Below are 56,063 nucleotides of genomic sequence, written 5' to 3'. Positions count from 1 at the left end.
GATGGCCGAAAACGCCGCCTTTATTGCCAGCGGCATCATCGACAGCCGCAAGGACGAGGTGATCGCCGCTCTGGAAGCCGCTGGCCTGATCGTGCAGGAAGTGAAGGAGAAGCGCGGCTGGGAGTGTATCGTCTGCAAAAAAGCGTAATTGCAGAAGCTTTCATGATTTCTTTCAGCTGGCTTGCCCTCTCCGTCACCTTCGGTGCCACCTCTCCCAAAGGGAGAGGCCTTGGCAAAAAGATGAAGTTTGCGTGGACTGCCAAAGGCTCCCACTTTGGGGGAGCTGGATTTGCGAAGCAAAGACTGAGAGGGCGAGGACGTTTAAGGAGAACCACTATGCCTCACCGTTATTTTACAACCGAAATCTCCAATGGCACCGCCACCCTGCGGGGGGCCGATGCCCATCATCTTTCCCGCGTGATGCGGGGCAAGCTGGGGGACACTGTCATCTTATGTGACGGCAACGCCGTGGAATACACCGCCACCATCACCGGCTTTGGGCCGGAGACGGTGGAGTTCAGCGTGGAGCCGGGCTATCCCAGCGCTGCCGAGCCCAGCGTGGAAGTGACCCTGTTCGTGGGTTACCCCAAGCAGGACAAGCTGGAACAGGTCATCCGCCACGGCGTGGAGCTGGGCTGCACCCACTTCGTGCCCTTCTTCAGCCGGTACTGCGTGGCCGCCCCCAAAAAGGAGGAGCAGAAAAACGAGCGCTACAACCGCATCGCCTTTGAAGCCGCCAAGCAGTGCGGCCGGGGCGTGCTGCCGGATGTCGCCCTGCCTCTGCCCAACTTCGGGGCCCTCTGCCGCAGCCTGGAAGGGTACGATCTCGTGCTCTTCTGCTACGAGCTGGGCGGCGCGCCTCTGCGCCAGCTGCTGGCAGACGCACAGCCTGCCGACGGCCAGCGGCTGAAGATTGCCCTCATCACCGGTGCCGAGGGCGGCTTTGCCGTGGAAGAGGCTGAAATGGCCGCCAATGCCGGTGTGAAAACGGTGGGCCTCGGCCCCCGCATCCTCCGGTGCGAGACCGCCCCGCTGGCGGTGCTCTCCGCCGTGATGACCCTGACTGGCAACTTGGAGTAATTTTTATTTCCACATAAACAAAAAGGACGGCGCATGCCGTCCTTTTTGTTTACTTTATTTTCGCGTTCATCAGCGCTTTTTTCACCTCAATGAGGTTTTGCGGGCTGACCGAGAAGCTCCGCAGGCCCAGCTGCAGATATTGCAGGGTGTTGGCCGGATTGCCCACCGCGCTGCCGCAGATGGTCACGGGGATCCCGCCCTCCCGGGCAGCCTCCACCACCATGCGGATGAGCTTTTTCATTGCGTGGCTGGCCGGGCGGTAGTAGCGCTCGGCAATGGAGATATCCCGATCCACCGCGTGGGTGTACTGGGTCAGGTCGTTTGTCTCGATGACAAAGAAATTGCACCCATGCTCCACGAATTCCTCAGCCGTCAGGCAGGCCGAGGGCACCCCGAACATCACGCCAAAGGGCGTGTCCGGGTCGAACTCCTCCCCGCGCTCCCGCAGCAGCTGGCGGCAGTGCGCTACCAGCCGCATGGCCTCATCCCAATCTTCGAGGTTGGTCACCATGGGGAACATGACCCGCAGGGGGCCGTGGGCTGCCGCCCGGAGCAGGGCGCAGATCTGCGTCTCAAACTGGTGGGTCTGGCGCAGGCTGCTGCGGATGCCCCGCAGGCCCAGCTTGGAGGATTCCAGCCCCCTATGGATATCGGCCATGGCGCGGTCCACACCAAAATCAAAGGTGCGCACCGTTACCACACCGCCCTTTGCGGCGGCAATGCAGGATTGATAGAACACGAACTGCTCCTGCTCGTCCACCGGGCGGCCCGGCAGCATCATATAGCCGCTGCGCAGCAGGCCCACGCCGGAAGCGCCTGCCTGCAGCGCCGATTCAATATCCTCCTGCCCGTAGCAGTTGGCCAGGAGCTCAAACGGCACATCATCCTTTGTCCGGTTGGGCAGGGCGCTGATGCGGGCGGCTTCCTCGCTCTCCCACTGCAGCTCACAGATGCGGCTGACCGCCTGCTGGCGGGTGTTGGCATCCGGGTCCAGGATGCACTCGCCGTTGTTGGCATCCAGCACCACGGTGCGGCCGTCGCAGTCGTCCAGAAACTCCCGTCCCACCTGCACCACGCAGGGAATGTGCATGGCCCGCGCAATGATCGCCGCGTGGCTCTGCTTATTGCCCTCCGAAGTGATGATGCCCAGGATCATCCCCGCCGGAACGCTGAACAGGTCGCTGGGCATCAGCATCTCTGCCGCCAGGATCACCGGGTGATCCAGCGCCAGCCAGACCCGGGGACGGTTGGTCAGCACATTCACCACGCGGCGGGCGGCATCCAGAATATCTGCACTGCGCAGCTGCATGTAGGCGTTGTCCTCCATGGCCGCAAGCTGCTCTGCATAGCGGTTGCCCGCACGGTACATGGCCTCGGCAGCGCTGATGCCCGCCTTGATCTGGAATTTGACCTCGTTCATAAAGCCTTCATCTTCCAGCATCATGCTCTGGAACAGGAAGATGGCCTGCTCCGTGGGGCCGCTGCGGTCTGCCATACCGTCCAGCTCACGCTGGGCTGTCCGGACAGCGTTTTCCAGCAGGCGCTGTTCCCGTTCCGCGTTGAACGGCCCGGCAGAAAAATTTTCGTGCCAGCGCTCCAACCGGCTCACCTTTCCCATCACAAGGCCCGGCGAGGCGCTGTGTCCCTGATAGACCTTCATTCCTCGATCACCTCCGGCAGTACCGGCCCGGTAAGGGCACGGCAGACCAATGCCTGTAAGAACGTATTGGGCAGCAGAGCGGCCCGTGCGGCCTGTGCCGCATTGCCGCTGCCCTCAAACAGGGGCGCAAAGCTCTCGATGCGCTCCCGGTCGCATTTTTCCAAAAAGGCTTCCGCCAGTGTCCGGGTGGTATAGAACACGGTGGGGTCCACGCCCGCATCCTCGGCGGCAGCTTCCAGCGGGGCCAGCTGGGCATCCTTCATGTTGGCCAGCAGCAGGGCCGCATCCGCTGTCAGGGTCACGGGGTATTTTTCCCGCACCGCCTTCTGCACCTGCTGGAATTTCCACGCAAAGGCGGCGGCATCCTCACAGCTCTCGGCGCTGGTGGAAACGGCATAGGCGCAGCCCCGCAGATATCCCATGGCGCGGCGGGTATCGTAGTAGCCCAGCTCCATGTTCCGTCTGGCGGTATCGGGGTCAAAGTGGAGGATGTCCCCCAGCTCCCAGTAGCTGCGGATCATGGTGGTGGGCAGGCCGGTGCGGTTGGGCAGGGTGATGCCCACCCCTTCCAGATCAACACAGACCAGTTCCTCCGCGCCCATCTTCTGGGCCAGCGCGGTGGGCATATTGTCCCGGTATCCGCCATCCAGGAACTGCACCCCGTCGATCTGCTTTGCCCGCAGGGCGGGGAAACAGGCGGCCGAGGCCAGCAGGTAATCCTTCACCTTGCCCGCCGGGATATCCTCCAGCGTCAGCTCCCGGGGCTTCAGCCCCCGCTTTTCCACGGTGACAAGGCCGAACCGGATGGGCGAAGCCCGCAGGGCATCCTCATCCAGCACCCGCTCCACGATCTCTTCCAGCGGGGTCACGTCCATGCCGCCGTCCCGCACCACTTCCCGCAGGAAGGCGTGCAGCTCAGAGAGGTCGGCGTTTTCCTCCGGCAGCTCCATCACGTCCTGGCTGCGGATGCTCATCCACATATCCCGGGCCGTTTCGTACAGGTCCAGCGCAAACATGGCACCGTTCAGGCTGCCCACACTGGTACCGGTGATGATCTGGGGTCGCCAGCCCAGCTCGGTCAGGGCACGCCACACACCCACCTGATAGCTGCCGCGCGCACCGCCGCCTGCCAGCACCAGTGCCTTGACCGGGGTATCATTCTGTGCCATCTGGAACGCCTCCTAGTCATTCTTTGGAAATCTGTCAGAAGTATACCATATTTTCCGGAAAAATTCTCCCTGTTTTTGGAACAAAATCCATGGTATAATTTTGTTAACTTGTGTGAAACGATGGTGGAGGTAAAACAATGCACTGTAACAACTGGATCTTTGATATGGACGGCACCCTGACCGACAGCATGACCGTGGTATGGGAGGGTGCGCCCGATGCCCTGCTGGCCCGCTATGGCCGCACCCCAAAATCTGACCTCCACAAAACGCTCCTGACCATGGGCATGGCCGATGGCGCGGCCTACCTCATCCGGGAGTATGACCTGCCCCTGAAAATGGAGGACTACAACGATGTGATGTGGGATGTTATCACCAAGCTCTACGAGACCGTGGAGCTCAAGCCCGGCGTGCGGGAGCTGCTGGCTCGCCTGAAGGCCGAGGGTGCCCGCATGTGCATCTGCTCCAACACCTGGAGCGCCCAGTGCCGCACCGTGCTCACCCGTTTGGGCATCGATGAATATTTCGACTTCTACGTGGAGGCACAGGGGGCGCTCCACAAGAGCAGGCCGGATGTATTTTTCCAGACCCTTACACGCCTGGGCGGCACTGACCCCGACCGGTGCGTTGTCTGTGAGGATTCCCTCTACGCCGCCCGCACCGCCCACGATGCAGGCTTCCGCGTCATCGGCATCGCCGATGCCGCCAGCAAGTCCGATGAGCCCGCCCTGCGGGAGGTCAGCGACCAGTTCCTGACCGACTGGACGGAGCTGGACTGGAATAAGGTATAAGGATACAGCAATAAAACCCCGCCAAAAAAGGCGGGGTTTTACATTTTCAGCTCTTCTTATTTTTTTCTTCTGCCAGAACCGCGTGATAATCAGACAAGATCTGTTCCAGCGTGATGGTTTTCATACTGGCGATCAAATTATTTTTCAACGTATCGTAGGTTTTGCCCAGCACATTGCCGATGTTCCGGCCCACCGGACAAAAGGGCGAAGGAGAACCATGGATCCCGATCATTTTATCAATTGCCTCCGGGTCTACGACGGAACAGATCCGATACAGATCGATCTTCTCCGGCGGCAGAGCAAGCGCCGCACCACCCGTGCCGGGCTTTACCGTGATGATCTCGTCTTTTTTCAGGGCACTGAGGATATTCCGAATGGTGACTGGGTTGCACCCTGTCGAGCATGAAAGCAGTTCACTGGTCACTTTTTCCCTTTCACCGTACTCTGAAAGAAAAATCAGACAGTGCACCGCAATGGAACATTTATTGCTGATGTGCATAGGCGCAGCCCTCCCTCTCTTATTTTATCGCATTTTCCTTTTGGTGTAAATATTGACACTACATCTTTTCAGTGGTATACTCCATTTTAAGATGTAGTTTTATTTTTTACATCAAGGAGGATTTTCTTATGAACTGCTTCCAACTCATTTTCAGCCCCACCGGCGGCACGGAACGTGCTGCAAAGGCGCTCACCGAGACCTGGCCGAATGTGCAGACCATTGACTTGTCCGCACAGAACTTTACCGCACCTGCCATTCCATTCAGCGCAGATGACCTCGTTCTGATTGCGATGCCAGCTTTTGAGGCCATGGCACCTCAGCCCGCTCTGGACCGTCTGGCGCTCTTACAGGGCCATGGTGCCCGCTGCGCCCTGGCGGCGGTTTACGGCAACCGTGCCGTTGATAACACCCTTGCCCAGATGGAAGACTATGCCCGGAACGCCGGGTTCCAGCCCATTGCCACAGTTTCTGCCGTTGCGGCACACAGTCTGCTGCCTGAATTTGCCGCCGGCCGTCCGGACGATGCCGATTGCCAGCAGCTGACCGCTTTCGGCAAGCAGATCCTCGAAAAATTCACTTCCGGCTCCGATACCTGCCCGCCAATTCCCGGAGAGCATAACTGCAAAGCGAAGCGGGCCGGGCTGATTCCCACTGTCAATGCCAATTGCACTTCCTGCGGACTCTGTGCACGGGAATGCCCCGTGGGAGCCATCTCCTACGATAACTTCACCGTTACCGATCCGTCCAAGTGCATTACCTGTATGCGTTGTGTTTCCCGCTGTCCGGTTCACGCCCGGTCTGTGGATGCCGCCATTGTCGCACAGGTGACCGATTTTCTGAGAGCCCGCTGCTCCGACCGCAAAGAAAACGAGCTGCTCCTGTAAGACACCTCACCCTTCCAGAAACGCCCGGAACGCCGCCCTTACAGCGGGCTCACGCCCCCGGGGGATGGGCACCCGTGCCCCGCTGCGCATCCAGAGCTCCCCGGAGGAGAGCTGAGCGGCGGCGGCAAGGTTGACCACATAGGAGCGGTGGGGCTGCAGAAAACGGGCATCGGCCAACAGGGGCTTTGCCACCTCGGAAAAGGGGACCCGCAGGGAGAGGGAGGCCACATCCTCGCCGCTGGCAAGGTGGTAGTGCACCACATGGTGGGTGCACTCCAGATACTCGATGTCCGCAAAGGGCAGGGCCCGCAGACCCATGGCCGTGGCGACCGGGATGACTGGGCCGTATTCCGGCTCGGTGGCCCGGTCCAGCAGGGCCGTCAGCTGCTCCGGACGGAACGGGATATGCAGGTACTGCATCGCGTCCACCCGGAACGCTTCGTAGGCATAGGCCGTGGTGTGGGCCAGAAAGGCCAGCGGGGCCCGCACACCCCGGCGGCGCAGCTCTGCAGCCGCCTGCAGGCCGCCGCACGGGTTGGCGGCAGGCAGCTCAATGAGGTAGAGCTCGTACCGGGAGCCCGCTTCCTCTTGTTGCAGCAGGGCCGCTGTGCTTTCCAGCTGCTCCACGATGCAGGCATCGGCCCGGCGGGCATAATATTCCATGCAGTGGCGCTGCACCCGGCCCCGCAGCACAGGGTCCGGGCTGCACACCGCAATGTGAAAGATCATATCCGCTCCTCCTTTCTCTCTGCACAGCGCTTGATTTTTGCGCCATGAGGGAGTATTATGGACGAAAAAAGAAATGAGGGACACCGCCATGGATCAGCCGCTCGTCAGCATCATCCTGCCCGTATACAACGCTCAGAATCATCTGGCCCGCTGCATCGGCAGCATCCTGAACCAGACCTATAAAAACATCGAACTCATCATCCTGAACGATGGCTCCAAGGATCACAGCCTGCCCGTGTGTGAGGAGTTCCGCGCCAAGGACAGCCGCATCGTGCTGGTGGACAAGGAGAACTCCGGTGTGTCCGACACCCGCAACCTGGGCCTGAAGCTGGCCGGGGGCGAGTATGTCCAGTTCGTGGATAGCGACGACTACATCGACCCGGACTTCACCCAGCATCTGGTGGAAGCCGCCGAGACGCACCACGCAGACCTTGTGATTGCGCCATACAAGATGGTGATCCCCGCCGGGGCCACAAAGCCCGAGCAGGTGCTGGAAAAGCTGGAGGACAATCTGGGCGTGATGAGTGTTGCCCGGCCCCCTGAGGTGCGGGAATACGGTTTCCTGCCCGCCGGGGTCTACGACAAGGACACCTTTGCCCTGCGGCTGATGGACAAGCCTGCCTCCTACTTTTACAGCGTGCTCTGGAACAAGCTCTACCGCCGCATCCTGCTCACCGGCAATGACATCCAGTTCACCAGCGAGCTGAAATGGGCCGAGGATCTGGTGTTCAACATGCAGTATATCCAGTATGCCGAGACCTTTGTCTCCATTGACAAAGCCGGTTACTACTACGTCCAGAATCCCCAGAGCATCTGCCACACCCAGATCAACCCGGCTTCCATCGTGCAGAACAAGATCCAGACGTTCCGGTATTATAAAGATCTCTACACCCGCCTTGGGATGTACGAGGAGGTGCGGCCCCAGCTGTATAAGTTCCTGGTGGATATCGCCGAGAGCACCTACCCCTCCGGCCCCTTCAAAAAGATCATTGAGGAAGCCAAGGAATATTGGAAAAACCGGAAAGAATAAACCAAAATCGGGAGACCCCCTGCGGGGTCTCCCTTTTTTGTGGTTATGCTCCGATGGCAGCGCACTTCTTTGCCAGCCAATCCCGCTCTTCTTCATTCAGGCGGGGAGCCAGCTTCTCAAACACTTCGCGGTGGTAGGCGTTCAGCCAATCCAGCTCGTCCCGGGTCAGGACACCGGGCACCACAGGAGAGGTGGCAATGGGCACAAAGGTCAGCGGACGGAAGGCCAGGAAGGTGCCGTACTGGTTGTCGGCCTTGTGGTAGCACTCCAGTTCGTTCTCAATGCGGATGCCCACCTGACCGGCCTCGTACACGCCCGGCTCATCGGTGATGATCATGCCCGGCCGGAACACCGTAGTGTTGCGGCCGTTCAGGGCGTGGGGACCCTCGTGGACGTTGCCCACAAAGCTGACGCTGTGGCCGGTGCCGCAGCGGTAGTTGATGAGGTGCTGCCACAGCGGCTCACGGGCGATGGTATCCAGCATGTGACCGTCGCAGTAGTTCAACCAGACAGCCTTTGCAATGTCGATGTGGCACTGCAGGGTCCAGGTGTAGAACAGCTTTTCGTCCTCAGTCAGTTCACCCAGCGGGTAGGTGCGGGTGATATCGGTGGTGCCGTCCAGATAGGTGGCACCGCTGTCCACCAGCAGGAAGCCCTTGCGCTCCAGCTTGGCATGGTCCTCCTCGGTGGCGTGGTAGTGCATCATGGCAGCGTTTCCACCGTAGGCGGCAATGGTGCCAAAGCTCTCCACGATGAATTTGTCCTGTGCGGAGCGGTACTTGTGGAGGATCTCGTCCACAGTCAGCTCGGTCAGCTCTTCCCCGGCAGCCAGACGCTCTTCCAGCTCCTTCTGGAACCGCACCATGGCAACCGCATCCCGCAGATGGGCTTCGCGGTCGTGAGCCAGCTCGACCTCATTCTTCACACCCTTCATGGGCAGCAGGGGGTCAGCCTCATCCTTCACGGTCAGGGCGGCGTTGTTCTGCAGGGTCTCGTAAACGGCAAAGTTCACGGATGCAGGGTCGGCCAGCACGGTCTGGGGCGCGGTCTCAGCGGCCAGGAACTTGAGCACGTCATCGTACTCCTGGATCTCCACGCCGTTGGCCTTGAGCTCTGCGGCAGCTTCCTCGCCCAGACGTGCAGTGTTGATGAAGAGCACCGCGCGCTCCGGGGTCACATAGCAGTAGGACATGGCATAGGGGGTGCACTGGATATCCATGGCGCGCAGGTTCAGCAGCCAGGCCAGATTATCCAGCTTGCCCACCAGCTGTGCGGTGCAGCCCAGCTCCTTGAGTTTGCCGCGCAGGCGCTCCAGCTTTTCGGCAGGGGAGAAGCCCGCATACTCCTTGGGCAGGATCCATGCCGGGGTGGCAGGCCGGGCGGGGCGGCCCTCGGTCCACAGCTCATCCTCAAGGTTCAGGGTCTTGATGGTGCCCTTCTTGGCATCCAGCTTCTTCTGCACGCCGCGCACCAGCCCGCAGGAAGCGGTCAGGCCGCACAGGCCCAGCACGCCGTTCTCAGGCAGCACCTTGCCGCAGTATTCCTCCACGGTGGGCACGCCCGGCTCACCCATCCGCATTAGCTGGATCTCGGTACCGGCGATCTCCTTCTCGGCCTGCACAAAGTAGCGGCCGTCTGCCCAGACAGCGCTCTCGGTGGGGGTGACGACGAAGTTGGAGTTTTCGCCGTGGAAGCCGGAGAAATAGGTCAGGGAGGTGTAATGGTCGGGCAGGTACTCGCTGGAATGCGGGTCACCCACCGGGATCAGATAAACGTCCACGCCGTTGGCCTTCATGGCAGCCCGCAGGGCAGCCAGACGCTCAGGAACCGTGTTCATGCTCATAATAAAAAGCCTTCTTTCTTCCATCTATCTGCCGGAAAAACGTCCGGCGGCGGGAGTCACTGTGTCCTATTGTACCATCACTCCGGGCAGAATGCAATTCACCGGCAGCGAAAAGCCCCCGCCGGGGCATCAGCACTCAGGCGGGGGCAGAAAGCACGGTCACTGCGCGTTCTTTTTTGCAAGATCTTTGGTGTACAGGGCACGGGTGGCGTTCAGCACAGCCAGCACCATCACGCCCACATCGGCGAAGATGGCGGTCCACATGCTGGCCAGACCCAGCGCGCCCAGCACCAGGCAGGCAAACTTGATCGCCAGAGCAAACACGATGTTCTGATACACGATGCGCAGGGTGCGGCGGGCAATGCGCATGGCCAGTGCGATCTTGGCCGGGTCATCGTCCATCAGGACAACGTCAGCGGCCTCGATGGCAGCATCGGAGCCCAGAGCACCCATGGCGATGCCCACATCGGCACGGGACAAAACCGGGGCATCGTTGATGCCGTCGCCCACAAAAGCGAGGTTTTCTTTGGGCTGCTTTGCGGCGAGGAGCGTTTCGATCTGGTCCACCTTGTCGCCGGGCAGCAGGCCTGCATGGTATTCATCCAGCCCCAGCTCGGCGGAAACGGCCTTTGCCACAGGCTCCGCGTCGCCGGTCAGCATGACCGTCTTGCGGACACCGGCCTGTTTCAGGCCCTTGATGGCAGCGGCACTGTGGGGTTTGACCACATCGGCGATGAGCAGATAGCCTGCGTATCTGCCCTCCATGGCAACATGGACGATGGTACCCGGCTCAGTGATCTCGGGAACCGTCAGGCCCAGCTTTGCCATCAGGCGGGCGTTGCCGGCAGCGACGGTTTTGCCGTCCACCTTTGCGGTCACGCCGTGGCCGCCCAGCTCCTGCACATCGGTCACACGGCTGGGGTCGATGTCCTTACCGTAAGCGTTCTTGATGCTCAGGGAGATGGGATGCTTGGACCAGCTCTCGGCCAGAGCGGCGGCTTCCACAAGGGCATCCCCGGTCACGCCGTTTTCGGGGTGGATGCCCACCACCTTGAAGGTGCCCTGGGTCAGGGTGCCGGTCTTATCAAACACCACGATGCCGGTGCGGGCCAGCTCCTCCAGATAGGTGGAGCCCTTGACCAGGATGCCGCAGGCGGACGCGCCGCCGATGCCGCCGAAGAAGCTCAGCGGGATGGAGATGACCAGAGCGCAGGGGCAGCTGATGACCAGGAAGGTCAGGGCGCGGTAGACCCAGTCACCGAAGCGGGCGGGCTGGCCCATCAGCAGCAGAACGATGGGGGGAACAAAGGCCAGCGCCAGTGCGCCGTAGCAGACGGCGGGGGTGTAGACCCGGGCAAAGCGGGTGATGAAGTTCTCGGCGCGGGCCTTCTTCATGCTGGAATTTTCCACGAGGTCGAGGATCTTGGAAACGGTAGACTCGCCGAACTCCTTGGTGGTCCGCACCTTCAGCAGGCCGGTCATGTTCACACAGCCGCTGATGACCTCATCGCCGGAGCGGACATCCCGGGGCAGGCTCTCGCCGGTCAGGGCGGCAGTGTTCAGGGCAGAAGTTCCCTCCACGATGATGCCATCAATGGGCACCCGCTCGCCGGGCTGGACCACGATCACGGTGCCTACCTCCACATCATCGGGGTCCACCTGCTCCAGTTTGCCGTCCTCGTCCTCAACGTTGGCGTAATCGGGGCGGATATCCATCAGGCTGGAAATGCTCTGGCGGCTCTTGCCCACGGCCACGCTCTGGAACAGCTCGCCGATCTGGTAGAAGATGATAACGGCACAGCCCTCCACATAATCGCCCAGCGCAAACGCGCCCACGGTGGCAACAGCCATCAGGAAGCACTCGTCAAAGGGCTGGCGGTTCTTGATGCCCAGCAGTGCCTTGCGGAGCACATCCCAGCCGACCACCAGATAGGGGATGCAGTAGAGCAGCAGCTCCACCGGCGTGGGGAACTGGGGCAGCAATTTGAGGATGAGCACCAGCACCAGAGCAGCAATGATCCGGTACAGGTTCTTCTTCTGCTTTTTATTCATATCTGTACTCTCCTTTTTTCTGGGTTCTGGGCCGCAATGCGCTGCGGCGGGCGGGGTGGATTCAACAGGTTTTCCCCACGGGATAGACTTTTCCACGTTTTCCCCTGAGTTTTCCACGGACTTTTCCCGGAGAAAACCTGCTTTTTCGCGTTTCTTTTTGCACTTTTTCGCAGAGGCTGTTGAAAACCCGGTGGAAACTGTTGAAAACCCGTTTTCTTTTCCACAGTTTTCCGCACCGGCTTTTGGTCCGTTCTGCCCGAAAAATGCGTCACAAAAAGCTCCCCCGCAGGGGAGCCGTACCGGAGTTACAAACCCCTGTTTCCTCAGATATCAAAGATCTCGCAGTCGTCCTCGACCTTTTTGCAGGCAGCCAGAACGTTCACCATGGTATCGTGGGGGTCTGCACCCTCAGCAAACTCGACCTTCATCTTCTGGGTCATAAAGCTGACGGTAGCCTGTGCCACACCTGCAACGGTGTTGGCGGCATCCTCCATCTTCTGGGCGCAGTTTGCGCAGTCAACTTCGATCTTGTAGGTCTTCTTCATCATAGGTACCTCTCTTTATTTTATGTGGACCTCTCAGGCACGCCTTGTGCGCCCGGAGGCTTTGTACTGCGTTTTCCGTTTACTCCTCAATGTGGTCCATGCCCATCGACAGGATGCTTCTCACATGGTCATCATCCAGTGCATAGTAAACGGTTTTGCCATCCCGGCGGAAGCGCACGAGCTTGGTGTCCTTAAGCACCCGGAGCTGGTGGCTTACTGCCGACTGGCTCAGCTGCACCGCATTGGCAATGTCCTGCACGCAGAGCTCATTGTCATGCAGCGCATATAAGATCTTGATGCGGGTGGAGTCGCCGAACACCCGGAACAGGTCGGCCAGCTCATACAGCACCTCGTCATCCGGCATCACCACCGGTTCCGTGTTTTCCTGCCCCGCCGGGGTCATCTGCTCCAATCCGATCATGTCCGTTCTCCTTTTGCCGCGTTTTACATGAACGTCTGTTCATGTGTTCATGTTATCATGCAGAAGAGCTTCTGTCAAGGGGTTTTTCAAAGATTTCTGTCCACTTTTCAAAATAGTTAAAACAAACCGCAAAACGCAAGAAATTTGCAGTTTTAATTTGCAAGCAGCAGGCGTTTTGGGCAAACAAAAAGCCGCCCTGCCCGGTGGGGACAAGGCAGCTTGCAGAAAGCACTTATTTTCTCTTTTTGTGCCGGGCATCCGCTACCACCCACGGCAGATACATCAGACACAGCGCCACCGCAATGGCGGGCAGAAAGCCCAGAATATAGTATTTTTCACCCAGCAGGCGGGTAAACGCACTGGTGATGACATTGCCGTAGGGATTGTTCAGAAAGTAGAAATTGGTATTCAGTGGTTTATTCAAGAAGTAAATAGGCAGGGCAGAGCCAAACAAAAAAGCCAGCACTTGCGGGGCACGGCGGGCGCTGGGGCGGTAGCCTCTCACCACAAGCAGAACCGGGTAGAGCACCAGCAGGGCATGGATGCTGATCGAGTGCAGATTGATGAGCGTCCACCAGGAGGGCACGTCCAGCCAGCTGGGGCAGAGCAGAGCCAGCGCCGCACCGGGGATGCAGAGGGCATAGAGTTCCTCCTTGCACCAGTTCTGATCGGTGAGGGTATTGTACAGACAGACGAACACATTGATGCTGCACAGATGGAGAGGCAGATAGCTCCAGTTCCACTGACCGGTCAGAGCCATGCCCAGCAGCAGGGCAGCTTCATCGGCCAGCAGGGCAATGGTAACGCCCACGAGGATGCGCCGCCGGGCAGAGGCCGAGCTGCGGCGGTACCACAGGGCCATCCCCACAATGAACACCAACGAGAGGGCAAGCTCGATCAAATGGATTTTACCGTACAGCGGGTAACACCGGAAGTTCGGGCCAAGCTCCGCATGGGTGATATCGTAGGATTTCCAGAAGTCGTTCATGTTTTTTTCCATCCCTTTCGGGCCAATGATACCGCAAATTGCGCCAAACAGAAAGAGATTTGCAGAAAAAAACGCCCAAACAGGTGCATCTGTGCCAAAAGTGTGGTATTCTAACAATGTATTTCAAAATTTTCGCCTTCGGGCATCTGGAAAGGATGTATTTTTATGTTGGAAGCTGGAATCCGCGGCGAGCAGAGTGTCGCCGTTACTTCCGAGAACACTGCAAAGACCATGGGCAGCGGCACGCTGGACGTGTTTGCCACCCCCGCGCTGGTGGCACTGGCCGAAAAAACCTGCTGGATGAGCGTTGCCGCCGCGCTGGACGAGGGCTGCGGCACCGTGGGCACCCGGCTGGAGCTGGAGCACAGCGCCCCCACCCCTGTGGGCATGACCGTGACCTGCGAGAGCGAGCTGACCGCTGTGGAGGGCCGCAAGCTGGTGTTCAAGGTCTCCCTGCACGACGAGAAAGGCCCCGTGGGCGGCGGCGTGCACGAGCGGTTCATCATCAACAACGCCAAGTTTGCTGCAAAGGCAGAGAGCAAAAAGGGGTAACGGCCTCGCCCTCTCAGTCAGCGCCGTTGGCGCTGCCAGCTCCCCCAAAGGGGGAGCCTTTGGCATTGTGGGCAGGCTGGCCGTGCATATACAGCGGCTCTCTGTCCTCTTCCATCACCTGCGCTTCCGCCTTTTGCTGGGCGGCGGTCAGCAGGCGGATGGCCTGTTCGTTGGCGCGGAACAGCTCAAAATACAGCGCTTTATAATCCGGCGTGGCGGCGGCCCCCTTTCCGTTTGCAATAGGGATAGTCTGCCCCGGGCCGGGACAAAAAATCAAGTGAGGAATCATTTATGAAAAAGACAAATCTCTCCTGGGTGGGGGCACTGCTGGTGTTTGCCCTGCTGCTGTGGTGCACCGCAGCCACCCCCGGCACCATTGCCGACCCGGCCAGCTACGCCCCCGCGGTGTACAGCTCCATGCTTTCCCTGCTGCCGCCGGTGGTGGCCATTGTGCTGGCCCTGAACACCAAGGAGGTCTACACCTCCCTGCTGGTGGGCATTGCCACCGGCGCGCTGCTCTTTGCCAACGGCAACCTGGAGCTGGCGGTCACCACCCTGTTCTTCAACGAGGACGGCGGCATGGTCGCCAAGCTCTCTGACAGCAGCAACGTGGGCATTCTGGTCTTTCTGGTGATGCTGGGCATTCTGGTGGCCCTGATGAACAAGGCCGGCGGCAGCGCCGCCTTTGGCCGCTGGGCCTCCACCCACATCCACACCCGGGCCGGGGCACAGTTTGCCACCCTGATTCTGGGCGTGCTCATTTTTGTGGACGACTACTTCAACTGCCTGACCGTGGGCTCCGTGATGCGCCCCGTGACCGACCGGCAGAAGGTCTCCCGCGCAAAGCTGGCCTACCTCATTGATTCCACCGCCGCCCCGGTGTGCATCATTGCGCCGGTGTCCAGCTGGGCCGCCGCCGTTACCTCCAGCGTGCCCGAAGGCTCCGGCATCAACGGCTTTACCATGTTCCTGCGCACCATTCCCTACAACTATTACGCCCTGCTGACCATTGTGATGAGCCTGTTCCTCATCTTCACGGGCACGGACTACTGCTCCATGAAGCAGCACGAGGACAACGCCCGGGCCGGTGACCTTTTCACCACGGCCGACCGCCCCTACGGCGACGATTTGGATACCGAGGACGATGCCCACGGCCATGTCATTGATCTGGTGGCCCCGGTGCTGGTGCTGATCGCGGCCTGCATCCTTGGCCTGATCTACACCGGCGGCTTCTTTGAGGGCGTGGACTTCATCACCGCCTTCTCCGACTGCAACGCCTCCGCCGGTCTGGTGCTGGGCAGCAGCATTGCCCTGATGTTCACCTTTGTGTTCTACCGTGTCCGCAGCGTGATGACGTTCCAGGATTTTGCCGCCTGCATCCCCGAGGGCTTCAAGGCCATGGTCAGCCCCATGCTGATCCTGACCCTGGCCTGGACGCTTTCCGGCATGACCAACCTGCTGGGTGCAAAATATTACGTTGCCAACCTGCTGGGCGGCTCCGCTGCCGCCCTGCAGTACCTGCTGCCGGTCATCATCTTCCTGGTGGCGGTGTTCCTGGCCTTTGCCACCGGCACCTCCTGGGGCACCTTCTCCATCCTGATCCCCATTGTCTGCCACGCTTTCCCGCAGGGCGAGATGCTGGTGGTCTCCATTGCGGCCTGCCTGTCCGGCGCTGTGTGCGGCGACCACTGCTCTCCCATTTCCGACACCACCATCATGGCCTCTGCCGGTGCGCATTGCAGCCATGTGAACCATGTTTCCACCCAGCTGCCCTACGCCATTACCGCCGCATCCTGTTCCGCCGCGTGCTATGTGATCACCGGCCTGACCCAGATGTTCCTGGGCAGCAGCGCCAGCCTGTGGACCTCGCTGATCCTGCTGGGCGTTGCCATTGTGCTGGAGCTGGTGGTGCTGAACATTCTGCGCGTAAAGCTGGGCAAAAAGGCCAAAGCGTGATATACTAAAGGAAATTGAGTGTTCGAAGGGAGACCGTACCATGCTGGAAAAAGCATTCAACGATGTCTATACCAAGTTCAAGCTCCATTTCTACCAGAACGTGTTCCAGCGCTTTGCCACCCGTGAGGCGACCCTGACCACGGTGGAATCCTTTTGCATGGAGGGCATTATGGCCATGGGGGAGCCCACCATTGCGGAGTTTTCCCGGATGATGCAGATCTCCACCCCCAACGCGGCGTATAAGATCGGCTCGCTGGTGCGCAAGGGCTATGTGGAAAAGATCCAGTCCACCACCGACCGCCGGGAGTATCACCTGCGGCCCACCCAGAAGTATATCGACTACTACAACATCAGCTACTCCTACCTGAGCACGGTGGTCCAGCGGGTGAACAAGCGCTTCCCCAAAGAGGACGTGAAGAAGCTGGAACAGATGCTGACCATCATCAGCAACGAGCTGATGCCCGAGCTGAACCTGGAAAACAACCCGGAGGCTCCGGAGGAAAAGAAAACCGCGCGCTGAGCCGCACCCTTCCGGAAACCCCGGAAGCCCATGCGCCGCCCCGCGCAGCCAGACAGGACTGCCCCACAGAGATGTGGAGCAGCCCTGTTTTTTTCTGCCGGAGCGGGCCATGCGGCCAACAAAAAAGCCCCGGAGGGCTTGCGGGACCCTCCGGGGCGAGGCAGCGGCGTGCGGGCCCGCTGCCTCAGGGAATAGCGATCAACAGGAGATTCTGGGAAGTAACTTTTTGGGGGAATCGTTCAGGAATGTGATGCATGGCCCAAAGGGTCAGCAGGGCGTTTGCCCGGGGCCTTTGGGGGTTGGGGTTCAGTGCTGGGACTTGTAGAACATGGCCTTGCGCTTGCGCTCCATCCAATATCCCGCTGCAGACAGCACCATGCCTGCGCCCAGCATCAGGTCTGCCAGCCAGCCGCTGGTGCCGGTCTGGATCAGCTTGGCATCCTGCACCACGGTGCCCACCGCACAGTCTCTTTGAACCTGTTCCCGCTGCCTCTGTTTCATCCTGCATCCCCCGTCTTTTGTGCCGTTCCCCGGTGGTTTTTCTCCATTATATCACATCCGCGCTGTAATTTGCCAGAGAGCAGAGGGGAATGTACCTCTGTGCCGCTTGCGTCTGCTCTGAAAACCGTTTGAATTGCAAAATGACTTTTCAGTTGCTATACTGGGCTTATCAAATTTTTTTCAGGAGGATGCCGCAGTGACCACACAGACAATGCAAATCGGGAACAGACCTTGCCGCATTTACGGCGAAGCCAATGCAGAATACTTGCTGCTCCAAATGACAGGTGAGCATGAGCTGCAAAGTATGGATTATGAAGTGGCGGCCATTGCACAAAGCAGCCAGAATTTTTTGTTTGCGGCTATCCCGGTGGAAAGCTGGAACGATGCGCTTTCTCCGTGGAAAGCCCCTGCCGTGTGGGGAAAGCAAGGCTTCGGCGGCAAAGCCGGGGACACCCTGCGCTTTCTGACGGAGCAGGTCATTCCCACACTGGAGCAGCAGTATCCTCTCCCGGAAAACATAAAAATCATTCTGGGCGGCTACTCGCTGGCGGGATTGTTTGCGCTGTGGGCATCCACCCAGACCGATTTGTTCTACGGTGTCGCCGCCACTTCTCCCTCTGTGTGGTTTTCGAGCTGGATGGAGTTTGAACAGCAGTGCCCAATACAGGCACAGCACGTTTATCTAAGCCTTGGCGACAAGGAAGAGCGCACGAAAAACACCATCATGGCTGCGGTAGGGGATAATATCCGCACGCTGCACAGTCGGCTTACAGAGCGTGGCGCAGACTGCACCCTTGAATGGAACAGCGGCGGGCATTTCAAAGACGCTGACCTGCGCACGGCGAAAGCATTTCGCTGGGTGATGGAGGAAAGCCGATGAATATTTTGATCGATGCAGACGGCTGCCCGGTCGTCGATCTGACGTTGCAGATTGCAAAGCGGTTCGGCATCTCGGTCATCATCCTGTGCGACACCTCTCACCAAATCGAGCGAGAAGGTGCGCAGACGTTGGTATTCGATAAAGGTTCTGACAGCGTGGACTTTGCGCTGGTGAACCGGGTAAAACCGGGGGATGTGGTCGTAACACAGGACTACGGGCTGGCAAGTATGTGCCTTGCCAAGTGCGCACGAGTGCTGAACCAGAACGGTCTGGAATACACCGCCGACAACATAGACGCTCTCATGTTGCGGCGTTATGAAAACAAAAAGCTCCTCCGTGCCGGAAAGCACCCCAAGGGGAGCGCAAAGCGGACGAAGGAGCAGGATGTCAGGTTTGCGGATACGCTTGAGAAGATCTTGAACTGCAACCATTGATACATACTATTGGAAGTCTGGAGAAATCCAGTCTTCTTTTTTCATGAGAAAATTGTAACATTTTTTGCAATTTTGTTGCGTTTTGAGGGGGAGTGAATCGGCCCCGTCGTTCTTTCGGCTCGTTTTCTTGCATCTGCTTTCCCGAATCTGCTATACTGAAGTCACTTTTTTAATCGGAGGCTTTCATGACAACCCTTCTTCTCCTGCGCCATTCCATCCCGGAGCGCGGCGGTTCCAGCCCCGACCCCGGCCTTTCTGCCGAAGGTCTTCAGCGGGCCGCCGCAGTCTTTCAAAATGACGCTTTCCGCACGGTCTCGCTCGTCTGGTCGTCCCCTTCGCTGCGTGCGCTCCAGACCGCACAGCTGCTGGGGCTTCCCGTCCGGCAGGACACCCGCCTTGCCGAGCGCCGCACCGGCGACACGACCGGGCAGGACGCTTCGTTCTGGAAACGCCAATACGAAGACCCAGACTTCAAAAATCCGGACGGCGAGTCCTTCCGTGAGGTCAGCGCCCGGATGGCAGACTGCATCCACGAACTGCTGGATTCGCTCCCGGAGGGGCAGAACGCCCTTGTCGTCTCCCACGCCACCGCTATTTGCAGCTACTTGCAGCGCTTTTGCACCGTTGAGGTGACCGACGCTGCACAGAAGCTCCGCCGGATTATATTTCAGGGCGAAGTTCTGTTGGATGGGCGCTTTTGGGAGGCTGATGGATTTGTGCTGCACATCGAAAATCGCCGCCCTGTTCTCATCCGCACCATCTTTGCCGCAAAAAAGGCACCAGCCTAAGCCGGTGCCTTTTATTGGCGGAGATGGTGGGATTCGAACCCACGTGCCCGGTTAAGGACAAAACGATTTCGAGTCGTTCTCGTTACGACCACTTCGATACATCTCCATATTCATAGCTATATAATTATAGCAAAAAGCCGCCGTTCCGTCAACACTTTCTGCCGGAGGAGCCCACAGCGCCAAAGAGGCCTTCTGGTCAGGGATGAGCGGAAGCCGCTGCCGCCCTCTGCGGAGAGGTACAACCTCCTTTTCCTCTCTGCTTCAGGGCATCTTTTTCATGCTGTGCTGTCATTTCCAAGGGCAAGATTGTAAAATCATGGAATCATCGTCTGAATTTTCACAAAATATTACTATTTTGCCAAAAGATTGTACAAACCCTCCCCCCCTCTGTTGTGCTATACTGAAATCAACAACCGGCCTGTTTCCGGCATTTCTTCTGCCATGCAGGCCGCCGAAACAAAGAAGAAAATCAGAAGGAGCAGTATCGATGAGAGAGATCATTTCCTTGAACGAAAACTGGACCCTGTCCTTCCCCAAGGGCGAGCGTCCCACCGAGCAGGTCACCCTGCCCCACACCTGGAATGCTGTGGACGGCATGGACGGCAACGGCAGCTATCTGCGCACCACCGGTGTCTACACCCGCACCTTTACCCAGCCCAAGCAGCCTCTGGCTGGCGGCCGCACCTACGTTGAGGTGCTGGCAGCTGCTCTGGCCGCAACCGTGAAGGTCAACGGCCAGGTGGCAACCACCCACGAGGGCGGCTTCTCCATCTTCCGTGCCGATGTCACCGACCTGTGCCACGAAGGCGACAACGAGCTGACCATCGAGGTCTCTAACGAGGACACCCCCTCCATGTACCCCGCTTCCGCCGACTTCACCTTCTACGGCGGCCTGTACCGCGGCGTGAACCTGATCAGCGTGCCCGGCACCCACTTTGACCTGGACTACTTCGGCGGCCCCGGCATCAAGGTCACCCCCAAGCCCACCGAGGACGGCGGTGCCACCTTTGAGATCGAGAGCTGGGTCACCAACGGCGAAGAGGCCTATACCGTGATGTACAGCATCGAGGACTGCTACGGCAACGAAGTTGCTTCCGGCGTGCGCCCCTGCGACAGCACCAAGGTCACCCTGTACGTTCCCGATGCCCAGCTGTGGAGCATGGACGAGCCCAACCTGTACACCGTGACCGCCCGCCTGCAGAAGAACAACGAGACCTTTGATGAGATCTACGCCAACGTGGGTGTCCGCAGCTATACTGTGACCCCGAACGACGGCTTCTCTATCAACGGCGTGCCCACCCCGCTGCGCGGCGTGGCTCGCCATCAGGATCGTCTGTACAAGGGCAACGCCCTGACCGCTGAGGATCACTACGAGGATGCCATGCTCATCAAGGAGCTGGGTGCCAACACCATCCGTCTGGCCCACTATCAGCACAGCCAGGACTTCTACGACGCATGTGACGAGCTGGGCTTCGCCGTCTGGGCTGAGATCCCCTTCATCAGCGTCTTTAAGAAGGACCCCTCCGCTCACCAGAACTGCCGTCACCAGATGACCGAACTGATCATCCAGAACTACAACCACCCCTCCATCATGTTCTGGGGCCTGTCCAACGAGATCCTGATCGGCGGCATCTGCCAGGAGCTGGTGGACAACCACCACGACCTGCAGAAGCTGGTGCGTGAGCTGGATCCCACCCGTCTCACCACCATTGCCCACGTCTCCAACACCCCTGTTGACGGCCCCATGCATCACATTACCGATGTAGAGAGCTACAACCACTACTTCGGCTGGTACGGCGGCAAGATGGAGCAGAACGGCCCCTGGCTGGACAAGTTCCACGCCGAGCACCCCGACATCTGCATCGGCATCTCCGAGTACGGCACCGAGGGCATCATCAACTGGCACAGCAACGATCCCCAGTGCAAGGACTACACCGAGGAGTATCAGGCACTGTACCACGAGCATCTGGCTCAGGTGTTCGAGGATCGTCCCTGGGTGTGGGCTACCCACTGCTGGAACATGTTCGACTTTGGCTGTGCTGCCCGCAACGAGGGCGGCGTTGCAGGCCGCAACAACAAGGGCCTGATGACCATTGACCGCAAGACCAAGAAGGACAGCTACTTTGTCTACCAGGCATACTGGTCCAAGCAGCCCATGGTCCACATCGCTGGCCGCCGCCATGCACAGCGCGCAGGCGAGACCACCGAGATCAAGGTCTACTCCAACCAGGACACCGTTGTGCTGTACGTCAACGGCAAGGAAGTCGGCCAGCAGACCGCGCACCGCGTGTTCAAGTTCAACGTTGCTCTGGAAGAGGGCTTCAACACCATCCTGGCCGTTGCCGGTGACGTGAAGGATTCCATCACGCTGGAAAAGGTCGAGAAGGAGCCTGATTGCTACACTCTGCCTGAGTTCAACGAGCGTCAGGAGGGCGTTGCCAACTGGTTCAAGCAGGTCGGCAGCCTGGATCTGAAGGCTCCGATGGAGTTCCCCGAGGGCTATTACAGCATCAAGGACAGCATGGAGGAGCTCTCCAAGAACGAAGAGGCTCTGGCTCTCGCCACCAGGGCTGTCAAGCTGGCCACCAACTTTGACATCAAGCCCGGCGTTGGCATGTGGGATATGATGAAGCGCATGACCCCTGAGGCTATGGCTAAGATGATCAACATGCCCGACGGCTTTATCGAGAGCCTGAACGCACAGCTGATCAAGATCAAGAAGTAAGTACTTCCTGCATCTGAACACCAAAAACGAACGAACCGCCCCGGCACTGCACAAAGCAGCCCTGCCGGGGCGGTTTTCGTTTCCTCATCTCCACACACGCTGGCAAACCAAAAGGGCCCTGCGGCATTTGCTGCAAGGCCCTTTCGGTTATGGGAGATCATGAAATATCAAAGCATCTTTACCATGCTGCCCCAGCCTGCGGCTCAGCGCTTCTTGCTGCGCTTCTTCTTGCGCTGGGCAGAGCGGGCAGGGTTCTGGGTGGGAACAGAATCATTGGAGCGCTTCTGCTCCATCCGATATCTGACGTAATTGGGAATCACGACCGCGATCACGATCAGCAGGATCCAGACCAGGATGCTGGGCTGCTCGTGGTTGGTGTTGAACAGAAACTGCATGACATTATCCATAGGGTGTTTTCCTTTCCGGCCCAGCAGGCCGCCAGAGGGCTTTTTACAGCCAGATGTTGCCGTTCTCGTCCGGTTTCATGGGCACGGCAATGATGAAGTCCACGATGGTCATAGCGGCAGAGAAACCACTCCAGAAGGTTGCCAGATACAGCAGGCCCAGCACCGGGCGCTTGGCATAGAACTGGTGCGCACCAAACGCACCCAGAATGCACAGGCGCATATACTTCTTACGGCTGACACAGTGCTTTTCACGGTGTTCTCTCCAGTATAACAGGTGGTCGATGGTGTTCCAGATGAACCCATGATCCGGGTCCTTTACCCACTGTGTCTTTTCTTCCATTTACGATGTACCTCTTGTTTGAATTTTGTTCCAAAAGCAGAAAACCGCCCGCCGCAAGGGCGAGCGGTTTTCCTATTTGATTTTACAGGTTTCCGCAGAAAATTGCAAGTACCAATTAGGCGTTCTCAGCCATGGCCTTCATCTTGATCTGAGCGACCTCATCCTGGATCTCTTCCATCTTCTCCTTGGTCAGGGGATAGAACTTCATAGCGATCAGGTTGCAGACCAGGCCGATCATGATCATGCCGTATGCGCAGAAGACAACGCCGCCGCGCAGGCCCGGGGTAACAGGGTCACCCATAACGGGGTTGTGGTCGGTGTAGCCGCACATGCTGAACATGACACCGGCGACCATGGGTGCGAAAGAGGAGACCAGCTTATCCACGAAGCTGAACAGGGTGCCCATCAGGCCGGGGACGTACTTGCCGGTACGGTAGACTTCGTAGTCGGCGCAGTCAGCGGTCATGGGGATAACGATGTTGCCGGAAATGCCCTGGAAACCAGCGGCGATGATGGTCAGAACGAGGTACAGGATCAGGAAGTAGCCCCAGTTCAGAGCACCGGTAGCGGGGTTAGAGGTCATGGTGGTGGGATCGCCCAGCAGCCACAGGGCTGCCAGAGCGCCGTTGATGACCAGACCACCCACAGAGCCGATCAGCATGGCCTTGCGCTGACCCAGTCTGGTAGCAAAGAAGCTGATGAACAGGAAGCACACGATGGTGCTGGGGATGGTGACCAGACCGGTAACGTTACTCTGCAGCAGGTTGGAACCGGCGATGCAGGCGAACATGGCGACCATGACGGCGCTGGACTTTGCAGAGGAGCCCAGTTTATCGGTAGATGCGGACAGGACCAGCATCTGAATGGCGCGGTTGTTCTTCAGGGTATCCCAGTAATCCTTCAGGCCGACCTTGACAGGTTTGCCGGTGCCGAAGAACTCAGGACGATCCTTGGGGGTGATGGAGATCACAGCGATCACGGTGAAGCAGGCGGACATGATAGCGGTCATCAGCCACAGGGTGTGCATGAACTGGGTGGAAGCGTAGCCGCCCACATCGGTGTAGCCATCAGCAATACGAGGGATGATGATGCCCAGAATGGCGAACAGCAGGGTGTTGAACACGCCGTCGAAGGAAGCGAACATGGGGCGCTGCTTGGGGTCATTGGTCATGCAGCTCTGTGCAGACTTGGTAACAACACACTGGCAGGTGTAGCCCAGGTAGTAGACCATCAGAACGACCACATAGAAGGGGAAGCGCACGCCCTGAGGCAGCTTGTGGGTGACATGGAAAGCGATGTAGCTGGTCACGCACAGGATGATCTGACCGATCACGATGAACGGGCGGTTCTTGCCGAACTTGCCGTTGGTCTTATCGACCATGAAGCCGACGAACGGGTCAGTGACACCGTCCCAGATACGCATCATCATGGTCAGGGAAGAAGCGACCATCATGCCAACGCCGACCCAGCCCATCAGGTAGTAGGTAGCGTAGTTCATCATCATCAGATAAACGTTGGTTGCGGTGTTGTTCAGCGCGTAGCCTGCGATACGCCACAGGGGAACGCGGTGGATGCCGTTGTGCTCATAGTCCTTATCATAGAACTTATCCGGCAGACTTCTGGTTTTTGCCATTTCATTCTCTCCTTTGTTCACACAGGAACATTCTCCGTTTTCTCCATGGGGCTTACAGCTGCCACTGCGTACCAGCCCGTCCGGAACTTTATGTCTATATTATGAACGCTTTTTGATATATCTGTTAGTAATATTTTAAGGTGAAACAGGTCAATTTTACGATTATGAGAAAAGTTTCACTAATGTGAAAAATTCTATTGTGCTTATTGCACAATCAATTGATATACTAGTATAGCACAACGCCAGTTAGCTGCCACTATGCTCTGCGCCGGAGAACGGGCCTGCAAACGCCAGAAAGGGCCCACGGCAAATGCCGCAGGCCCTTTCTGGCGCTAGGAGGTAAATGAATGAATAGAGGAAGATGTCAGATCAGGATGTCGCCGTTCTCATCGGCCTGCATGGGCAGTGCAATGAGAAGGTCGGTCACGCAGAGGAAGAAGGGCACCACGCTCCAGAAGAACAGGGTGTAGAAGGCCGCCAGCGCATACCGCTTTTCATAGTAGCGGTGGCCGCCGCACCAGCCCAGAAACAGGCAGAGCAGAAGGTACTTCTTTTTGTTCACCTTGTGCCTTACGCGGTTCTTTTTCCAATCGTGATACTTACCAATGAGGCCCGGGCTCTTCTCCTTTTCAAGATCGATGCCGGCTTCCAGCTTGGCATCCTGCAGCGCCAGCTCCGCCTTGATAAAGTCATCCCGGGTCAGCTCCTCGCCGGTCTCCAGCTTGTGGAACACATCGTCCGTTACCTGCTGGCGGCTGCCGGTGCCGTAATAACCGGTGCTCCAATCGTCCTTTTCCTCGTCGTAGTGCTCCACATCGCCCAGCAGCTCGCCGGTGGTGGGGGCCTTTTCCGGGGCCTCAGCGGAGGGGGCCGGGGTGATCTCAGGGGTCTGGTTCAGCTTGTTTTCTTCTGCCATAGTGGTATTCCTTCCGGGTCTCAGGGTATCAGAAAGTCCTGCGGCAGAGGATGGCCCGCCGCAGGACATTTCCGGTTACGATGCAGGACAGCGGCGCTGTCCCGGATTCAAAATTTCCGCAGGGAGATGGTTGGCATTAAGCCTGCTTTGCAGCAGCCTCAGCCTTGATGCGGCCGATCTCAGCCTGGATCTCTTCCATCTTCTCCTTGGTCAGGGGATAGAAGTGCATGGCAACAACGTTGCACAGCCAGCCAACGATGGGCAGCAGGACAAAGCAGCCGATGGTTGCCCAGAAGATGCCGTCAGAGTACGGAGTCAGGGTGTCGGGCAGAGCGTCCTTGAAGCCGGCCATGGAGTAGAACAGGGCCACCAGAGTGGTTGCCAGAGAAGAGACCAGCTTATCCACAAAGCTGAACAGGGTACCCATCAGGCCGGGGACGTACTTGCCGGTACGGTAGACTTCGTAGTCGGCGCAGTCAGCGGTCATGGTGATAACGATGGAGGAGGACAGAGCCTGCACACCACGCCATGCGATGATCAGCAGGATGAAGATCAGGCCGGTAGCAGTCCAGCCGTTGAACAGGGTGCCCCAGGTGTCGGGACGGATGATACGGAATTCAGGCAGCGCAAACTTGGAAGCATCGCCCTTGGGGTTCACAAAGACCAGGAACAGGGTGATGATGATAGAACCGATAATGCCGCCATAGGTACCGGTCATCATGGATGCCTTCTGGCCCATCTGACGTGCGATCTTGTTCATCAGCAGGATGGAGATCAGAGCGATGGGGATAGAGGTGATCTGAGAGTAGCTGGAGAATGCGGCATAGTTGCCGAAGATGATGCCGAACAGGCAGATCATAACAGTGGAGTTGCTCATGGTGGACATGAACAGCTTATCCGTAGATGCGGAGACCACCAGCATCTGGATGGCGCGGTTGTGAGCCAGGGTGTCAACGTAATCCTTCACGCCGACCTTCTGGGCGGTGCCCAGACCGAAGTACTTGGAGTTATCCTTACGCCACAGAGCAATGATGGCGCAGACTGCAAACACTGCAGACAGGCCGCCGAACATCAGCTGCATGGTGGTGAACAGGCCGGGGTTGTAGAAAGCGGACAGGCTGCCGCCGGACTTCTCCACGATGCCTGCCAGAGCGGGGTTCTGTGCCACCAGAGAAGCGATCTCTGCAGCGTTGTTCTCAGCAGTCAGGGTGAACTTGGGAACCAGGCTGTCGGTAACGATGACAGGGATGACAATGTTCATCAGGATGATGTTGTACACGGTATCGCACATTGCGAAGATGGGGCGCTGCTTGGGATCGTTGGTCAGGCAGGTCTGAGCAGACTTGGTGACAACGCACTGGCAGGTGTAGCCCAGGATGTAGATCATGTAGATGATGATGAACGCAACAAAGCGGACACCAGTGCCCATCTTGGGGATGAAGTTGAACATCACGAAGGTGGTGACGAACATGATGATCTGACCGATGACAATGAACGGACGGTTTTTGCCGAACTTGCCGTTGGTCTTATCGACCATCATACCAACGAACGGGTCGGTGACACCGTCCCAGATACGCATGATGGTAACAATGGAACCGGCCAGCACGGATGCCAGACCGACGATACCGATCAGGAAGTAGCTGATGTAACCGACCACCATCATGTAGGTGTTGGTGGAGGTGTTGTTCAGAGCGTACATCATGATCTCCCACATTTTCGCTCTGTGGATGCCGTTTTCTTCAAGCGGCTGTTTGACCTTTGCCATAGAGAAGCTCTCCTTTCAATTCTGCGGCCGGTGTGCTGCCACTCACTCCGGCCTTTCATTCGGTCCCCCGTGGGCTGCGGCTGCCACATCGCGAACCGGGGGATTTTTATGTATACATTATGAACTATCCCTCAAATTTCTGTTAGTAAAATTTTGTGGGAAAACAGGACAATTTTACTCTCCTTGGGCGAAATCAACAGTTTTAAAAAACAGCGTTCGTCATTTTGCACATGATTGTAAGATGCTAGTACAGCACATTCCACAAAAAAGACTTGTATTCCAACCGCGCGCAAAAAAAGAATACAAGGAAAGTGCGGAAATATCCAAAAAATTTTCTAGTTGTTCCGCGCGGCGGCCTATTATAATAGGTATAGCATCTGCGGCTCTGTGGCATGGGCCGCTGCGTTCAAAAGAAAAGGAGAAAACACTATGGCAGTGAAAGCATCCGAGCGTGTAAAGCGCTACCAGAACCCCAACGGCCCCACCATCAGCACCGTGGAGCGCAAGGTCATCGAGCAGGACGGCCTGTATTTCAAGGACATCGACGGCACCGGCACCGTCAGCGCAGTCAACGACTGGCGCTTGACCCCGGCTGAGCGCGCCGAGGCCTATGTCAAGGTTCTGACCACCAGCGAGAAGATCGGCCAGATCTTCACCTCCGACTGGCGCATGGGCCCCAAGTATCCTTCCCCCCGTCTGGCAGCCAACGGCCACAAGCCCGTGGCGGACGAAAGCGGCCTGCTGGACGAGGCACCCGTGAACGTCTCCGACAGCATCTTCGGCTCCCAGTCCCTGCCCAGCACCTCTGACATGGTCAAGAAGAGCTTCAACCGCCACGTCATCCTGCGCGAGAGCCCCACGCCCGAGGATCTGGCAGATTACCTGAACCAGCTGCAGTACCTGACCGAGACCTGTGATCACTTTGTTCCCATGCAGGTCATGTCCAACAGCCGCAACGAGAACGGTGAGGTCGTGTTCGGCATGAACGATGCCACCGGCGTGTTTGCCACCTATCCCGGCACCCTGGGCATTGCTGCTGCCGTCAAGGGCACCGCACGCATCGACATCATCGACAAGTTTGCTGATACCATCCGCCGCGAGTGGAACGCCTGCGGCCTGAAGAAGGGCTACATGTACATGGCCGACTGCGTCACCGACCCCCGTTGGCAGCGCACCTTCGGCACCTTTGGCGAGGACCCCGAGCTCATTGAGGAGATCTTCGACCACCTGATCCCCGGCATCCAGGGCGGCAGCAACGGCGTTACCCCCGAGGGTGTTTCCATGACCGTGAAGCACTTCCCCGGCGGCGGTGCCCGTGAGAACGGCTTTGACCCCCACTATGCGGCAGGCCAGTGGAATATCTACGCCACCCCCGGCTCCCTGCAGAAGTACCACATCCCGGCATTCCGTGCAGCCATCCGCCACAATGCCGAGTCCATCATGCCCTACTACTCCAAGCCCAGCGCTGAGAAGAGCGCTCCGCAGGAGGACTTCAACGGCAACCCCATCGAGCTCCAGCCCTACGGCTTTGCCTACAACAAGGTGTTCATCGACGGCCTGCTGCGCGGCCAGATGGGCTTCAAAGGCTACATCAACTCCGACACCGGCATCGTCCACAACATGTGCTGGGGCGTTGACATGCTGGACGAGCCCGAGCGCATCGGCTATGCAGTCACCCAGAGCGGCGTGGACCTGATCTCCGGCCTGCTGGACAACGAGCTGGGCGAGGAGAGCTACGCCCGCGGCACCAACGACTACTACGACACTCACGCGGTGCCCGCCGGCTTCAAGAAGGAAGATCTGGTGCTGACCGATGCCAGCCTGAACCGCGCTGTCAGCCGCACCCTGACCGAGCTGTTCCGTCAGGGCATGTTCGAGGACACCTACGCCGACCCCAGGAAGGCCGCCGAGGTCGTTGCCACCAAGGCCGACTGGGAGGAAGCTTCCCGCGTGCACCGCGAGTCCGTTGTCCTGCTGAAGAACGACGTCACCCTGCCCCTGAAGGACGGCACCAAGGTCTACGCTGAGGCCTTTGGCAAGAGCGCCGAGGCCGGTGAGGCCGCCACCAAGGCCCTGCGCGAGATGCTGGGCAATGTCACTCTGGTGGACACTCCCGATGAGGCCCAGGTGGCCCTGCTGATGGTCAGCCCCCAGTCCGGTGCATACTTCAACGCCACCCCGGGCTACCTGGAGCTGGACATCTGCGAGGACAAGACTGTCTGCAACGTGGACGAGAGCGGCAAGCCCACCACCGAGACCCACAAGGAGACCACTCTGGTGGGCGCAAACCGTCTGGCCGGTATCGCTGCTGCGGTCCACGCCCACGGCGGCAAGGTCGTTTCCAACATCAACTGCCCGCTGGCCTGGGAGGTCGGCAATGTGGAGAAGGTCTCCGACGCTCTGACCGTCGGCTTTGACACCTACCCCTCCGCAACGCTGGATGTGATGTTCGGCCGCTTTGCTCCCGTTGGCAAGCTGCCCCTGACCCTGCCCAAGGGCGACGAGGTGCTGGCTGTGAACGCGGACGGTGTCTGCATCAGCCCCAACGACGTGCCCGGCTTTGCAAAGGATGCCTACATGCCCGACAGCATGAAGGACAAGAACGGCAAGGCTTACGCCTACCGTGATGCCGCAGGCAACTACTACGAGATGAACTTCGGCCTGACGTTCTGAGGGCAGCCCTCTCCGTCTCGCTCAAACCAAAGGAGACACTTTCCATGGCACAAACGCAGAAAAAACAGCAGGATATGGGCACGGGTGACGTGAAAAAGCTCCTGCTCCAGCTGATGATCCCCGCCGTTGTGGCGCAGGTGGTCAACCTGCTGTACAACATCGTGGACCGCATCTACATCGGCCACATCTCGGGGATCGGCGCAGCGGCTCTGACCGGCGTGGGCCTGTTTACCCCCATCCTGATGCTCCTGAACGCCTTTGCCATGCTCATCGGCTCCGGCGGTGCGCCCCGCACCGCCATCGCCATGGGCCAGGGCGACAAGAAGCAGGCAGAAAAGATCGTCAGCAACAGCTTTACCATGCTGCTGCTCTTCTCGGTCGTCCTGACCATCGTCTTCTACGCCGCCGCACCCACCCTGCTGCGGCTGTTTGGTGCCAGTGACACCACCCTGCCCTACGCCCTGACTTACAGCCGCATCTACATTCTGGGCACCATCTGCGTGCTGATCGTGCTTGGCATGAACACCTTCATCACCGCGCAGGGCTTTGCCAAGATCAGTATGCTGACCACCGTCATCGGCGCGGTCATCAACATTGTGCTGGACCCCATCCTCATCTTTGGGCTGGGCATGGGCGTAAAGGGTGCTGCCATTGCCACCGTGCTGAGCCAGGCAGTGGGTGCCATCTGGGTCATCCGCTTCCTCACCGGCCCCAAGACCATCCTCAAGATCCGCAAAGAGGACATGAAGCTGGAAGGGAAGATCATCATGCCCGTGCTGGCACTGGGCATTTCCACCTTCGTCATGCTCTCCACCGAGAGCCTGCTGTCCATCAGCTTCAGCTCCAGCCTGGCCCGCTACGGCGGTGACGTGGCCGTGGGTGCCATGACCGTGATCACCAGCGCCTCCCAGCTGTGCACCATGCCCATCTCGGGCATCTGCCAGGGCGGCCAGCCGGTGATGAGCTTCAACTTCGGCGCAGGCAAGAAAGACCGCGTCAAGCAGGCATTCCGCTTCCAGCTGACCCTCTGCCTGAGCTACACCACCATCTTCTGGCTGCTGATGATGCTGGTTCCCGGTGCAGTGGCTGGCATCTTCACCTCGGATGCCTCCCTGATCGATTACACCACCTGGGCCATGCGCATCTACATGGCGGGCATCTTCTCCACCGGTGTCCAGATCGCCTGCCAGCAGAGCTTTATGGCGCTGGGTCAGGCCAAGGTCAGCCTGCTGCTGGCCTGCCTGCGCAAGCTCATCCTGCTCATCCCCCTCATCTTCATCCTGCCCCATGTGGTCGCGAACCCTGTGTTCGGCGTGTTCCTTGCCGAGCCCGTCAGTGACATCATCGCCGCTACCGTGACCGCCACCACCTTCTTCCTCCAGTTCAATAAGATCCTGGACAAGGGCGCTGGCAGGGTCTGATGCCTTGTCCGCCTGAAAATAATCATCCGTATCACCACAACCATCTGATCAAAAAAGGAGTATCCTCGTGGAAAAGAATGTTCTGAACACCGACCTGTCCGGCAAGGTTGCCGTGGTCACCGGTGCCAGCGGCACCCTTTGTTCCATTTTCGCCAAGGCTCTGGCCCGGGCAGGAGCCAAAGTGGCTCTGCTGGGCCGCAACATGGAGAAGCTGAAGGAGCTGGCCAATGCGATCGAGGCAGAAGGCGGCGTTGCCAAGGGCTACACCTGCAACGTTATGAACAAGGCCAACTGCCTGCAGGTGGCAGAGGAGGTGATGGCGGATCTGGGTCCCTGCGACATTCTGGTGAACGGTGCCGGCGGCAACAACCCCCGGGCCAACACCGACAAGGAATTCTTCGAGATGGCGGATCTGGACGATGACACCGTGACCTTCTTCGATCTGGACGAGAGCGGCGTGGAGATGGTGTTCAACCTGAACTTCATCGGCACCCTGCTGCCCACGCAGGCCTTTGCCCGGCAGATGGTGGGCCGCCCCGGCTGCAACATCATGAACATCTCCAGCATGAACGCCTACCTGCCCCTGACCAAGATCCCGGCCTACTCCGGCTCCAAGGCTGCCGTCACCAACTTCACCCAGTGGCTGGCAGTGCACTTCAGCAAGGTGGGCATCCGGGTCAACGCCATTGCCCCGGGCTTCTTTGCCAGCGAGCAGAACGCACGGCTCCTCTACAACGAGGACGGCACCCCCACCGCCCGCACCGAAAAGATCCTGGCTGCCACCCCCATGGGCCGCTTCGGCGACAGCGAAAAGGATCTGGTGGGTGCCCTGCTGTTCCTGCTGAACAACGAGGCTGCCGGCTTCATCACCGGCATCTGCCTGCCCATTGACGGCGGCTTCTCCGCCTACTCTGGTGTCTGATGAGGGCCCCGGCCTGAGCTGCAGACCCTGAGAGAAACAATAAGAGCCCCGGAGCTGCAGTTTCCATGCAGCTCCGGGGCTCTTTCTCGTTTTTTACAGACCGGCCAGCAGGATGGCCAGCACGGCTTTCTGCACATGGAGACGGTTCTCGGCCTCGTCAAAGATCTCGTCGGCGTGCTCTTCAAAGACAGCGGTGGAGATCTCCTCGCCCCGGTGCGCAGGCAGGCAGTGGAGGAGCATGGCATCGGGCTTTGCGCCCTCCATCAGCCTGCTGGTCACCTGAAAGCCCGCGAAGTCCCGCAGACGGCGCTCACTTTCGGGGGTGCCGGGGGCCGTGTTCCATGCGGCGGTCACCACCACATCGGCATCCTTCACACCCTCGGCGGGGTCGGTGAGCAGGTGGAACTTTTCGCCATACTTGTGGGCGAACATCAGCACGTCGGCGGCAGGGCGGTAGCCCTCGGGGCAGACACAGGTCACACGCATCCCTGCCAGCAGGCCGCCCACGATAAGGCTGTTTGCCATGCTGCAGCCATCCCCGATGAAGCAGAGCTTCTGGCCCTCCAGCGTGCCCCGGCGCTCCCGGATGGTCATCAGGTCGGCCAGCACCTGGCAGGGATGGGCGTAGTCGGTCAGGCCGTTGATCACGGGCACACCGGCCAGCTCGGCAAACTCTTCCAGATCGCACTGGCGGTAGGTGCGCCAGACCACGCAGTCGTAGTAGCGGCCCAGCACCCGGGCGGTGTCCTTGAGGGGCTCGCCCCGGCCGGACTGCAGCTCGGTGGCGGCGTTCATGTAATTGCCCAGACCGCCCAGCTGGTAGACACCCACCTCAAAGCTGGTGCGGGTGCGGGTGGAATTTTTGGAGAACATCAGCGCCACGCTCCTACCCTTGAGCAGCGCCGGGGTCGTCCCGGCCTTCTGCTCTGCCTTGAGCTCCTCCGCCACATCAAGGATGTGGTGGAGCTCAGCGGGGGAGAGGTCGCTCATTTTCAGCAGATGTTTCATGCCTGCTCCTTTGGAGCCTTCTGCTCCATCTCGGTCAGCACCTCGTTCAGGATGCCCAGAGCCTTTTCCACATCGTGGGCGGTCAGGGTCAGCGGGGGCAGCAGACGCAGGCGGCTCTTGGCCGTGAGCACCAGCAGGCCCTTTTCGCGGCAGGCAGCCAGCACGTCCGCGGCCTGGATGCCGCCAAAGAACTCGATGCCCACCATCAGGCCAATGCCGGAAAGGTTCTTGACCATGGGCAGCTTGGCCAGACCAGCACGCAGCTGGACGGCCCGCTCACTGACATTGGCCAGGAAGCTCTGATCCATCCGATCCACCACCACATTGGCACCGGCGCAGACCACCGGGTTGCCGCCAAAGGTGGATCCGTGGCTGCCGGGGCCCATGCCCTCGGCGGTCTTTTCGTTCAGCAGAACGGCACCGATGGGCAGGCCGCCGCCCAGGCCCTTGGCCAGCGTGACGATATCGGGCTTGAGGTTGTAGTGCTCACAGCACAGGAAGGTGCCGGTGCGGCCCACGCCGGTCTGCACCTCGTCCACGATGAGGACAAGGTCCTTTTCATCACAGAGGGCGCGCACAGCCTGCACATACTCAGGGTCCAGCGCCATCACGCCGCCCTCGCCCTGGATCAGCTCCAGCATAATGGCGCAGGTATGGCGGTCCACCAGTTCCCGGAGGCCTTCGATGTCACCGGCGGTGGTATAGACAAAACCCTCGTTGAAGGGGCCGAAGTAGTTGTGGAACACCTCCTGACCGGTGGCGGTCAGGGTGGCAATGGTGCGGCCATGGAAGCTGTTGACCAGCGTGATCACAACATCGCGGCCCTTGCCGTAGTGATCAAAGCTGTACTTGCGGGCAGCCTTGATGGCACCCTCGTTGGCCTCGGCACCGGAATTTCCAAAGAACACCTTGTTCATGCCGGTGCGCTTGCACAGCTTTTTGGCCAGCTTGCCGCAGGGGGCAGTATAGTAAAGGTTGGAGGTGTGCTGCAGCTTGTGGGCCTGCTCGGAGACAGCCTCGGCCCAGGTCAGGTCGCAGTAGCCCAGGCTGTTCACGCCGATGCCGCTGGTGAAATCCAGATACTTCTGGCCCTCGGGGCCCTCGGCATACAGGCCGTGGCCCTTTTCCAGTGCAATGGGGTTGCGGTTATAGGTGTGCAGGACATATTCGTTGTCCCGCTTGATGACTTTTTCGGAATCCATAGATATACCCTCCTTGGTTAGCGTCCTCGCCCTCTCAGTCTCGCATTCGCTCGCCAGCCCAGGTTGTGGCTCCCAGCAGCTGCTTCGTGCAATTGCACTCGCACCTTGCTGGCCACTGCCCCAACAACTCCTCCCTCAATCCGCCACTGGCGGCGGTCGTCGTCGTTGCCCCCAAAGGGGGAGCCTATTCATCTTTATTATATCGCCCGATATAATTTTCAGCAAGCCTTATTCCTGATGGCTGCGGCGGTAGAACCGGGTGCCGGAGCCCCGGTTGGAGAACAGCTCCAGCAGGATGGAGTGGGGCACGCGGCCATCGATGATGACCGCCTCGTGGACTCCCTGATAGATGGCATCGGCCATGCCGCCGATCTTGGGGATCATGCCGCCCGCAATGATGCCGGCAGCCTTGTAGCCCTCGATCTCGCTGACCTCCACCTCGGGGATCAGGGTGGTCTCATCGTCCTTATCCCGCAGCAGGCCGGCGATATCGGTCATGGAAACCAGCTTCTCGGCCTTGAGGGCAATGGCGATCTGTGCGGCGGCGGTGTCGGCGTTGACATTATAGGCCTGGCCCAGATCGTCCATGCCCACCGTTGCGATCACGGGGATATAGCCGCCGTCCAGCAGGGTGGAGATCAGGGTGGGGTCCACATGGATGATCTCGCCCACATGGCCCAGCGCGGGGTCCAGCTCGGTGCAGCGGAGCATCTGGCCGTCCATGCCGCACAGGCCCACGCCGCGGCCGCGCAGCTTTGCCACAAGGTCCTTGTTCACCTTACCGGCCAGCACCTGCTGAACGATCTCCATGGTAGCGTCATCGGTCACGCGCAGACCGTTGTTGAAATGGCTCTCCACGCCGACTTTTTTCAGCATCTCGTTGATGGCCGGGCCGCCGCCGTGCACCAGCACCACCCGCACCCCCAGCAGGGTCAGGGTGACAAGGTCGTTCATCACGGCGTTTTTCAGCGTCTCGTTGATCATGGCGTTGCCGCCGTATTTGATGACCATGGTCTTGCCATGGTATTTCTGGATGTAAGGGGTCGCCTCCGAAAACAGGAGGGCCATTTCTTCGTTCTTCATATACTCTCCTTGCCGCCAGCACACTTGCTCCGGCATTCATTTTCCACCAGACAAACTCCTTCCGTCATCGCTGCGCGATGCCACCTCCCTCAAAGAGGGAGGCTTTCAGGCCCCTTCCTTGAGGGGGCTGTCGCCGCAGGCGACTGGGGGAGTTTTATCAGGTCCGATAATCCCCGTTGATCTTCACATAATCATAAGTCAGATCACAGCCCCATGCCTTGGCGCTGGCATCGCCGGTACCCATATCCACCTTGACAAGGATATCATGCTCCGCCAGAACTTTGGCAGCCTCGTCCTCGCTGTAGGGGTGGTAGGCGGCGTTCTCGCAGACATAGACCTCACCTGCGGCACTGCTCAGCCAGACACAGACCTTGTCGATGGAGAAATCGCCGGGGGTGTAGCCGATGGCACACAGGATGCGGCCCCAGTTGGCATCGCGGCCAAAGACAGCAGCCTTGAACAGGTTGGAGCAGACCACGCTGCGGCTGACGGCACGGGCCGTTTTCAGGTCAGGGGCGTGGGTCACCTCGCAGGTGATGAGGTGGGTGGCACCCTCGCCGTCACCGGCGTGCTCAGCGCACATGTGCTCGGCAATGGCGGTCAGGGCCGCCACAAAGGCATCGTAGTCGGCGTTTTCTTCGCAGATCTCGGGGTTTCCGGCCAGACCGGAAGCCATGATGATCAGGGTATCGTTGGTGGAGGTATCCAGATCCACGCTCATCTGGTTGTAGGTACCGGGCACCACGGTCTTGAGGGCCTTTTCCAGCAGAGCGGGGGAAACGGCGGCATCGGTGGTATAGAAGGCCAGCATGGTGGCCATGTTGGGGGCGATCATGCCGCTGCCCTTGCCAATGGCACCCACGGTGCAGGTCTTGCCGCCCAGCTCAAACTGGATGGCGTACTCCTTTTTGTGGGTATCGGTGGTCATAATGGCCGTGGCCGCATCGGTGCTGCCCTGCTCAGTTGCCGCCAGCTTTGCTGCGGCGGCGGAGATTCCCCGGGCAAAGGGGTCAATGACCATGGGCTGGCCAATGACACCGGTGGAGGCGGGCAGCACATCCTCGGCGGGGATGTTCAGTGCCTCGCCCACCAGCGCACAGCACTCCTCGGCCAGAGCCACGCCGTTGGCGGCGCAGGTGTTGGCGTTGCCGCTGTTTACAAGGATGGCCTGTGCATAGCCGTCCTTCAGGTGGGCACGGTCCACCTTGATGGGTGCGCCGCAGACCTTATTGGTGGTGTAAACACCGGCGGCGGCACAGCGCACCTCCGCCTTGATGAGTGCCAGATCGTATTTTTCATTATGGTTTGCGCGGATGCCGCAATGCACGCCAGCCGCTGCAAAGCCTTTGGGGGCACAAATGCCGCCCGCAACTTCCTTATACTGCATAACGATTTTCCTTTCCCACAAAGAAATACTCCCTCAGTCACGGCATTCGCCGTGCCAGCTCCCTCACGGAGGGAGCCTTTGCGTAACCGTCAGCTGCAAAAGCCTCCCTCTTCGAGGGAGGTGGATGCAAACACCGTGAGCAGACGAAGGGAGTTTTTATTCCAACCCCTGGGTCTCCGGCAGACCCAGCATCAGATTCATACACTGGACTGCCGCGCCGGACGAGCCCTTGCCCAGATTATCAAACAGGGAGACCAGCATCATCTGATCCCCGGCGGCGTTCACGGTGCTGTACAGCTCCATGCGGTCGGTACCGGCCATGGCATTGGAATACAGGCCGTTCTCGGGCAGCGGCTCGTTCAGGGCGTGTACCTTGATGGTGGCGGCATCCCTGTAATACTCCGCCAGCCCTGCGGCCACCTTTTCGGCACCGCCCCAGACCGGCTGGAAGGGCACCAGCACCTGCATCCCGCTGTAATAATCGCAGACCACAGGCACAAAGGCGGGCGGGTTTGCCAGCCCGCTGATCTTCTGCATCTCGGGCAGATGCTTATGGGCAAGGCTCAGACCGTAGCTCTTGGGTGCATCCAGCTTGCTGTGGGCCGGACGGTCGGGGCTTTCGTAATCAGCGATCATCTTTTTGCCGCCGCCGGAATAGCCGGAAATACCGGTGCAGCTGTAAAAATCACCCGCTCCGGCAAGGCCCAGCTCCACCAGAGGCCGCATGATGCTGATAAACCCGCTGGCATAGCAGCCTGGCACCGCCACGCGGCAGGCGTTTTTGATCTTTTCCTTCTGGCCCCTGAGTTCCGGGAAGCCGTAGACCCAGTTGGGATCCGTGCGGAAAGCCGTGGAAGTATCCAGCACCTTGACATCCGGACGGAGCAGGGGCATGACCTCTCTGGAGGCGGCATCCGGCAGGCAGAGGAAGGCGAGGTCAGCCGAATTGATGACCTTTGCCCGCTCGTTCACGTCCTTGCGGCCCTCCTCGGAGATGGAGAGCAGTTCAATTTCGGGCCGGGCAGCCAGACGGTCGGCAATGCGCAGACCCGTGGTGCCTGCGGAGCCGTCGATAAAGACCTTTACGCTCATGCGTTGTTCGCCTCCCATGCGGCCAGCTGGTCCATGGCCAGCCGGATCTGGTTGTTGACGCTTGCCTCGCTGGGGCCGCCGTAGCTGGTGCGGCCCTCACAGCACTTGATGAGGTCGATGGCATCATAGATATCGTTCTCGAACAGGGCGCTGTATCCCTTGAACTCGTCAAGGGTCAGTTCCTCCAGGGTCTTATCCTTTGCGATGCAGTCGGAGACCATGCAGCCGGTCAGCTTGTAGGCATCCCGGAAGGGCATCCCCTTCTTGGTCAGGTAGTCGGCGCAGTCGGTGGCGTTGATAAAGCCCTTGGCGGCAGCGCGGCGCATGTTGGCAGGCAGGGTCTTCATGGTGTCCAGCATGGGGGTGACGGTCTTGAGGCACAGCTCCAGCGTATCCACTGCATCGAAGATGGCTTCCTTGTCCTCCTGCATATCCTTGTTGTAGGCCAGAGGAATGCCCTTCATCATCACCAGCAGGGTGTTCAGGTCACCGTAGACGCGGCCGGTCTTGCCGCGGATCAGCTCGGTGACATCGGGGTTCTTCTTCTGGGGCATGATGGAGGAGCCGGTGGTAAAGGCATCGTCCAGCTCGATGAACTTGAACTCCCAGCTGCACCAGAGGATGATCTCCTCGGAAAGGCGGGACAGATGCATCATGCAGATGGAGATGGCGTTGGCCAGCTCGATGCAGAAGTCACGGTCAGAAACGCCGTCCAGGCTGTTGGCACAGGGTGCGGCAAAGCCCAGCTTTTCGGCGGTGAACTGACGATCCAGCGGGTAGGTGGTACCGGCCAGAGCGCCGGAGCCCAGCGGGCACTGGGCATCCATGCGGGCGGTGGCATCCTCAAAGCGCTGCAGGTCGCGCAGGAGCATGGAGGCGTAGGCCATCAGCGCATGGCCAAAGGTGATGGGCTGGGCGCGCTGCAGGTGGGTGTAGCCGGGCATGACAGCGGTGGTATTCTCCGCGGCCTTCCTGCAGATGACCTTGATGAGCTCCACGATGTAAGCCTGCAGGGTGTGGCTGTAGTCCCGCAGGGTCAGGCGGATATCCAGCGCCACCTGATCGTTGCGACTGCGGCCGGTGTGCAGGCGCTTGCCTGCATCGCCGATGCGGGCGGTCAGGGTCTGCTCCACGAAGGTATGCACATCCTCGGCGTTGGGGTCGATCTCCAGCGCACCGCTTGCCAGATCGTCGGCAATGGAGGCCAGCCCGCTGAGGATATCCTCGCAGTCCTTTTCGGAGATGATGCCCTGCTTGGCCAGCATGGCGGCGTGGACCCCGCTGCCGCGCATATCCTGCGCGATCATCCGCTGGTCAAAGCGGATGGAGGAGTTGAAATCATTGACGCGCGAATCGACCGCCTTGGAGAAGCGGCCCTTCCAGAGTTGTTCTGCCATCGTTATTGTCCCTCTATCTCGTAAAGTATCTTTATCTTACGGAAAGCTTTTCCTCCGTACAACCTCTCCGTCATCTTCGCTTTGCTCGATGCCACCTCTCCTAGTAGGAGAGGCCTTGGCATACCATCGCGTTTTCGGGGGTTGGCGCTTCGCTCCTGTTTGCCCTGCGGCAGGCATTGGCTTTGGAGCGTCAGTGATTATTGCGAAAAATAAATCTTCTGCCAAGGGCTCCCCTACTAGGGGAGCTGCCAAGCGCCAGCGAAGGCTGAGAGGTTGTACAGAGACGGGCCTGACCACAAGCATACATTTCCTTTATAAACGGCAAAGCCGCCGCAGGGGAAAACGCTCCTGCGGCGGTGCCGCCGGCAACTATGCCGGTTTTGGAACTCCGTTGTGAAAGTGTAGAAAACACACCGGAGAGAAAGTTGGCTTTGTGTGATCCCGGTGGATCAGCCGCTTAGTCCTCGATCTTCGGCCAGCTCTTGGACAGCTTTGCGCGCTCCTTGATGGACAGGCCGAACAGGTTGATGAAGCCTGCTGCATCTGCCTGGTTGTAATCCTCGTCCTCACCAAAGGAAGCGGTCTGCTCATCGTACAGGGTGAACGGAGAGGTGACACCAGCGTTGATCATGTTGCCCTTGTACAGCTTCAGCTTCACATCGCCAGTCACGGTCTTTGCCAGGCTGTTGGCAAAAGCATCCAGAGCCTCACGCAGCGGGGTGAACCACTGGCCGTTGTAGACGATGTCGGCATACTTCTGAGCCAGCTGCTCCTTGAGGTGTGCGCTCTCCTTGTCCAGGGTGATGGTCTCCAGAACATTGATGGCCTTGTACAGGATGGCACCGCCGGGGGTCTCGTACACGCCGCGGCTCTTCATGCCCACCAGACGGTTCTCCACGATATCCAGCAGGCCGATGCCGTTCTCGCCGCCCAGCTTGTTCAGGTACTCCACCAGCTCCACAGCGCCCATCTCCTTGCCGTCCACGGCAGTGGGAACGCCCTTTTCAAAGTGGATGGTCACATAGGTCGGGGTGTCGGGAGCCTGCTCAGGGCTGACACCCAGCTCCAGGAAACCGGGGTGGTTGTACTGGGGCTCGTTGGCGGGGCTCTCCAGATCCAGGCCCTCGTGGCTCAGATGCCACAGGTTCTTGTCCTTGGAGTAGTTGGTCTCGCGGTTGATCTTCAGGGGGATGTGGTGAGCCTCGGCGTAGTCGATCTCCTCGTCACGGCTCTTGATGTCCCACTCACGCCAGGGAGCAATGATGGCCATATCGGGGCACAGGGCCTTGAGGGTCAGCTCAAAACGCACCTGATCGTTGCCCTTGCCGGTGCAGCCGTGGCAGATGGCATCTGCGCCTTCCTTAATGGCGATATCGGCCAGAGCCTTTGCAATGCAGGGGCGTGCAAAGCTGGTGCCCAGCAGGTAGTCCTCGTACTTTGCACCAAACTTCAGGGTGGGGAAGATGTAGTTCTCCACAAAGTCCTTCTTCAGATCCAGGACGTACAGCTTGGAAGCGCCGGTAGCCTTGGCCTTTTCCTCCAGGCCGTCCAGCTCGGTGCCCTGGCCCACGTCACCGGAAACGGCGACGACTTCGCAGTTGTTGTAGTTTTCCTTCAGCCAGGGAATGATGATGGAGGTATCCAGACCACCGGAGTAGGCCAGAACGACTTTTTTAATGTTTTCCTTTTTCATAATAAACGCGCTCCTTTTAATAAAAATACACTTTTGTACCCTGATGCGCACTTTCCCTTCGCATCCTCTGTCTTTGATTCGCGGTTGATGCTTTTATTATACGCCGCGCGGCTTTTCCGTCAATGCTGAAAACTGCCAAACATGCCGCGCATTTGCGGCCGGATTTGTTACACTTTGTATGTTTATGCAGTATTACTTGTTTATATTCAAATTTTATGCAGTTAAAATGTATATATGAAATGCAAAAAAGCGCCCCGAAGGACGCTTTCTTATGCCTGGTATCTTCCCAGGATCTCCTCTACCTGTTCCTGTGTCAGCGGGTGGGTGGGCTCCGGCTTTTCATTGCCCCTGCGCAGGGGCAGCCACCAGGTGGACAGGCCCAGCCAGCCGAACTTATAGGCAGTGTGGGGCTCACGGCCCACGCAGGTGAAGCCCAAGCGGGCATGGATACGCTCACTGGCGGGGTTGGGGTCTGCCACAAGGGCGTAGACATTCCAGTAACCCATCCCGTCCAGAATATCCAGCAGGGCGCGGTAGAGGGTATCCCCCACACCAAAGCCCCGGGCATCGGGGGCACAGTAGATGGTGCTCTCCACAGCCCAGTCGTAGGCCTCCCGGGGGTGGTAGCGGTGGGCGCAGGCGTAGCCCAGCAGCTTCCCGTCCCCATCCCGGGCCAGCAGCAGAGGGATCAGCGCACGGGTGCTTTCCACCCAGTCCTCATACTCCGGCAGGGAAGAGGGCGTTACCTGAAAGGTGGCGGTATGGTGCAGGACATACCAGTTGTAGATGTCCAGGATCTCCGCCGCATCGGCCCGGGTGGCCAGCGAGAGCCGGGGCAGGTTCTTCTCAGCCCATTCGGCGCACAGGGCTTCCTTCTGCGCCTTGGTCAGCTTTTTCAGGGCTGCTTCCCGGCGCAGGGCGGCAGATTTGTCTGTGCACCGTTCCAGATACGCGAACCGCTGTGCCCCCAGCGCACGGGTGCACTTGGCTCCCTTCCCGCTCTTGTGGGCGTGCAGGCGGCTGGCCGGGTCATTTGTCCAGCCCGTGTAGAGTTGGCCGCCTGCGCAGCGCACCATATAGACATAGGCCCGCTCCGTCTTCTCCGCTTCCCCGCTCATATCACAGTCTCCCGTTGTTTTTCAGCACCTGACGGCAGGCGGCCAGCGCCGTCTCCTTGTCCTTTGCGGTGATGAGGAACCGGCTGGCGTGGCAGAAGCTGATGCCCTCGATGCCGCTCTTCTGCTCAATGACCTCCTGCGGCTGGCCCGCCCAGCTCTGGGGGAAGGGCAGCTTCGGCTTTTTGGTCTTGTGGTCGGTCACGCACTGGGCGCTCCACCCGCCGCGCTGGCTGGGGTAGATGACGAAGAGGGCATCGGTCTTGTACAGGCCATTCTTCCAGGGCAGGTAGCAGGGCAGGATCACGATGCCGTCCCGGGAGTTCTTATAGGCCTGCTGGACCTTTTCGTCGGCGCGGTTCACGGCGTTCGCGCTCTCGATCTGGTTTTCCAGGATCTGCTTTGCCACAGCCACCGCCTTAAAGAAGCAGGTGTCCTGATCCTCCTTGGAATCCCACACCGGGTTGAAGAAGCCGATGGCATCGCACAGGCTGTTCTGCTCGCCGGTGTTATCGTTCAGGTCAAGAGGCTGGATAAAGTTTTCATCGATGAGCCGGGCCTGACGCTCCCCCACCAGCCCCGGGCCCAGCACCCGCCACAGCAGGCCGAAGGCCGCATAGGGGATGCCATTGGCGCGGTACTCTCGGGGCTCCTGATGGTGATCGAACATTCCAAAACCGATATCGTACACGATGCCGTCGAAATCGTCCGGCACCACAAAGCCGCGGGTGATCCGGATGTCCGGCCGGATGATCTGCAGCAGCGCCGTTGCAAACACGTCGTCCGCATGGAACTTGCCGGCGTGGGTGAAGCCATTTGCAGGAATTTTCATAACAGCAATACCTCGTTCTCTTTCTTTGGGAACAGTATATCACATTCTGAAGCAGGGGACAAATCTTGATTTATTCTATTTTCGCTGGATGAAGCCTTTGCCCGGCTCCGTAATCTAAGCCCGACAGAATTTTTATAAAGAAGTAAAATCAGCCCCGGAAGCCGCTTTTTGTGCACTTCCGGGGCTGGTTTTCATTTTAACTATTTGTTGTATCGGTATATCCATCTGGAATCTTCAGCAGGTCTGTGCGCGGTGTTCCCGATATTTCGTTGACCTTTATCGTTGCTCCTCCATGGCGCATATATACCAATTCATTTCCCTGGAAGAGATATTCATACGACTCATCGGGATGATTTGTAGTACCAGTCTGGAAAACCTCCGTATAGTATTCCTTTCCATCTACCTTACTGGTTCCCATGCTGTACCAGTAACAATTCGATGCGCTCGGAATCATAAAATATCCGCCAGCAGTACGGATATTCTGTTCCTCTTGCGGATTTTCCACAGTGGTTCCCTGCTTAAAGTAAATTTTGTTCAGGCAGTAAAAGCCATAGATATTTCCGACTGCGTCAATATAGCTGCCGCTTCCATCTGGCGGGTTCAGGGTGTTTGTTCCCAGCTCAAATGCTTCTTTTCCCCGTGCCGTAAGGATGATATGTCCGTTAGAATAGTTGATCAGCTGCATATCAACATAGAGGTTATTTTCCGTCATACCCTTAGCCTTGAAATATTAGCTTGCTTTGGATGCACCAATATTTTCAGAATACCAATCCGGGAAGCCGATCACTTTGTCTGACGGGTTCGCATAGAGGGTCGTTATCGTATTTTTTACGCCATAATGCTGCATGATGATAAAGGCCAGATTATCTCCATCAAACACATAATCATAAGTGCCCACGCCAGCTTCCGCGCTGGCAACACGGACGCTTTCCATATAGGCCCCCTGATATTCCCCGGCGGTAATCGAAACCACTTCGTTGGCCTTGGGAATCATCACATAGCCGTACACGTTTTGTTTGATCTGTTTAGTTTTATTCTGGGCAGCAGAGGTTCCCGCCTTATCCACGTTCACCTCTTTATTCGCACCATCAAACCAATATACATTGCCTTGTTCATCCACAGAGCAGGTACAATCATCTTCTATGACCGTATAACTAGCGCGATTTCCACGTGCGCTAACACGGAATGCAAAGTTTCGTCCGCCCTGCTGACTTTCCAATTCGGCATAAAAATTCTCCCGTGTCACACCCAGGCGGCTAAAATATGCATTCGTTTTAGAATTTGCCCATGTGAGCGTTTTATCCGGCTCTTGTATTGTAGAATCAGAAGAACTTTCATTATCCTGCCCACCAGTTGAAGCCGCAGGCGGATTTGCATTCCCACTGTTTCCACCGCCATTACTTCCACCGCCGCTATCGCCGCAGGCCGTAAGCAGGGATAGTGTCAGTGCGGCCGTCAACAAACCGGCCGCAAAACGCTTCCAGATTTTCATACTATTTTCTCCCATTTCTTGATGTGGATATTCCCATCTTTTTTCAAGATTACCCCCTCCCCCGCAATTTGTCAACTGGTTATCGAAAAAAAAAATTCTCCAACATGAGAACAGCCCCGGCACGTTCCCATGTGAAACGTCCCGGGGCTGTTCTCTAGCTTCTGGTCACTTTCTCTTCCGTGCTGTCTTTGTAACGGCGCGGGTGGGGGTCTTGGTCACAGCCGTGGTGGGCTTCACGGCGGGGGAGAGGTTCGGCTTTTCGGTGAGGGCGGTGGTGGTGGGCTCGCCCAGTGCCAGCACCTCGGCCAGCTCCTTCTGCACCTTGGCGTTGACAGGGTCGTTCACAGCCAGCACATCGGAGTAGAACTGCTCCATCTCTTCGCGGGTGGAGAAGGTTGCAACGTACATCTGGTTGCCCATGGCACCGGACAGAGCCTCGGGGATGCGGTCCACCATCCGCATATTCTTCTGGTACTTCTGCATGATCTGCTCATGGCTGTACACAAAGTTTTTGCCATCGCGGCGGCCTGCAAAGGGGCAGTAGTAGTGCTCACCCACTGGCATATCCGTGCCGCCGAAGGCGATCATATCCGCCCAGATCTTGTACACGTTGGTGGAGCGGGCAAAGTTGATCATATCCGGGGTAAAGCCGCCGCAGGGGCGCATATTGACCTCCAGCGCCACGAGCTGGCCCTTTTTGCCCATGCCGACCTGATCCTCGGTCATGCGGAAGAACTCAAAGTGGACGAACCGGCTCTTCACGCCAAAGCTCCTGACGGCGGCACGTCCGGCGGCGCGGGTATCCTCGGGCAGGTCCTTGATGATATAGTAGATGGAGTTATCGCTGTCGTTGACGATGTCCATGATGGACACCGGGCTGACGTTGCCCGCCTCAAAGATGGGGTTGCCGCTGCCGTCAATGATGGCATCGTAGCTGTTGACCTCGGCATGGACGAACTCCTCCATGATGTAGGAGAGGTCGGGGTGATAGGTGCTCTTGTAGAGCAGGAAGCGCTTCAGCTCCTCATCGCTGGACAGCTTATGGGTATCGGAGGCACCCACACCGTTGTCCGGCTTGACCACCACCGGATAGCCCACCTCGTCGATGAACTTCCTGCAGCCCTCCAGGTCGTCCACCATGTGGTAACGTGCGGTGGCGATGCCGGCCTTCTGGTAATACTCCTTCATCTTGCTCTTGTACTTGATGCGGGGCATATCCTCGGTTTGGAAGCCGGACTTGATGTTGAAGTCCGTGCGCAGGGCCGCATCCCGCTCCAGCCAGTACTCGTTGTTGGATTCCAGCCAGTCGATGCGGCCATACTTGAAGGCGAAGAACGCCACCGCCCGGTAGACCTCGTCATAATTCTCCAGACTGCCGACCTTATAGTATTCGTTCAGGCTGTCTTTCAGCTCCGGCTTCAGCTCATCATAGGGCTGGTCACCGATGCCCAGCACGTTCATGCCGTTATTTTTCAGCTCCCGGCAGAACTGCCAGTAGTTGGTGGGGAAATTGGGGGAGATAAAGATAAAGTTCTGCATAGCTTGATGATTCCTCTTTTATCCTAGAATATAAGGCATATAATACACGACCTGCTGATACCACCAATCCCAGTCGTGCTTGACATCATAGCCCCACAGGTCCACCCAGACAGGGATGCCTTTCTGCTCAAAGATCTGCTTGAGCTGCCGGGTGGTATCGGGCTGCTCCCAAGCGCCCTGACCGCAGCAGATAACCGCCTTCCTGCTGCGGTAGAGGTCCATATAGGGGTGGTCGGTGGGGAAATTGGCCATATAGTCCACAGGGGAGTTCTGGTAGACCACCTCGTCCATGTAATCGCCAAAGCCGTATTTTGCGGTGTAGATGCCGCTGAGGGCCAGACAACCATCGAAAAGATAGGGGAACCGCAGGTAGAGGTTGACGGCATGGGTCGCGCCCAGGCTGCAGCCAAAGGCGATCACGCCGGGGAGGCTGTCCCAGCCGTTGCGCTCCTTGGCGATATACTGGATCTTGGGCACAACTTCCTCCACGATGTAGCGGATCCACTGCTCATAGCGGCGGATCCGCCAGTAGGGGTCGCCGTTGGTGTCGGACCAGGTCTCCTGATCGATGGTGTCGATGGAGATGACCATGATCTGCCCGGATTCGATCCACGGTGCCAGCGTACCGGCCATGTGGAAGTCCTCAAAGTCGAAGAAACGGCCATCCTGACAGGGGATAAAGAGCATGGGGCGGCCTGCGTGGCCGTAGACCTTGCATTCCATCTCCCGGCCCAGTGCGGGGCTGTAATCCTTGAAGTATTGTGTTTCCATCTGGTTTCCCTCCTCTATAAAAAACCTCTCAGGCGCTCCGCGCCTCTCTTACCAGGAGAGGTGGCATCCCGAAGGGATGACGGAGAGGTTCAGTCCAACTCGTACATCAAAGTATGGAACACGAACGGCAGCTGCTTTTCCCAGCTGGCTTCGCTGTGGGTGCCGCCGGGCACCAGGCGGCTGGTCAGGTGGATGCCCCGGACCATGATCTTGCTGCACATCTCGGCAAATTCCCTGCGCATTCCCTCGTGGCTGCCCATCTCCTGGGAACCGTAGTCCATGTAGAGCACCGTGCCGGGCTCCAGCTTTGCGCGGCCCACCAGACCGCTGAGCTTTTCAGGAGACACCCAGATCGACGGCGACAGGGCTGCCGCGCGGCTGAAGGTATCGTTATACTGCAGCAGGGCGTACAGGCTCATCAGGCCGCCCATGGAGCTGCCGCCAATAAACGTGTGCTCCCGGTCCGGCAGGGTGCGGAAATTGTGGTCAATGAAGGGCTTGAACCGGTGGATGAACCAGCTCATGGTCGCCTGCCCCTTGCCGTCAAAGTGGCCATAGGTCGGGTCATCGAAGCGGTAGGGCGAATACTCCACAAGGCGCTCGTTGTTGGGGCCTGCATTGCACTCCACTGCCGCCACGATGAGCGGGGTATCGGTGTAGTCCAGATAATCCGCCACGCCCCAGCTCTTGCCGTAGGTGGCATCCGCATCAAAGAACACATTCTGGCCGTCGAACATATACAGCACCGGATACCGGCGCTCTGGGTCGGCTTCGTACATGGTGGGCAGGTAGACATACACCCGGCGCTGCTCCACACCGTTCACCGCAGGATAGCTGACGCTCCATTTTTTGACCATATTCCAGTTCCCTCTCGTTTCTGTTTTTCTGCACATAGTCTAGCACTGTGCAGGCGGAAAAGCAATCGGGGAACAAAACCTCTCCGTCAATGCTTCGCATTGCCACCTCTCCTAGCAGGAGAGGCAAGAAAACGGTATCGTAAACTTGGCTCCCCTGACTAGGGGAGCTGCCGCCGTAGGCGGCTGAGAGGTTCTATGATACGGCAAACGCCGCCCGGCGGCATTCCCCACCCGGCGGCGTTTGCAAAAATTCTGAACAGAGAGAAGCGCGGGAAGGATCAATACTTCTTCTCAACCGGAACGATCCAGCCCTTGGTATCGGGGATCTTGCCCCACTGCATCCCGGTCATGGTATCGTACAGCTTCTGGGTCACAGGGCCGATCTTGCCATCGCCAATGTAGGCGTGCTCACCCTTCCAGACCAGCTCCTTGACAGGGGAGACGACTGCGGCGGTACCAGTGCCGAAGACCTCTTCCAGCTTGCCCTCACGGGCGGCCTGCATGATGTCCGCAATGGCCAGCTTGCCCTCGATGACATCATAGCCCCAATCCTTCAGCAGCTCGATGCAGCTGCGGCGGGTAACGCCGGGCAGAACGGTGCCGACGGTTGCAGCGGTGTAAACCTTGCCGTCGATCTTGAACATGATGTTCATGCTGCCGACTTCCTCAACGTACTTCTTCTCCACGCCGTCCAGCCACAGCACCTGTGCGTAGCCCTGCTCCTCGGCCAGCTCACCGGCCTTGATGGAAGCAGCGTAGTTGCCGCCGCACTTGGTGAAGCCGGTCAGGCCGGGAGCGGCACGGATGTATTCATCCTCAACGTAGATGCGGACGGGGTTGATGCCCTCGGCGTAGTAAGCGCCGGAGGGAGCACAGATGATGCAGAAGATATAGTGCTTGGAAGCATGCACGCCCAGACCCACATCGTTTGCAAAAATGAAGGGACGGATGTACAGGGAAGCACCATCGGTATGGGGCACCCAGTCGCGCTCCACGTCCACCAGAGCCTCAACAGCCTGCACAAAATCCTCCTCCGGGATCTTGGGGATGCACAGACGGTCTGCAGAATCCTGGAAACGCTTTGCATTGCACTCGGGGCGGAACAGCTGAATGGTGTCGTCCGCGGTGCGGTAAGCCTTCATGCCCTCAAAGATCTCCTGCGCATAGTGGAACACCACCGTGGCCGGGTCCAGCGGGAAGGGTGCATAGGGGACGATGCGGGCATCGTGCCAGCCCTCGCCCTCGGTATAATCCATCACAAACATGTGGTCGGTAAATTTCTTACCGAAGCCCAGCTTGGTCTCGTCCTGAGGCTTCTCCTTGGGAGAAGTGGTACGAGTGATCTTGATATCCAACATGATATATTTCCCTCTTTTCTGATCTCACACAGCAGATTTTGCGCGGCACGCGCCCGCACCTGAAATGCCGAATGTTGTTTTCTATTATAGTAGTATGAGCCGGATTTGCAAGGAAACGCAAAATCTTTCATGTTTGGGGGCTGTAAGTTGTCGCAAATTGTGATAAAATGAAAACATAAGCCCTCTCAGTCAACGCCGATGGCGTTGCCAGCTCCCCCAAAGGGGGAGCCCATTGCGGCTTTTAGATTTTGGTTTTGCGAAAACCTTTCCCAAGAGGCAGAACAGCCTCTCCCTTCGGGAGAGGTGGCATTGCGAAGCAATGACGGAGAGGGTTATAATAAAAGGAGTTCTACCATGATCAACGGCGTGATTTTTGATATGGACGGCCTGATGTTCGACACCGAGCGGATGTGGGCCACTTTCTGGGAACCGGCGCTGGCGGCGCTGGGTCTGGAGTACAAGGAAGGCCTTGCCGAGGCTGAACGCGGCACGGCTGGCGAAACTTCCCGTAACATCGTACGGCAGTTCTACGGAGAGGACTGCGATGCCAACGCTATCATCGACAGCCTGCACCGGGTGGCCGATGAGGAGTTCCAGAAACCGGTGCCCAAAAAGCCTGGGCTGGACGAGCTGCTGGCCTGGCTGGATGCCAACCACATCCCCATGGCAGTGGCCTCCTCCAGCCGGGTCCATGTCATCGAGGGCAACCTGAACAACTGGGGGCTGACCCACTACTTCAAGGCGCTGGTATCCGGCCAGCAGGTCAAACACTCCAAGCCCGACCCGGAGATCTTCCTGCTGGCGGCGGAAAAGCTGGGCACCGACCCCGCCCACACGCTGGTGCTGGAGGACAGCTACAACGGTGTCCGCGCCGGTGCCGCCGGGGGCTTTGTCACCGTCATGGTGCCCGATCTGCTCCCCGCCGACGACGAAATGCGCGGCCTGTATACCATGGAATGCACCAGCCTGAACGAGGTGCTGGACAAACTGAAAACGGGAGAGCTGTAATTGAGGGAAGACCTTCTCTGCTGTATTGGCAGGGAAGGTTTTTTGTGATTTTGCCACAAAATCCGACATCGTTTTCGTAAAAATAACAAATTTGAATTTTGTAGTTGACACATACATGGGGGGGTATTATATGGTAAATGGAGCACATTCTGGGGTACTCCGAACACACGATGGAGGTATCAACTATGAGACTTTTCAAAAAAGCAGCTGTCTGCCTGCTCGCAGCAGCCATGGCCGTTTCGATGCTGACCGCCTGCGGCGATGACGGGCCGTCCAACCCCGGCAATGGCGGCAATGGCGGTTCTACTGGCGGCGGCAACACATCCACCAGCACCCCTGCAAAGCCGGACGAGGGTAACTCCGGGAACACTTCTGGTGGTTCTGAAGAGAATGGCACCACTACGCTTCCGACCAATTGGAATGCATCAAAAACAAAAGCGCTCTTCAATAAAAAGGGAATCACGGATACCAATATTTACGTAAGCGGTACATTAAATGTGGTAAACGGAAAGACAAACCAGGTAACGAAGACAGCACAGGTTGTATATGCAGCAAAAGGCGATAAAGTTTTTTTGAGTTTTTCGGACGATGGCGGAACCGAAAGAATCTATAAGAACGAAAAAGACGAATATTTTGCCAACGCCGGAAACGGATGGTATCAGTGTACGACATCTGATGTTATCCAAAATGCCAAGTCCGAGATAGCCATTCTTCAGGTGTTATATAAGGTACCGAGCAATCCGTACAAGTTTGAGGCTCAAAGTGAAAATGAATACTACGGCGAAGCAGTAATGACAAAGTGGCGAACTGGTGCAGATGTCGCTTATGTATATCTTTATACTTCTGACAATCAGTTGACTGCCATCAGTTGTGCTGTTAATTCAGGAAATAATGTACATTATATGACCTGCCCCATTGTTCTTTCTGCAAATCCGAACAACAATCTTTTCCCCAACTTGTAATAATATTCTTTATCTCACAATTACCACAGTCAGAAAAAACACATAAAAACTCCCGGAACACAGAAAATCACCCCGTGTTCCGGGGTTTTATTGTCTCCTGTGTTATGTTATAATAAAAGAAAAGAAAAAAGGAGACATTCCCCATGAAGATTGCAATCCCTTATGAAAACGGTATGGTATTCCAGCACTTCGGCCACACGGCAGAGTTCAAGTTCTACGAGGTCGAAAACGGACAGGTGACGGCCAGCGAGGTCGTTTCCACCAACGGGCAGGGCCACGGCGCACTGGTGGGCTTTCTGGCCCAGCACAATGCCAATGTGGTGTTCTGCGGCGGCATCGGCCCCGGGGCACAGAACGCCCTTGCACAGGCAGGCATCCAGCTGTTCGGCGGGATCAGCGGCCCGGCAGAAGCGGCAGTTGCGGACTATCTGGCCGGAAAGCTCCGCTTTGACCCCAACGCCCATTGCGACCACCACGACCACGGCGAGGGCCACCATTGCGGTGAGCATCATTGCGGCGGGCACTCCTGCGGCCAGTAACCCATAACATCACAAAACCCCGGAGCGATGCATCACAGCAAACGCTCCGGGGTCATTTTATGCCTTAGAAGAACCGGCAGAAGCCAGGACAGTACCGTGAGCGCCCGGCCTCATCTTTTATTGGGACACAAAAGAGATGCTCTCGGTCTGCTTCGATTCGGCCGGGCGGGGCGGGTCTGCCTTGGTCAGCATCTGCTGGAATTTCCGCGCCGCCGTGTTCAACGGGCGGTGGCGGTCGTAAACAAGGCAGATCGAACGGGTCGGGATGATCTCCTGCAGGTGGAGCTGCACCAGCTCGCCCCGCTCCAGAGCTTCCTTCGCCATGGGTTCCGGCACAAAGGCAAGCCCCAGCTCGCTTTTGACCAGCGTGAGCATCTGGTCGGTAGTGGCGGCTTCCGTATCCGGCTTGAGGACCGCGCCATGATCCAGGAAGAACTGCCGGTACAGGCTGCGGGTCACGCTCTCGTCGCTGAGGGAGATGAGGGGATAGCTGCGCAGCTCTTTCAGGGTCAGGCTCTGACTTGCCAGCGCGGTGAAGGTCCTGCCGCCCACCAGCACCTCGTAAAACGGCTTCAGCTCCACCATTTTCAGCCCTGACTCGATCTCCGCCGGGGTGCTCACAATGGCAAAGTCCACCTCGCCGTTCTTCACGGCCAGCACCGCCTGCGGGGTGGAGTGGTTTGAGATGCGCAGCCGGATGCCGGGATATTCGGTGTGGAAATCCCGCAGCTTTTTGGAAAGATAAATGTTGAGCGCCGTCTCGGTGGCGCTGATGCTGATGGTTCCGTGCTCCAGCGTGGCACTGGCGCTCAGCTCCTCTTCGGCATCCTGGATCTGCACTGCCGCCGAAGCAATGCGGGAGTAGAGCATCTCGCCCTCCGGTGTCAGGGTCACACCCCGGTTGGAGCGGATGAACAGCACGCAGTTCAGCTGGCTTTCCAGCCGGTTCATCGAGTGGGTGATGTTGGGCTGGTTGTTGCCCAGCACCCGCGCGGCCTTGGTAAAGTTCTGATACTTCGCCACATAATAGAAAATCTTGTAATACTCCCAATCTACATACATGATACGTCTGCCCCCTCCATGTAAAAATCGCATTGCTGCCTTGTGCAGAATACTTTTTGCACATTTTATCCCTGCCCGTATCATAACAACTGCAATCGAAAATTGCAAGAGGAAATTGAAAAATAGTAAAATCGCAAAAAGGAAGGCAATTGGCCCTTGCCGATCTTGCGCCCGGGGCACAGCTAATCTTCTAGCCCATGACTCCCAGTCACATTCTTCAAATATTCCTCCGGGTCACCATTCAGAATCAAGTCCGCATAGCTCAGCGGGTCGTTGTAAATAAGGTACGGAAGTATTGGGAGGGATTGCATGAGCGACTGGAAAAAGAGGAACGAAGATTGGCGTGATGAGGACGAACTGCTCTACGCTCACACGCAGAACAAGCCCCGGTTGGAGTTGACCGAGAAGATCGAAGCCGACTTCTACACGCAGGATGTGGCCGGTGCAAAGCCGCAGGACCTCCCGGAAAACAAAACGCCGGTGTCAACAAAAATCACGGGTAAAATGATTCTTGAAGCCATCCGGCAGATGAACGCAGAGGAGCGCTGCGAGCTGACGCGGGTGCTCTTCGCGTAAAAATTTGCGTTTGCGAAGCAATGAAAGCCCCAGTGGGGCTTTTAAGCAACAAAGCGGTCTTGCGTAAGCAAGATGGAGGGGCCTCGCCCCGACAAGCTTAATTTTTGTGCAGCGAAATACACGCTGTGCAAACGATGCAAAGAGTTCACGGCATTTTCTGGTGCACCAAACCATGAAAATCCGAACCTTTTCTCGATAGGAGAAGGGCTCGGATTTTTTGTTTTCTTCGGAAACGAGAACAATGGCTCTTCCCTTACGGCTGTGTGTCCAAAACCTTATCAGAAGAAAGACCGTATCACGAAGGTCACAACAGTAAGAGTGCCGTAAGGCAGAAGGGACGCAAGATTATGAAGTACGATGCAAGAGCCTGTCAGTTTAACATGGGCACCGGCTGTGTGGAGCTGCTGCTCCGGGATGGGCGCAAAATTTCCATCAACTGCACCGGTGTCGAGGATGCACTGGATGTTACCATGGCGCAGAGGTCTGAACTGGACTACCTCATCTACAATGACCCGCTGGCGTATGCAGAGCTAATTTTGAACGGTGAGCCAGAGGAGTATCTGAGAAATGCGGCTGGAAGTCACGGATTAGAGGACTGAACGCAAAAACAGGGTGCGCCCTGCCGGACGCACCCTGCAAAAATCCACACACGATAAGTAAGGCAGGGAGTTCCCCGACGGGAACTTCCTGTTTTTCTTTGGTTGCGATATGAGCCTGTTCCGCCTGCCATGCAGCAAATTCCCGTTGACCTTCCTCGCTGTTCCAGCAGGCAAGGATCGCCGGATAGAATGCCCGTGCCAGTCGTTCGATGGCTTCATCGGGGTAAGGGGAAATATTTGTGGACTTTTTCTTTTTGTTCAAACGCACACTCCTTTGGATTTCTGTTGACAGCATACAATGTGCCTGTTGTTATGCTGTCTGCTCATCCTCTGCGAGCGCAGATTCCAGCGAAGCAAGGTACTCCTTGTGCTTGTGGATGATTTCGAGAATGACTTCTCGCTGTGCTGTGTCTGGCATAGTTCTCAGAAGATAGTCAAACTCTGTGCGGAAACGTGTTGTAACGTGTTCCAGTGCGACATAATCATGCCGCACTTCTTCCGGGTAAGCATCGCTGTCGTAAACCGATTCGATTTTCTGAAACGGCAATACAGGTGCCTTTCCCGGTTCCCGGATGATGCCATCGGCATCCGGTTTCGGTTCAACTTTCAGTTCCGGGTGCAGGATTTCCTGCAAGGTCTGTGCGCGGGCATCATAGTTGGCTCGTGCAAGGCGGTGCATATCAGCCTTGCTGACTTTTACCTGTTTGTTCAGAATCTTCTCCCGCATACCGGGAATCAGGGATTCAGCAATTTCAACACCTTTCATGTACTTCGATGCGCGAAGTACAGTTGCCTTGCTTACACCATTTTCCTCTGCGATTCGTTCGCAGGTTTTCATGGCTTCACCGGAGTTATCAGTTTGAGAACTCCGGTGAAATCGGCCATTTTCATCATGCGATTCTTTGCGGGCTTCGCCATGAGAGGATTTTTCCGCTTCATATTGCTTCCCGATGAGGAACAGCTTCTGCTCCGGGGTGAGGTTGCGCCGCCCCAACTGATTCTTGCAGATCCATGCGAGGACTTCTTCTCTGCTTTCAAATCGGAGCGGCATGGTGGAAAAGCAAATCTCCGGGTGCTTCTGGAGAATTGCATAACGATTGTGGCCGTCAACGAGGGTGTTGTTCCAGACGATCAAAGGAGAGAGCAGCTTGCCTTCCTTGAGGATGTTTTCTTCAAGCTGCTTGTACTCATCGTCCGTCAGCGGCGGGATCTGATTCTGGAACTCCGGGTCGATTTTCAGATTGATCATACGCACAACTCCTTATCTCTCGTGATGTTGCGTCCGTTCGTCCTCCCGGAAGAACAGGGCAACATTCTGTTTTGCATCTTTCAGCTTGAGCAGTTCGATCTTGGCTTCCTTGTACTGCTCATAGAACTGGGCCTTTTCGGAAGCAAGAGCGCAGTATTCCGCTTCCAGCTTGTTCGGACTTGGCAGTTTAGTGATGTTGTTTGCCTTGAGATAGGCTGCTGCTGTCCGGTATGCTGTCAGCTCTGCACGATGCTGTTCTTCAAAGGTTGCGGGGGATTTGGCAGCGTTCCGTTTCTGCGCGAGCGGTCGGTACTGCTTGTAGGAAGCAGCATAACGGCGCAGTGTTTGGTTGTTTGCCATGCGGGTTTCGAGGTCTTTCACTACGGCCAGCGATTCATGGAACTTGGTGTCAAGCTCTGCAATTCTCTGGTCGAGTGCGTCCTCGTTGAGCAGACCTTTCTCCTGCAAAAGAATCAAGGTCTGCGCCATGGCTTTGAGGTTGTGCTTCTTCGCCCAACGCTCATAGCCGATGCCCTTGCCCTGCTTCAGTTTTGCCTGAATGTCCACCAGCTTCTTGATTCGGTCGGGTTTTTCCTCAAGATTGCTGTGGAGGATAATGGGCTGGCTCTTGGCATTTTCTTTCAAGGTGGCAAGCACGAGTTCTTTCTCAAACTTGTCACCGAGGCTGTGCGCCCGGATAAACTTCTTTCTTCCGGCTGGCAGGTAGCTGAGCCGCCCACGGCTTTTCTTGACCGTGATGCCGTACTGCTGCAAGAGCCTGTCCGAGAAATCTTCAAAGCTCGCTGCATTGTCCAGCACATCCGAGATCTGTTTCCGCAAAGTCTCCTTTGCGGTTTCAAACTCCGTTTGTGTAGGCTGCTGTCCGGCGGCAAGCAGGGCAGCGTTTTCACGGTCGAGTTTCATTTGACTGCGCCGTTTCATCCAGTATTCACGCTCGCTCACACGCTTTTTCGAGCTGAGCAGGTCGATCTGGTACAGCTTGGCATCCTGACACATTTCCATGACTGCGACACGCAGGTGCCGCATGGTCTGGGCTGTGCTGGAATGCTTCATGCCCTCACGCCAGTCACGGGGCTTTTGCATATAGGGCTTGCGCTCCA

54 protein-coding genes, 1 tRNA gene and 1 pseudogene (1 of these 56 running past the window's edge) are annotated in these 56,063 nt (G+C 57.9%); 20 read left to right on the top strand and 36 right to left on the bottom strand.

Features of this window, described 5'->3' with window-relative positions:
- Nucleotides 1-148: the end of a 50S ribosomal protein L11 methyltransferase gene (gene prmA, locus J3352_RS06315; protein WP_156066332.1), read on the top strand. Its footprint begins 767 nt before the window's first position; only the last 148 of its 915 coding nucleotides appear in the window; its start codon lies beyond the left edge, outside the window; the stop codon is at nt 146-148.
- Nucleotides 149-336: 188 nt separating this feature from the next.
- Complete coding sequence (locus J3352_RS06310; protein ID WP_097769788.1) at nt 337-1,080, top strand: 16S rRNA (uracil(1498)-N(3))-methyltransferase; 744 nt, start codon at nt 337-339, stop codon at nt 1,078-1,080.
- A 49-nt stretch (nt 1,081-1,129) separates the two neighbouring features.
- Here J3352_RS06310 and J3352_RS06305 read toward each other — a convergent pair whose 3' ends face one another.
- The gene (locus J3352_RS06305; RefSeq protein WP_156066330.1) at nt 1,130-2,740 is read right to left on the bottom strand and encodes a phosphoenolpyruvate--protein phosphotransferase; all 1,611 of its coding nucleotides are present in this window, start codon (nt 2,738-2,740) and stop codon (nt 1,130-1,132) included.
- Nucleotides 2,737-3,909: a patatin-like phospholipase family protein gene (locus J3352_RS06300; RefSeq protein WP_005928713.1), complete on the bottom strand. Its 1,173-nt coding sequence runs from the start codon at nt 3,907-3,909 to the stop codon at nt 2,737-2,739. Before J3352_RS06300 ends, J3352_RS06305 begins: the two co-directional genes overlap by 4 nt.
- Before the next feature lie 137 nt (nt 3,910-4,046).
- Here J3352_RS06300 and J3352_RS06295 point away from each other — a divergent pair, with 137 nt between their 5' ends.
- Nucleotides 4,047-4,697: an HAD family phosphatase gene (locus J3352_RS06295; RefSeq protein WP_156066328.1), complete on the top strand. Its 651-nt coding sequence runs from the start codon at nt 4,047-4,049 to the stop codon at nt 4,695-4,697.
- A gap of 46 nt (nt 4,698-4,743) precedes the next feature.
- Here the strand turns inward: J3352_RS06295 and J3352_RS06290 are convergent, their stop codons facing one another.
- Nucleotides 4,744-5,196, bottom strand: coding sequence for an Rrf2 family transcriptional regulator (locus J3352_RS06290; protein ID WP_156066325.1), 453 nt, complete (start codon nt 5,194-5,196; stop codon nt 4,744-4,746).
- A gap of 128 nt (nt 5,197-5,324) precedes the next feature.
- On the opposite strand from J3352_RS06290, the gene J3352_RS06285 reads away from it, so the two are divergent.
- Nucleotides 5,325-6,080: a 4Fe-4S binding protein gene (locus tag J3352_RS06285; RefSeq protein WP_156066323.1), complete on the top strand. Its 756-nt coding sequence runs from the start codon at nt 5,325-5,327 to the stop codon at nt 6,078-6,080.
- Nucleotides 6,081-6,086: 6 nt separating this feature from the next.
- On the opposite strand, the gene J3352_RS06280 is transcribed toward J3352_RS06285, so the two are convergent.
- The gene (locus J3352_RS06280) at nt 6,087-6,809 is read right to left on the bottom strand and encodes a LytTR family DNA-binding domain-containing protein (RefSeq protein ID WP_156066321.1); all 723 of its coding nucleotides are present in this window, start codon (nt 6,807-6,809) and stop codon (nt 6,087-6,089) included.
- 88 nt (nt 6,810-6,897) lie between these two features.
- Here J3352_RS06280 and J3352_RS06275 point away from each other — a divergent pair, with 88 nt between their 5' ends.
- Entirely contained in the window at nt 6,898-7,839 is a 942-nt protein-coding gene (locus tag J3352_RS06275; protein ID WP_223453372.1) for a glycosyltransferase, read from the top strand.
- 43 nt (nt 7,840-7,882) lie between these two features.
- Here J3352_RS06275 and J3352_RS06270 read toward each other — a convergent pair whose 3' ends face one another.
- From J3352_RS06270 to J3352_RS06250, 5 genes are all read right to left on the bottom strand, one after another.
- The gene (locus tag J3352_RS06270; RefSeq protein WP_156066317.1) at nt 7,883-9,682 is read right to left on the bottom strand and encodes an aminopeptidase P family N-terminal domain-containing protein; all 1,800 of its coding nucleotides are present in this window, start codon (nt 9,680-9,682) and stop codon (nt 7,883-7,885) included.
- 159 nt (nt 9,683-9,841) lie between these two features.
- Entirely contained in the window at nt 9,842-11,734 is a 1,893-nt protein-coding gene (locus tag J3352_RS06265) for a heavy metal translocating P-type ATPase (protein ID WP_156066315.1), read from the bottom strand.
- Nucleotides 11,735-12,057: 323 nt separating this feature from the next.
- A complete protein-coding gene (locus tag J3352_RS06260) occupies nt 12,058-12,279 on the bottom strand; it encodes a cation transporter (RefSeq protein ID WP_117505659.1) in 222 nt (73 codons plus the stop codon).
- A gap of 79 nt (nt 12,280-12,358) precedes the next feature.
- Nucleotides 12,359-12,700 carry a metalloregulator ArsR/SmtB family transcription factor gene (locus J3352_RS06255; RefSeq protein WP_005928738.1) on the bottom strand — a complete coding sequence of 114 codons (342 nt, stop codon included), beginning with the start codon at nt 12,698-12,700 and terminating at the stop codon, nt 12,359-12,361.
- A gap of 232 nt (nt 12,701-12,932) precedes the next feature.
- Entirely contained in the window at nt 12,933-13,688 is a 756-nt protein-coding gene (locus J3352_RS06250) for a TIGR02206 family membrane protein (protein ID WP_099357262.1), read from the bottom strand.
- Between the two features lie 165 nt (nt 13,689-13,853).
- Here J3352_RS06250 and J3352_RS06245 point away from each other — a divergent pair, with 165 nt between their 5' ends.
- Nucleotides 13,854-14,240: a thioesterase family protein gene (locus J3352_RS06245; RefSeq protein ID WP_005928748.1), complete on the top strand. Its 387-nt coding sequence runs from the start codon at nt 13,854-13,856 to the stop codon at nt 14,238-14,240.
- Nucleotides 14,241-14,253: 13 nt separating this feature from the next.
- On the opposite strand, the gene J3352_RS06240 is transcribed toward J3352_RS06245, so the two are convergent.
- Nucleotides 14,254-14,517, bottom strand: a complete 264-nt coding sequence (locus J3352_RS06240) for a hypothetical protein (protein ID WP_143406085.1) — start codon at nt 14,515-14,517, stop codon at nt 14,254-14,256.
- Nucleotides 14,518-14,531: 14 nt separating this feature from the next.
- Here J3352_RS06240 and J3352_RS06235 point away from each other — a divergent pair, with 14 nt between their 5' ends.
- Both J3352_RS06235 and J3352_RS06230 read left to right on the top strand, forming a co-directional pair.
- A complete protein-coding gene (locus J3352_RS06235; RefSeq protein WP_156066313.1) occupies nt 14,532-16,196 on the top strand; it encodes a Na+/H+ antiporter NhaC family protein in 1,665 nt (554 codons plus the stop codon).
- 40 nt (nt 16,197-16,236) lie between these two features.
- On the top strand, nt 16,237-16,716 hold the full coding sequence (locus J3352_RS06230; protein ID WP_005928757.1) for a MarR family winged helix-turn-helix transcriptional regulator: 480 nt from the start codon (nt 16,237-16,239) through the stop codon (nt 16,714-16,716).
- Nucleotides 16,717-17,022: 306 nt separating this feature from the next.
- On the opposite strand, the gene J3352_RS06225 is transcribed toward J3352_RS06230, so the two are convergent.
- Complete coding sequence (locus J3352_RS06225) at nt 17,023-17,217, bottom strand: hypothetical protein (protein WP_156066311.1); 195 nt, start codon at nt 17,215-17,217, stop codon at nt 17,023-17,025.
- A gap of 211 nt (nt 17,218-17,428) precedes the next feature.
- Here J3352_RS06225 and J3352_RS06220 point away from each other — a divergent pair, with 211 nt between their 5' ends.
- The 3 genes from J3352_RS06220 (at nt 17,429) to J3352_RS06210 (ending at nt 19,319) form a co-directional block, all read left to right on the top strand.
- The gene (locus J3352_RS06220) at nt 17,429-18,097 is read left to right on the top strand and encodes an alpha/beta hydrolase (protein ID WP_156066465.1); all 669 of its coding nucleotides are present in this window, start codon (nt 17,429-17,431) and stop codon (nt 18,095-18,097) included.
- On the top strand, nt 18,094-18,531 hold the full coding sequence (locus tag J3352_RS06215) for a DUF188 domain-containing protein (RefSeq protein WP_156066309.1): 438 nt from the start codon (nt 18,094-18,096) through the stop codon (nt 18,529-18,531). The genes J3352_RS06220 and J3352_RS06215 overlap by 4 nt, the downstream gene beginning before the upstream one ends.
- 185 nt (nt 18,532-18,716) lie before the next feature.
- On the top strand, nt 18,717-19,319 hold the full coding sequence (locus J3352_RS06210) for a histidine phosphatase family protein (RefSeq protein WP_156066307.1): 603 nt from the start codon (nt 18,717-18,719) through the stop codon (nt 19,317-19,319).
- 15 nt (nt 19,320-19,334) lie between these two features.
- On the opposite strand, the gene J3352_RS06205 is transcribed toward J3352_RS06210, so the two are convergent.
- Nucleotides 19,335-19,425: transfer RNA gene (locus J3352_RS06205), tRNA-Ser, on the bottom strand.
- Between the two features lie 381 nt (nt 19,426-19,806).
- Between J3352_RS06205 and J3352_RS06200 the strand changes: the two genes are divergently transcribed.
- Nucleotides 19,807-22,044 (top strand): glycoside hydrolase family 2 protein, encoded by a 2,238-nt coding sequence (locus J3352_RS06200; RefSeq protein WP_097773041.1) that lies wholly within the window; start codon nt 19,807-19,809, stop codon nt 22,042-22,044.
- 203 nt (nt 22,045-22,247) lie between these two features.
- On the opposite strand, the gene J3352_RS06195 is transcribed toward J3352_RS06200, so the two are convergent.
- The 5 genes from J3352_RS06195 to J3352_RS06175 all read right to left on the bottom strand — a co-directional run bounded on the left by J3352_RS06195 (nt 22,248) and on the right by J3352_RS06175 (nt 27,105).
- Nucleotides 22,248-22,451: a hypothetical protein gene (locus J3352_RS06195; protein ID WP_156066305.1), complete on the bottom strand. Its 204-nt coding sequence runs from the start codon at nt 22,449-22,451 to the stop codon at nt 22,248-22,250.
- A 43-nt stretch (nt 22,452-22,494) separates the two neighbouring features.
- Entirely contained in the window at nt 22,495-22,791 is a 297-nt protein-coding gene (locus tag J3352_RS06190) for a TM2 domain-containing protein (protein ID WP_005928832.1), read from the bottom strand.
- A 115-nt stretch (nt 22,792-22,906) separates the two neighbouring features.
- The gene (locus J3352_RS06185) at nt 22,907-24,424 is read right to left on the bottom strand and encodes an MFS transporter (protein ID WP_156066303.1); all 1,518 of its coding nucleotides are present in this window, start codon (nt 24,422-24,424) and stop codon (nt 22,907-22,909) included.
- 364 nt (nt 24,425-24,788) lie between these two features.
- Entirely contained in the window at nt 24,789-25,340 is a 552-nt protein-coding gene (locus J3352_RS06180) for a TM2 domain-containing protein (protein ID WP_181967553.1), read from the bottom strand.
- A gap of 136 nt (nt 25,341-25,476) precedes the next feature.
- Nucleotides 25,477-27,105 (bottom strand): MFS transporter, encoded by a 1,629-nt coding sequence (locus J3352_RS06175; RefSeq protein ID WP_156066301.1) that lies wholly within the window; start codon nt 27,103-27,105, stop codon nt 25,477-25,479.
- Between the two features lie 429 nt (nt 27,106-27,534).
- Here J3352_RS06175 and J3352_RS06170 point away from each other — a divergent pair, with 429 nt between their 5' ends.
- The 3 genes from J3352_RS06170 to J3352_RS06160 all read left to right on the top strand — a co-directional run bounded on the left by J3352_RS06170 (nt 27,535) and on the right by J3352_RS06160 (nt 32,121).
- The gene (locus J3352_RS06170; RefSeq protein WP_156066299.1) at nt 27,535-29,778 is read left to right on the top strand and encodes a glycoside hydrolase family 3 N-terminal domain-containing protein; all 2,244 of its coding nucleotides are present in this window, start codon (nt 27,535-27,537) and stop codon (nt 29,776-29,778) included.
- Between the two features lie 44 nt (nt 29,779-29,822).
- Nucleotides 29,823-31,199: an MATE family efflux transporter gene (locus J3352_RS06165; protein ID WP_005928849.1), complete on the top strand. Its 1,377-nt coding sequence runs from the start codon at nt 29,823-29,825 to the stop codon at nt 31,197-31,199.
- 67 nt (nt 31,200-31,266) lie between these two features.
- Nucleotides 31,267-32,121 (top strand): SDR family oxidoreductase, encoded by an 855-nt coding sequence (locus tag J3352_RS06160; protein WP_005928852.1) that lies wholly within the window; start codon nt 31,267-31,269, stop codon nt 32,119-32,121.
- A 93-nt stretch (nt 32,122-32,214) separates the two neighbouring features.
- On the opposite strand, the gene argF is transcribed toward J3352_RS06160, so the two are convergent.
- The 15 genes from argF to J3352_RS06085 form a co-directional block, all read right to left on the bottom strand.
- Complete coding sequence (gene argF, locus J3352_RS06155; protein ID WP_005928855.1) at nt 32,215-33,129, bottom strand: ornithine carbamoyltransferase; 915 nt, start codon at nt 33,127-33,129, stop codon at nt 32,215-32,217.
- Nucleotides 33,126-34,331 carry an acetylornithine/succinylornithine family transaminase gene (locus J3352_RS06150; protein WP_035393208.1) on the bottom strand — a complete coding sequence of 402 codons (1,206 nt, stop codon included), beginning with the start codon at nt 34,329-34,331 and terminating at the stop codon, nt 33,126-33,128. Before J3352_RS06150 ends, argF begins: the two co-directional genes overlap by 4 nt.
- 228 nt (nt 34,332-34,559) lie before the next feature.
- Nucleotides 34,560-35,414 (bottom strand): acetylglutamate kinase, encoded by an 855-nt coding sequence (argB, locus tag J3352_RS06145; protein WP_097773048.1) that lies wholly within the window; start codon nt 35,412-35,414, stop codon nt 34,560-34,562.
- Nucleotides 35,415-35,571: 157 nt separating this feature from the next.
- Nucleotides 35,572-36,801, bottom strand: a complete 1,230-nt coding sequence (gene argJ / locus J3352_RS06140) for a bifunctional glutamate N-acetyltransferase/amino-acid acetyltransferase ArgJ (RefSeq protein WP_156066297.1) — start codon at nt 36,799-36,801, stop codon at nt 35,572-35,574.
- A gap of 156 nt (nt 36,802-36,957) precedes the next feature.
- A complete protein-coding gene (argC, locus tag J3352_RS06135) occupies nt 36,958-37,893 on the bottom strand; it encodes an N-acetyl-gamma-glutamyl-phosphate reductase (RefSeq protein ID WP_156066295.1) in 936 nt (311 codons plus the stop codon).
- Complete coding sequence (gene argH / locus J3352_RS06130; protein ID WP_005928872.1) at nt 37,890-39,290, bottom strand: argininosuccinate lyase; 1,401 nt, start codon at nt 39,288-39,290, stop codon at nt 37,890-37,892. Before argH ends, argC begins: the two co-directional genes overlap by 4 nt.
- Nucleotides 39,291-39,747: 457 nt before the next feature.
- A complete protein-coding gene (locus J3352_RS06125; RefSeq protein ID WP_005928879.1) occupies nt 39,748-40,983 on the bottom strand; it encodes an argininosuccinate synthase in 1,236 nt (411 codons plus the stop codon).
- A gap of 269 nt (nt 40,984-41,252) precedes the next feature.
- Entirely contained in the window at nt 41,253-42,101 is an 849-nt protein-coding gene (locus J3352_RS06120; RefSeq protein WP_197036527.1) for a GNAT family N-acetyltransferase, read from the bottom strand.
- A 1-nt stretch (nt 42,102) separates the two neighbouring features.
- The gene (locus J3352_RS06115; protein ID WP_005928891.1) at nt 42,103-42,930 is read right to left on the bottom strand and encodes an MYG1 family protein; all 828 of its coding nucleotides are present in this window, start codon (nt 42,928-42,930) and stop codon (nt 42,103-42,105) included.
- Between the two features lie 196 nt (nt 42,931-43,126).
- Nucleotides 43,127-43,642: a hypothetical protein gene (locus tag J3352_RS06110; protein ID WP_005928897.1), complete on the bottom strand. Its 516-nt coding sequence runs from the start codon at nt 43,640-43,642 to the stop codon at nt 43,127-43,129.
- Nucleotides 43,643-43,660: 18 nt separating this feature from the next.
- A complete protein-coding gene (locus J3352_RS06105) occupies nt 43,661-44,422 on the bottom strand; it encodes a hypothetical protein (protein WP_156066293.1) in 762 nt (253 codons plus the stop codon).
- Nucleotides 44,423-44,587: 165 nt separating this feature from the next.
- Nucleotides 44,588-45,961, bottom strand: coding sequence for an acetyl-CoA carboxylase biotin carboxylase subunit family protein (locus J3352_RS06100; protein ID WP_005928905.1), 1,374 nt, complete (start codon nt 45,959-45,961; stop codon nt 44,588-44,590).
- Between the two features lie 18 nt (nt 45,962-45,979).
- Nucleotides 45,980-46,732 (bottom strand): esterase family protein, encoded by a 753-nt coding sequence (locus J3352_RS06095; RefSeq protein ID WP_097773053.1) that lies wholly within the window; start codon nt 46,730-46,732, stop codon nt 45,980-45,982.
- 89 nt (nt 46,733-46,821) lie between these two features.
- Complete coding sequence (locus J3352_RS06090; RefSeq protein WP_097769825.1) at nt 46,822-47,589, bottom strand: alpha/beta hydrolase; 768 nt, start codon at nt 47,587-47,589, stop codon at nt 46,822-46,824.
- 278 nt (nt 47,590-47,867) lie between these two features.
- A complete protein-coding gene (locus J3352_RS06085) occupies nt 47,868-48,947 on the bottom strand; it encodes a branched-chain amino acid aminotransferase (protein ID WP_156066291.1) in 1,080 nt (359 codons plus the stop codon).
- 354 nt (nt 48,948-49,301) lie between these two features.
- On the opposite strand from J3352_RS06085, the gene J3352_RS06080 reads away from it, so the two are divergent.
- The 3 genes from J3352_RS06080 (at nt 49,302) to J3352_RS06070 (ending at nt 51,456) form a co-directional block, all read left to right on the top strand.
- The gene (locus tag J3352_RS06080) at nt 49,302-49,955 is read left to right on the top strand and encodes an HAD family phosphatase (protein WP_117505625.1); all 654 of its coding nucleotides are present in this window, start codon (nt 49,302-49,304) and stop codon (nt 49,953-49,955) included.
- A 185-nt stretch (nt 49,956-50,140) separates the two neighbouring features.
- Nucleotides 50,141-50,917 carry a hypothetical protein gene (locus tag J3352_RS06075; protein ID WP_097773056.1) on the top strand — a complete coding sequence of 259 codons (777 nt, stop codon included), beginning with the start codon at nt 50,141-50,143 and terminating at the stop codon, nt 50,915-50,917.
- 143 nt (nt 50,918-51,060) lie between these two features.
- Nucleotides 51,061-51,456: a NifB/NifX family molybdenum-iron cluster-binding protein gene (locus tag J3352_RS06070; protein ID WP_156066289.1), complete on the top strand. Its 396-nt coding sequence runs from the start codon at nt 51,061-51,063 to the stop codon at nt 51,454-51,456.
- A 117-nt stretch (nt 51,457-51,573) separates the two neighbouring features.
- Here J3352_RS06070 and J3352_RS06065 read toward each other — a convergent pair whose 3' ends face one another.
- Both J3352_RS06065 and J3352_RS14260 read right to left on the bottom strand, forming a co-directional pair.
- Complete coding sequence (locus J3352_RS06065; protein WP_097773058.1) at nt 51,574-52,518, bottom strand: LysR family transcriptional regulator; 945 nt, start codon at nt 52,516-52,518, stop codon at nt 51,574-51,576.
- A 182-nt stretch (nt 52,519-52,700) separates the two neighbouring features.
- Nucleotides 52,701-52,811 (bottom strand): annotated as a pseudogene (locus J3352_RS14260) (DUF6061 family protein); the annotation flags it as partial.
- Nucleotides 52,812-52,827: 16 nt separating this feature from the next.
- Here J3352_RS14260 and J3352_RS06060 point away from each other — a divergent pair.
- Both J3352_RS06060 and J3352_RS06055 read left to right on the top strand, forming a co-directional pair.
- Nucleotides 52,828-53,094 carry a hypothetical protein gene (locus J3352_RS06060; protein WP_005928927.1) on the top strand — a complete coding sequence of 89 codons (267 nt, stop codon included), beginning with the start codon at nt 52,828-52,830 and terminating at the stop codon, nt 53,092-53,094.
- Between the two features lie 347 nt (nt 53,095-53,441).
- Nucleotides 53,442-53,693: a DUF6061 family protein gene (locus tag J3352_RS06055; protein ID WP_005922694.1), complete on the top strand. Its 252-nt coding sequence runs from the start codon at nt 53,442-53,444 to the stop codon at nt 53,691-53,693.
- 310 nt (nt 53,694-54,003) lie between these two features.
- On the opposite strand, the gene J3352_RS06050 is transcribed toward J3352_RS06055, so the two are convergent.
- The gene (locus tag J3352_RS06050; protein WP_005922692.1) at nt 54,004-54,942 is read right to left on the bottom strand and encodes a hypothetical protein; all 939 of its coding nucleotides are present in this window, start codon (nt 54,940-54,942) and stop codon (nt 54,004-54,006) included.
- A gap of 12 nt (nt 54,943-54,954) precedes the next feature.
- Nucleotides 54,955-56,063 (bottom strand): relaxase/mobilization nuclease domain-containing protein (locus J3352_RS06045; protein WP_207700494.1); only part of this gene is annotated, 1,109 nt, incomplete at its 5' end.

Origin of the sequence: Faecalibacterium sp. Marseille-Q4164 (assembly GCF_017377545.1) — a bacterium.
GTDB classification, from domain to species: Bacteria; Bacillota; Clostridia; order Oscillospirales; family Ruminococcaceae; genus Faecalibacterium; species Faecalibacterium duncaniae.
The sequence above is the reverse complement of the archived record's forward strand: the minus strand, read 5'-3'. Positions and strand labels throughout refer to the sequence as shown.

What these genes read in the sequence shown, in the direction of transcription:
- J3352_RS06300 (WP_005928713.1), bottom strand. Translation starts at nt 3,909, where the DNA reads ATGGCACAGAATGATACCCCGGTCAAGGCACTGGTGCTGGCAGGCGGC.
- J3352_RS06230 (WP_005928757.1), top strand. Translation starts at nt 16,237, where the DNA reads ATGCTGGAAAAAGCATTCAACGATGTCTATACCAAGTTCAAGCTCCAT.
- J3352_RS06305 (WP_156066330.1), bottom strand. Translation starts at nt 2,740, where the DNA reads ATGAAGGTCTATCAGGGACACAGCGCCTCGCCGGGCCTTGTGATGGGA.
- J3352_RS06185 (WP_156066303.1), bottom strand. Translation starts at nt 24,424, where the DNA reads ATGGCAAAAACCAGAAGTCTGCCGGATAAGTTCTATGATAAGGACTAT.
- J3352_RS06295 (WP_156066328.1), top strand. Translation starts at nt 4,047, where the DNA reads ATGCACTGTAACAACTGGATCTTTGATATGGACGGCACCCTGACCGAC.
- J3352_RS06195 (WP_156066305.1), bottom strand. Translation starts at nt 22,451, where the DNA reads ATGGATAATGTCATGCAGTTTCTGTTCAACACCAACCACGAGCAGCCC.
- J3352_RS06280 (WP_156066321.1), bottom strand. Translation starts at nt 6,809, where the DNA reads ATGATCTTTCACATTGCGGTGTGCAGCCCGGACCCTGTGCTGCGGGGC.
- J3352_RS06165 (WP_005928849.1), top strand. Translation starts at nt 29,823, where the DNA reads ATGGCACAAACGCAGAAAAAACAGCAGGATATGGGCACGGGTGACGTG.
- J3352_RS06060 (WP_005928927.1), top strand. Translation starts at nt 52,828, where the DNA reads ATGAGCGACTGGAAAAAGAGGAACGAAGATTGGCGTGATGAGGACGAA.
- argC (WP_156066295.1), bottom strand. Translation starts at nt 37,893, where the DNA reads ATGAGCGTAAAGGTCTTTATCGACGGCTCCGCAGGCACCACGGGTCTG.
- J3352_RS06215 (WP_156066309.1), top strand. Translation starts at nt 18,094, where the DNA reads ATGAATATTTTGATCGATGCAGACGGCTGCCCGGTCGTCGATCTGACG.
- argB (WP_097773048.1), bottom strand. Translation starts at nt 35,414, where the DNA reads ATGAAGAACGAAGAAATGGCCCTCCTGTTTTCGGAGGCGACCCCTTAC.
- J3352_RS06285 (WP_156066323.1), top strand. Translation starts at nt 5,325, where the DNA reads ATGAACTGCTTCCAACTCATTTTCAGCCCCACCGGCGGCACGGAACGT.
- J3352_RS06065 (WP_097773058.1), bottom strand. Translation starts at nt 52,518, where the DNA reads ATGTATGTAGATTGGGAGTATTACAAGATTTTCTATTATGTGGCGAAG.
- J3352_RS06170 (WP_156066299.1), top strand. Translation starts at nt 27,535, where the DNA reads ATGGCAGTGAAAGCATCCGAGCGTGTAAAGCGCTACCAGAACCCCAAC.
- J3352_RS06260 (WP_117505659.1), bottom strand. Translation starts at nt 12,279, where the DNA reads ATGAAGAAGACCTACAAGATCGAAGTTGACTGCGCAAACTGCGCCCAG.
- J3352_RS06150 (WP_035393208.1), bottom strand. Translation starts at nt 34,331, where the DNA reads ATGGATTCCGAAAAAGTCATCAAGCGGGACAACGAATATGTCCTGCAC.
- J3352_RS06110 (WP_005928897.1), bottom strand. Translation starts at nt 43,642, where the DNA reads ATGACGGAAAATAACCTCTATGTTGATATGCAGCTGATCAACTATTCT.
- J3352_RS06105 (WP_156066293.1), bottom strand. Translation starts at nt 44,422, where the DNA reads ATGAAAATCTGGAAGCGTTTTGCGGCCGGTTTGTTGACGGCCGCACTG.
- J3352_RS06290 (WP_156066325.1), bottom strand. Translation starts at nt 5,196, where the DNA reads ATGCACATCAGCAATAAATGTTCCATTGCGGTGCACTGTCTGATTTTT.
- J3352_RS06085 (WP_156066291.1), bottom strand. Translation starts at nt 48,947, where the DNA reads ATGTTGGATATCAAGATCACTCGTACCACTTCTCCCAAGGAGAAGCCT.
- J3352_RS06220 (WP_156066465.1), top strand. Translation starts at nt 17,429, where the DNA reads ATGCAAATCGGGAACAGACCTTGCCGCATTTACGGCGAAGCCAATGCA.
- J3352_RS06265 (WP_156066315.1), bottom strand. Translation starts at nt 11,734, where the DNA reads ATGAATAAAAAGCAGAAGAAGAACCTGTACCGGATCATTGCTGCTCTG.
- J3352_RS06180 (WP_181967553.1), bottom strand. Translation starts at nt 25,340, where the DNA reads ATGGCAGAAGAAAACAAGCTGAACCAGACCCCTGAGATCACCCCGGCC.
- argF (WP_005928855.1), bottom strand. Translation starts at nt 33,129, where the DNA reads ATGAAACATCTGCTGAAAATGAGCGACCTCTCCCCCGCTGAGCTCCAC.
- J3352_RS06255 (WP_005928738.1), bottom strand. Translation starts at nt 12,700, where the DNA reads ATGATCGGATTGGAGCAGATGACCCCGGCGGGGCAGGAAAACACGGAA.
- J3352_RS06310 (WP_097769788.1), top strand. Translation starts at nt 337, where the DNA reads ATGCCTCACCGTTATTTTACAACCGAAATCTCCAATGGCACCGCCACC.
- J3352_RS06270 (WP_156066317.1), bottom strand. Translation starts at nt 9,682, where the DNA reads ATGAGCATGAACACGGTTCCTGAGCGTCTGGCTGCCCTGCGGGCTGCC.
- J3352_RS06250 (WP_099357262.1), bottom strand. Translation starts at nt 13,688, where the DNA reads ATGAACGACTTCTGGAAATCCTACGATATCACCCATGCGGAGCTTGGC.
- J3352_RS06050 (WP_005922692.1), bottom strand. Translation starts at nt 54,942, where the DNA reads ATGATCAATCTGAAAATCGACCCGGAGTTCCAGAATCAGATCCCGCCG.
- J3352_RS06090 (WP_097769825.1), bottom strand. Translation starts at nt 47,589, where the DNA reads ATGGTCAAAAAATGGAGCGTCAGCTATCCTGCGGTGAACGGTGTGGAG.
- J3352_RS06225 (WP_156066311.1), bottom strand. Translation starts at nt 17,217, where the DNA reads ATGAAACAGAGGCAGCGGGAACAGGTTCAAAGAGACTGTGCGGTGGGC.
- J3352_RS06075 (WP_097773056.1), top strand. Translation starts at nt 50,141, where the DNA reads ATGAGACTTTTCAAAAAAGCAGCTGTCTGCCTGCTCGCAGCAGCCATG.
- argH (WP_005928872.1), bottom strand. Translation starts at nt 39,290, where the DNA reads ATGGCAGAACAACTCTGGAAGGGCCGCTTCTCCAAGGCGGTCGATTCG.
- J3352_RS06275 (WP_223453372.1), top strand. Translation starts at nt 6,898, where the DNA reads ATGGATCAGCCGCTCGTCAGCATCATCCTGCCCGTATACAACGCTCAG.
- J3352_RS06235 (WP_156066313.1), top strand. Translation starts at nt 14,532, where the DNA reads ATGAAAAAGACAAATCTCTCCTGGGTGGGGGCACTGCTGGTGTTTGCC.
- J3352_RS06100 (WP_005928905.1), bottom strand. Translation starts at nt 45,961, where the DNA reads ATGCAGAACTTTATCTTTATCTCCCCCAATTTCCCCACCAACTACTGG.
- J3352_RS06055 (WP_005922694.1), top strand. Translation starts at nt 53,442, where the DNA reads ATGAAGTACGATGCAAGAGCCTGTCAGTTTAACATGGGCACCGGCTGT.
- J3352_RS06125 (WP_005928879.1), bottom strand. Translation starts at nt 40,983, where the DNA reads ATGAAAAAGGAAAACATTAAAAAAGTCGTTCTGGCCTACTCCGGTGGT.
- J3352_RS06120 (WP_197036527.1), bottom strand. Translation starts at nt 42,101, where the DNA reads ATGAGCGGGGAAGCGGAGAAGACGGAGCGGGCCTATGTCTATATGGTG.
- J3352_RS06245 (WP_005928748.1), top strand. Translation starts at nt 13,854, where the DNA reads ATGTTGGAAGCTGGAATCCGCGGCGAGCAGAGTGTCGCCGTTACTTCC.
- argJ (WP_156066297.1), bottom strand. Translation starts at nt 36,801, where the DNA reads ATGCAGTATAAGGAAGTTGCGGGCGGCATTTGTGCCCCCAAAGGCTTT.
- J3352_RS06070 (WP_156066289.1), top strand. Translation starts at nt 51,061, where the DNA reads ATGAAGATTGCAATCCCTTATGAAAACGGTATGGTATTCCAGCACTTC.
- J3352_RS06175 (WP_156066301.1), bottom strand. Translation starts at nt 27,105, where the DNA reads ATGGCAAAGGTCAAACAGCCGCTTGAAGAAAACGGCATCCACAGAGCG.
- J3352_RS06190 (WP_005928832.1), bottom strand. Translation starts at nt 22,791, where the DNA reads ATGGAAGAAAAGACACAGTGGGTAAAGGACCCGGATCATGGGTTCATC.
- J3352_RS06080 (WP_117505625.1), top strand. Translation starts at nt 49,302, where the DNA reads ATGATCAACGGCGTGATTTTTGATATGGACGGCCTGATGTTCGACACC.
- J3352_RS06095 (WP_097773053.1), bottom strand. Translation starts at nt 46,732, where the DNA reads ATGGAAACACAATACTTCAAGGATTACAGCCCCGCACTGGGCCGGGAG.
- J3352_RS06115 (WP_005928891.1), bottom strand. Translation starts at nt 42,930, where the DNA reads ATGAAAATTCCTGCAAATGGCTTCACCCACGCCGGCAAGTTCCATGCG.
- J3352_RS06200 (WP_097773041.1), top strand. Translation starts at nt 19,807, where the DNA reads ATGAGAGAGATCATTTCCTTGAACGAAAACTGGACCCTGTCCTTCCCC.
- J3352_RS06210 (WP_156066307.1), top strand. Translation starts at nt 18,717, where the DNA reads ATGACAACCCTTCTTCTCCTGCGCCATTCCATCCCGGAGCGCGGCGGT.